The 56794-nt window shown below is 57.8% G+C and carries 54 protein-coding genes and 1 pseudogene (1 of these 55 cut by a window edge); 27 read left to right on the forward strand and 28 right to left on the reverse strand.

Translation table 11 applies throughout. From position 1 onward, the window contains the following. Positions 1 to 398: 398 nt before the first annotated feature. Together C5L13_RS16225 and C5L13_RS16230 are read left to right on the forward strand one after the other, a co-directional pair. A complete protein-coding gene (locus tag C5L13_RS16225) occupies positions 399 to 596 on the forward strand; it encodes a hypothetical protein (protein WP_105384341.1) in 198 nt (65 codons plus the stop codon). After that, positions 596 to 1240: a DNA methyltransferase gene (locus C5L13_RS16230; RefSeq protein WP_105384342.1), complete on the forward strand. Its 645-nt coding sequence runs from the start codon at positions 596 to 598 to the stop codon at positions 1238 to 1240. The genes C5L13_RS16225 and C5L13_RS16230 overlap by 1 nt, the downstream gene beginning before the upstream one ends. Positions 1241 to 1273: 33 nt before the next feature. On the opposite strand, the gene C5L13_RS16235 is transcribed toward C5L13_RS16230, so the two are convergent. The 7 genes from C5L13_RS16235 to C5L13_RS16265 all read right to left on the reverse strand — a co-directional run bounded on the left by C5L13_RS16235 (position 1274) and on the right by C5L13_RS16265 (position 6274). Then, a complete protein-coding gene (locus C5L13_RS16235; RefSeq protein ID WP_245571302.1) occupies positions 1274 to 1597 on the reverse strand; it encodes a hypothetical protein in 324 nt (107 codons plus the stop codon). A 275-nt stretch (positions 1598 to 1872) separates the two neighbouring features. Beyond that, complete coding sequence (locus C5L13_RS16240; RefSeq protein ID WP_105384343.1) at positions 1873 to 2190, reverse strand: hypothetical protein; 318 nt, start codon at positions 2188 to 2190, stop codon at positions 1873 to 1875. A 215-nt stretch (positions 2191 to 2405) separates the two neighbouring features. Then, the gene (gene mobQ, locus C5L13_RS16245; protein ID WP_105384344.1) at positions 2406 to 3719 is read right to left on the reverse strand and encodes a MobQ family relaxase; all 1314 of its coding nucleotides are present in this window, start codon (positions 3717 to 3719) and stop codon (positions 2406 to 2408) included. Next, positions 3668 to 5185: a type IV secretory system conjugative DNA transfer family protein gene (locus C5L13_RS16250; RefSeq protein WP_105384345.1), complete on the reverse strand. Its 1518-nt coding sequence runs from the start codon at positions 5183 to 5185 to the stop codon at positions 3668 to 3670. The genes mobQ and C5L13_RS16250 overlap by 52 nt, the downstream gene beginning before the upstream one ends. A gap of 124 nt (positions 5186 to 5309) precedes the next feature. Then, positions 5310 to 5522 (reverse strand): hypothetical protein, encoded by a 213-nt coding sequence (locus C5L13_RS16255; RefSeq protein WP_105384346.1) that lies wholly within the window; start codon positions 5520 to 5522, stop codon positions 5310 to 5312. Between the two features lie 3 nt (positions 5523 to 5525). Further along, entirely contained in the window at positions 5526 to 5894 is a 369-nt protein-coding gene (locus tag C5L13_RS16260; protein WP_158693464.1) for a hypothetical protein, read from the reverse strand. Positions 5895 to 5950: 56 nt separating this feature from the next. Further along, a complete protein-coding gene (locus C5L13_RS16265; RefSeq protein WP_105384348.1) occupies positions 5951 to 6274 on the reverse strand; it encodes a hypothetical protein in 324 nt (107 codons plus the stop codon). A gap of 305 nt (positions 6275 to 6579) precedes the next feature. Here C5L13_RS16265 and C5L13_RS16270 point away from each other — a divergent pair, with 305 nt between their 5' ends. Next, positions 6580 to 7470 (forward strand): hypothetical protein, encoded by an 891-nt coding sequence (locus tag C5L13_RS16270; protein ID WP_105384349.1) that lies wholly within the window; start codon positions 6580 to 6582, stop codon positions 7468 to 7470. 277 nt (positions 7471 to 7747) lie between these two features. On the opposite strand, the gene C5L13_RS16275 is transcribed toward C5L13_RS16270, so the two are convergent. Together C5L13_RS16275 and C5L13_RS16280 are read right to left on the reverse strand one after the other, a co-directional pair. After that, positions 7748 to 8518 (reverse strand): hypothetical protein, encoded by a 771-nt coding sequence (locus C5L13_RS16275; protein ID WP_105384350.1) that lies wholly within the window; start codon positions 8516 to 8518, stop codon positions 7748 to 7750. Between the two features lie 47 nt (positions 8519 to 8565). After that, complete coding sequence (locus C5L13_RS16280) at positions 8566 to 9492, reverse strand: hypothetical protein (RefSeq protein ID WP_158693465.1); 927 nt, start codon at positions 9490 to 9492, stop codon at positions 8566 to 8568. A 345-nt stretch (positions 9493 to 9837) separates the two neighbouring features. On the opposite strand from C5L13_RS16280, the gene C5L13_RS16285 reads away from it, so the two are divergent. Continuing rightward, a complete protein-coding gene (locus C5L13_RS16285) occupies positions 9838 to 10380 on the forward strand; it encodes a recombinase family protein (protein ID WP_105384352.1) in 543 nt (180 codons plus the stop codon). 18 nt (positions 10381 to 10398) lie between these two features. Here the strand turns inward: C5L13_RS16285 and C5L13_RS16290 are convergent, their stop codons facing one another. After that, positions 10399 to 11481, reverse strand: a complete 1083-nt coding sequence (locus C5L13_RS16290; protein ID WP_158693466.1) for a hypothetical protein — start codon at positions 11479 to 11481, stop codon at positions 10399 to 10401. An 8-nt stretch (positions 11482 to 11489) separates the two neighbouring features. Continuing rightward, complete coding sequence (locus C5L13_RS16295) at positions 11490 to 12449, reverse strand: hypothetical protein (protein WP_105384354.1); 960 nt, start codon at positions 12447 to 12449, stop codon at positions 11490 to 11492. 280 nt (positions 12450 to 12729) lie between these two features. Between C5L13_RS16295 and C5L13_RS16300 the strand changes: the two genes are divergently transcribed. From C5L13_RS16300 to C5L13_RS16325, 6 genes are all read left to right on the forward strand, one after another. Continuing rightward, positions 12730 to 13032, forward strand: a complete 303-nt coding sequence (locus tag C5L13_RS16300; protein ID WP_105384355.1) for a hypothetical protein — start codon at positions 12730 to 12732, stop codon at positions 13030 to 13032. A 499-nt stretch (positions 13033 to 13531) separates the two neighbouring features. Beyond that, the gene (locus C5L13_RS16305; RefSeq protein ID WP_105384356.1) at positions 13532 to 13822 is read left to right on the forward strand and encodes a hypothetical protein; all 291 of its coding nucleotides are present in this window, start codon (positions 13532 to 13534) and stop codon (positions 13820 to 13822) included. After that, positions 13819 to 14199: a DUF2513 domain-containing protein gene (locus C5L13_RS16310; protein WP_105384357.1), complete on the forward strand. Its 381-nt coding sequence runs from the start codon at positions 13819 to 13821 to the stop codon at positions 14197 to 14199. The genes C5L13_RS16305 and C5L13_RS16310 overlap by 4 nt, the downstream gene beginning before the upstream one ends. A 13-nt stretch (positions 14200 to 14212) precedes the next feature. Continuing rightward, entirely contained in the window at positions 14213 to 14725 is a 513-nt protein-coding gene (locus C5L13_RS16315; protein ID WP_105384358.1) for a DUF6650 family protein, read from the forward strand. Between the two features lie 29 nt (positions 14726 to 14754). Further along, entirely contained in the window at positions 14755 to 15720 is a 966-nt protein-coding gene (locus C5L13_RS16320; protein ID WP_105384359.1) for a DUF4238 domain-containing protein, read from the forward strand. Positions 15721 to 15836: 116 nt separating this feature from the next. After that, positions 15837 to 17804, forward strand: a complete 1968-nt coding sequence (locus C5L13_RS16325) for an AAA family ATPase (RefSeq protein WP_105384360.1) — start codon at positions 15837 to 15839, stop codon at positions 17802 to 17804. Positions 17805 to 17866: 62 nt separating this feature from the next. On the opposite strand, the gene C5L13_RS16330 is transcribed toward C5L13_RS16325, so the two are convergent. The 5 genes and pseudogenes from C5L13_RS16330 to C5L13_RS16360 form a co-directional block, all read right to left on the reverse strand. Then, entirely contained in the window at positions 17867 to 19783 is a 1917-nt protein-coding gene (locus tag C5L13_RS16330; RefSeq protein ID WP_158693467.1) for a UvrD-helicase domain-containing protein, read from the reverse strand. Then, complete coding sequence (locus tag C5L13_RS16335; RefSeq protein ID WP_105384362.1) at positions 19776 to 21737, reverse strand: ATP-dependent nuclease; 1962 nt, start codon at positions 21735 to 21737, stop codon at positions 19776 to 19778. Before C5L13_RS16335 ends, C5L13_RS16330 begins: the two co-directional genes overlap by 8 nt. Before the next feature lie 203 nt (positions 21738 to 21940). Next, positions 21941 to 23431, reverse strand: coding sequence for a hypothetical protein (locus tag C5L13_RS16340; protein WP_105384363.1), 1491 nt, complete (start codon positions 23429 to 23431; stop codon positions 21941 to 21943). 607 nt (positions 23432 to 24038) lie between these two features. Further along, on the reverse strand, positions 24039 to 25145 hold the full coding sequence (locus tag C5L13_RS16350; RefSeq protein WP_105384364.1) for a hypothetical protein: 1107 nt from the start codon (positions 25143 to 25145) through the stop codon (positions 24039 to 24041). 306 nt (positions 25146 to 25451) lie between these two features. Beyond that, a pseudogene (locus C5L13_RS16360) lies at positions 25452 to 26219 on the reverse strand (KUP/HAK/KT family potassium transporter); the annotation flags it as partial. 206 nt (positions 26220 to 26425) lie between these two features. Between C5L13_RS16360 and C5L13_RS16365 the strand changes: the two are divergent. Further along, positions 26426 to 27994, forward strand: a complete 1569-nt coding sequence (locus C5L13_RS16365) for a DUF1963 domain-containing protein (protein ID WP_105384366.1) — start codon at positions 26426 to 26428, stop codon at positions 27992 to 27994. Positions 27995 to 28413: 419 nt separating this feature from the next. On the opposite strand, the gene C5L13_RS16370 is transcribed toward C5L13_RS16365, so the two are convergent. From C5L13_RS16370 to C5L13_RS16385, 4 genes are all read right to left on the reverse strand, one after another. After that, positions 28414 to 29211: an ABC transporter ATP-binding protein gene (locus C5L13_RS16370; RefSeq protein ID WP_105384367.1), complete on the reverse strand. Its 798-nt coding sequence runs from the start codon at positions 29209 to 29211 to the stop codon at positions 28414 to 28416. Between the two features lie 10 nt (positions 29212 to 29221). Then, the gene (gene ntrB / locus C5L13_RS16375) at positions 29222 to 30115 is read right to left on the reverse strand and encodes a nitrate ABC transporter permease (RefSeq protein WP_105384368.1); all 894 of its coding nucleotides are present in this window, start codon (positions 30113 to 30115) and stop codon (positions 29222 to 29224) included. 58 nt (positions 30116 to 30173) lie between these two features. Then, the gene (locus C5L13_RS16380; protein ID WP_205836845.1) at positions 30174 to 31487 is read right to left on the reverse strand and encodes a CmpA/NrtA family ABC transporter substrate-binding protein; all 1314 of its coding nucleotides are present in this window, start codon (positions 31485 to 31487) and stop codon (positions 30174 to 30176) included. A gap of 112 nt (positions 31488 to 31599) precedes the next feature. After that, positions 31600 to 32013 carry a hypothetical protein gene (locus tag C5L13_RS16385; protein ID WP_105384369.1) on the reverse strand — a complete coding sequence of 138 codons (414 nt, stop codon included), beginning with the start codon at positions 32011 to 32013 and terminating at the stop codon, positions 31600 to 31602. Between the two features lie 448 nt (positions 32014 to 32461). On the opposite strand from C5L13_RS16385, the gene C5L13_RS16390 reads away from it, so the two are divergent. After that, the gene (locus tag C5L13_RS16390; protein WP_205836846.1) at positions 32462 to 33361 is read left to right on the forward strand and encodes a helix-turn-helix domain-containing protein; all 900 of its coding nucleotides are present in this window, start codon (positions 32462 to 32464) and stop codon (positions 33359 to 33361) included. Positions 33362 to 33400: 39 nt separating this feature from the next. Here C5L13_RS16390 and C5L13_RS16395 read toward each other — a convergent pair whose 3' ends face one another. Beyond that, complete coding sequence (locus C5L13_RS16395) at positions 33401 to 35536, reverse strand: TonB-dependent siderophore receptor (protein WP_105384556.1); 2136 nt, start codon at positions 35534 to 35536, stop codon at positions 33401 to 33403. A 322-nt stretch (positions 35537 to 35858) separates the two neighbouring features. Between C5L13_RS16395 and C5L13_RS16400 the strand changes: the two genes are divergently transcribed. The 5 genes from C5L13_RS16400 to C5L13_RS16420 are packed head-to-tail and all read left to right on the forward strand — an operon-like array spanning position 35859 to position 40819. After that, the gene (locus C5L13_RS16400) at positions 35859 to 36857 is read left to right on the forward strand and encodes an iron-siderophore ABC transporter substrate-binding protein (protein WP_105384371.1); all 999 of its coding nucleotides are present in this window, start codon (positions 35859 to 35861) and stop codon (positions 36855 to 36857) included. Next, complete coding sequence (locus C5L13_RS16405; RefSeq protein ID WP_170117280.1) at positions 36854 to 37897, forward strand: FecCD family ABC transporter permease; 1044 nt, start codon at positions 36854 to 36856, stop codon at positions 37895 to 37897. The genes C5L13_RS16400 and C5L13_RS16405 overlap by 4 nt, the downstream gene beginning before the upstream one ends. A gap of 2 nt (positions 37898 to 37899) precedes the next feature. Further along, positions 37900 to 38934 (forward strand): FecCD family ABC transporter permease, encoded by a 1035-nt coding sequence (locus C5L13_RS16410; RefSeq protein WP_105384373.1) that lies wholly within the window; start codon positions 37900 to 37902, stop codon positions 38932 to 38934. After that, entirely contained in the window at positions 38931 to 39758 is an 828-nt protein-coding gene (locus tag C5L13_RS16415) for an ABC transporter ATP-binding protein (RefSeq protein ID WP_105384374.1), read from the forward strand. Before C5L13_RS16410 ends, C5L13_RS16415 begins: the two co-directional genes overlap by 4 nt. Next, complete coding sequence (locus C5L13_RS16420; protein WP_105384375.1) at positions 39755 to 40819, forward strand: DUF2218 domain-containing protein; 1065 nt, start codon at positions 39755 to 39757, stop codon at positions 40817 to 40819. Before C5L13_RS16415 ends, C5L13_RS16420 begins: the two co-directional genes overlap by 4 nt. 75 nt (positions 40820 to 40894) lie before the next feature. On the opposite strand, the gene C5L13_RS16425 is transcribed toward C5L13_RS16420, so the two are convergent. From C5L13_RS16425 to C5L13_RS16435, 3 genes are all read right to left on the reverse strand, one after another. Beyond that, entirely contained in the window at positions 40895 to 41692 is a 798-nt protein-coding gene (locus tag C5L13_RS16425) for a DUF3313 domain-containing protein (protein WP_407070435.1), read from the reverse strand. 198 nt (positions 41693 to 41890) lie between these two features. Continuing rightward, complete coding sequence (locus C5L13_RS16430) at positions 41891 to 43228, reverse strand: sensor histidine kinase (protein WP_407070437.1); 1338 nt, start codon at positions 43226 to 43228, stop codon at positions 41891 to 41893. After that, a complete protein-coding gene (locus C5L13_RS16435; RefSeq protein WP_105384378.1) occupies positions 43228 to 43899 on the reverse strand; it encodes a response regulator transcription factor in 672 nt (223 codons plus the stop codon). Before C5L13_RS16435 ends, C5L13_RS16430 begins: the two co-directional genes overlap by 1 nt. A gap of 140 nt (positions 43900 to 44039) precedes the next feature. On the opposite strand from C5L13_RS16435, the gene C5L13_RS29625 reads away from it, so the two are divergent. Then, positions 44040 to 44303, forward strand: coding sequence for a DUF982 domain-containing protein (locus C5L13_RS29625; protein WP_105384379.1), 264 nt, complete (start codon positions 44040 to 44042; stop codon positions 44301 to 44303). A gap of 410 nt (positions 44304 to 44713) precedes the next feature. Here C5L13_RS29625 and C5L13_RS16445 read toward each other — a convergent pair whose 3' ends face one another. Further along, positions 44714 to 44923 (reverse strand): cold-shock protein, encoded by a 210-nt coding sequence (locus C5L13_RS16445; RefSeq protein ID WP_105384380.1) that lies wholly within the window; start codon positions 44921 to 44923, stop codon positions 44714 to 44716. A 325-nt stretch (positions 44924 to 45248) separates the two neighbouring features. Here C5L13_RS16445 and C5L13_RS16450 point away from each other — a divergent pair, with 325 nt between their 5' ends. Further along, complete coding sequence (locus C5L13_RS16450) at positions 45249 to 45458, forward strand: hypothetical protein (RefSeq protein WP_105384381.1); 210 nt, start codon at positions 45249 to 45251, stop codon at positions 45456 to 45458. A 269-nt stretch (positions 45459 to 45727) separates the two neighbouring features. Here C5L13_RS16450 and C5L13_RS16455 read toward each other — a convergent pair whose 3' ends face one another. Further along, positions 45728 to 46507: a hypothetical protein gene (locus C5L13_RS16455; RefSeq protein ID WP_158693468.1), complete on the reverse strand. Its 780-nt coding sequence runs from the start codon at positions 46505 to 46507 to the stop codon at positions 45728 to 45730. A 655-nt stretch (positions 46508 to 47162) separates the two neighbouring features. Here C5L13_RS16455 and C5L13_RS16460 point away from each other — a divergent pair. The 3 genes from C5L13_RS16460 to C5L13_RS16470 all read left to right on the forward strand — a co-directional run bounded on the left by C5L13_RS16460 (position 47163) and on the right by C5L13_RS16470 (position 48073). Further along, entirely contained in the window at positions 47163 to 47357 is a 195-nt protein-coding gene (locus C5L13_RS16460; protein ID WP_105384557.1) for a hypothetical protein, read from the forward strand. Between the two features lie 63 nt (positions 47358 to 47420). Beyond that, on the forward strand, positions 47421 to 47663 hold the full coding sequence (locus C5L13_RS16465) for a hypothetical protein (protein WP_105384383.1): 243 nt from the start codon (positions 47421 to 47423) through the stop codon (positions 47661 to 47663). A 116-nt stretch (positions 47664 to 47779) separates the two neighbouring features. Then, the gene (locus C5L13_RS16470) at positions 47780 to 48073 is read left to right on the forward strand and encodes a hypothetical protein (RefSeq protein ID WP_105384384.1); all 294 of its coding nucleotides are present in this window, start codon (positions 47780 to 47782) and stop codon (positions 48071 to 48073) included. 167 nt (positions 48074 to 48240) lie between these two features. Here the strand turns inward: C5L13_RS16470 and C5L13_RS16475 are convergent, their stop codons facing one another. Both C5L13_RS16475 and C5L13_RS16480 read right to left on the reverse strand, forming a co-directional pair. Then, on the reverse strand, positions 48241 to 49554 hold the full coding sequence (locus C5L13_RS16475) for an alpha-L-fucosidase (protein WP_105384385.1): 1314 nt from the start codon (positions 49552 to 49554) through the stop codon (positions 48241 to 48243). A gap of 23 nt (positions 49555 to 49577) precedes the next feature. After that, the gene (locus C5L13_RS16480) at positions 49578 to 50549 is read right to left on the reverse strand and encodes a LacI family DNA-binding transcriptional regulator (protein WP_407070438.1); all 972 of its coding nucleotides are present in this window, start codon (positions 50547 to 50549) and stop codon (positions 49578 to 49580) included. A 235-nt stretch (positions 50550 to 50784) separates the two neighbouring features. On the opposite strand from C5L13_RS16480, the gene C5L13_RS16485 reads away from it, so the two are divergent. From C5L13_RS16485 to C5L13_RS16505, 5 genes are all read left to right on the forward strand, one after another. Next, positions 50785 to 52710, forward strand: coding sequence for an ABC transporter substrate-binding protein (locus C5L13_RS16485; RefSeq protein WP_105384387.1), 1926 nt, complete (start codon positions 50785 to 50787; stop codon positions 52708 to 52710). An 88-nt stretch (positions 52711 to 52798) separates the two neighbouring features. Continuing rightward, positions 52799 to 53785: an ABC transporter permease gene (locus C5L13_RS16490; protein WP_105384388.1), complete on the forward strand. Its 987-nt coding sequence runs from the start codon at positions 52799 to 52801 to the stop codon at positions 53783 to 53785. A gap of 13 nt (positions 53786 to 53798) precedes the next feature. Next, positions 53799 to 54941 carry an ABC transporter permease gene (locus C5L13_RS16495; RefSeq protein WP_105384389.1) on the forward strand — a complete coding sequence of 381 codons (1143 nt, stop codon included), beginning with the start codon at positions 53799 to 53801 and terminating at the stop codon, positions 54939 to 54941. Then, the gene (locus C5L13_RS16500; protein WP_105384558.1) at positions 54916 to 55980 is read left to right on the forward strand and encodes an ABC transporter ATP-binding protein; all 1065 of its coding nucleotides are present in this window, start codon (positions 54916 to 54918) and stop codon (positions 55978 to 55980) included. The genes C5L13_RS16495 and C5L13_RS16500 overlap by 26 nt, the downstream gene beginning before the upstream one ends. Next, positions 55977 to 56794 carry the 5' portion of an ABC transporter ATP-binding protein gene (locus tag C5L13_RS16505; RefSeq protein ID WP_105384390.1) on the forward strand. It continues 244 nt past the right edge of the window, so 818 of the gene's 1062 nt are visible here — the first part of the coding sequence; the start codon lies at positions 55977 to 55979; its stop codon lies beyond the right edge, outside the window. Before C5L13_RS16500 ends, C5L13_RS16505 begins: the two co-directional genes overlap by 4 nt.

The following is a 56794-nucleotide window of genomic DNA, read 5'->3' on the forward strand; positions in this document are numbered from 1 at the left end:
TACGCGTAGTCGAAGATCATCGCTTAGTGCCTGTGCCATCATCCACCTCTCCGCTGTGGATGTTGAATCAGCTTCGGCTCGCCCCGTCACCTCACAATCGATTCATCGATTACAGGACCTGCTCTAGAGGGCGGTTGTCGTCGGCTTTCTTCCAAGTGCAAGGCATGCGGTGTTTGCCATAGGCGCGGTCCTGTCGTTCCCCGTTACCGTTCGCGCCACACGGCTGGAACGGTCGGGTGTGCGCCCGGTTTCTGCCGCCGGCAATCGGCTGCCCGCTCCCTTCGCTGCGCTCCCGTGTTGCCGTTGCCTGCGGTCGCCTTCGGCTCAGAATCGCGGTCGCAAAAATCCCCCGACCGGCCGCGATAGGCGCAGCCGGATAACCAACGGGAGAACCGATCATGAAACCGACCCAAAAGAGCAAACCCGACTACGCCGTTTACGTTGTCGAAGGTGCGGGCGACAAAGCCCACTGGACGAAAATAGGCGCGGGATGGTCCCACAGCGACGGCGACGGGTTCAACATCACGCTTGCGGCCGTTCCGCTCAATGGACGCCTGACCATTCGCAAGCCGAAAACCGAACGGGATGACGCGTAATGCGCGCCGTTCGTAACACCGTCCTTTATGGCGACTGCATCTCCCTGATGCAGCGCCTTCCGGGCGGGGCGGTGGATTTCATCCTGACCGACCCGCCGTATCTTGTCCGCTACCGTGACCGTCAGGGGCGCACCGTAGCGAACGACGCCAACGGCGACTGGATGAAACCTGCCTTTTCCGGGATGTACCGCGTCCTGAAACCCGGCGGCCTCGCCGTCAGCTTCTACGGTTGGAACAAAGTCGATGTCTTTATGGACGCGTGGCGAGAGGCTGGCTTTCGTGTCGTCGGGCATCTTGTGTTCCAGAAGGGTTATGCCTCGTCACAACGCTATCTGCGCCATACCCACGAGCAAGCGTATCTGCTGGCGAAAGGTTCGGCCTTAGCGCCTCACAGCCCCTTAGCGGACGTGCTGCCTTGGGACGGCACCGGCAACCGGCTGCACCCGACGCAAAAACCCTTGCGACCACTGGAGGAGATTATTCGCTCGCTCACCCGGCCAGGTGATCTCGTTCTTGACCCCTTTTGCGGGTCAGGCAGCACCCTCGTTGCTGCGCGGCGTTGTGGACGCGATTTTCTCGGTATCGAGCTGGAGAAGCAGCACCATATGACAGCCAGCTTGCGGGCTCACGCAGCGCTCCCGTAAAGGGAGCGCGCGTTCCCACCCACGGACGCAGGTTTAGTCGATAACCTCGATAATTTCGTAGCTCTTCACAAACGCGCCTACGCCGTCATTCAGCAGCGCGAAGATGCTCTCTTTCGAGATCGGACGGGTCTCTATCTTTTCGAGCTGCATCGGTGGCCACTCGTCGTCCTCGTCGCTCACAACATCGCCGCGCAACTCGCGAAGCGCCTCACGCGCACTTTCCTCATCGTAAAAGAAGATCTCCGGAATACCTGTATAGGCCCAGCGATCGTCACGGTCTTGGTCGACACGCGCATAACTGTAAAAGGTGAACGTCTCGCCCGGGGAGATAGCTGATCTCCAATTGGTTTCCGACACACGAACACCGGGAGATGTGATCTCATTCCGGTCGGAACGCTACTCGCAAAAGTGTTAGCTGCCCGTCAATTGTAGGATCCTACAACATAAGGCTGCTTCTCTGCTCCTGCGGTCAGAGGCGCGCTCAGTCTCTGAAACACCTTCGACGCCGCAATTACCTGCGCCGGGACCGAAAAATCCTGTCGGCGGATTTGGTCACCTATGTTCCTTGGACCGCCATGCGGGGGTGCAGGGGTTTCCCCTGCAAACCGCGCGCAGCGCGGTCCGCATTGGTATTATGATAGACAGACCGCGCCGAGATAACGCGGCAGCACGAGCGGCAATGCGAAGAGCAGAACGCCGCCGACCGCGAGGCCCATGCCGCCCGCACTCCTTCCCAGCGACACCACCCACATGGTGACCCCGATGCAGGTGATGAGGACGCCCACGCCGTAGGCGGCGGCGATCACCGGGGGCAGCAGCGTGCAGAGGGCCATGGGCTGATAGCCGAGCCATCCGGCGGTGTGGTCAATGCCCCATCCAATGAGCAGGACGACGCCAGCGAGTGCGGCAAGGTTGCCGACGACGCGGGTAACGAGAGGAGAGTGCTGCATCAGATGTCCTTTGCGGCAGGAGGAAAATCAGGCGAGGCGGCAAAACCACAGGCTCGGCGTGTAAAGGGAAGGTGAGAGGGTAAGAGCGCACTTATACATCGCTGCGCGACATAGGTGCTCCGGCAGCCACAGGCTTGTGGCAATCCGCCGGAAGGGAACACCCTTGCGGGTGTGATTTGTAGGGATGGCAAGAATGCCAGTATGGGGGCCGCGACCTACCATCGTTCGCGTCTCCGCGAAGCTGGACGGCCCCCGTGACGTACACGCCGCACCCAGCGCTCCACCTCTTTCGCCCGGATCAGGCTGCGCTCGTAGCGGTGATTGGCGCCCGTGGCGGCGCGTTCGAGTTCCTTAATGAGTTGTGTGATCTGGTCCAGGCGCTTGCGGGCATGGGCCACTTTGCGGGCGGCAGTCTCCCGGCGCTGCTTGTCCTCCTGGGCGGCCTTCCAGCGGTTGAACCGGAATGCGGGTCCCTTAATTGCGCCTTCGGCGGTGAAGGTGACACGTCGCTGCCAATGGTCGAGCTTGCGGTTCATGCGGTCGAAGCGGCGATTGATGGCTACGAGGTCGCGCTTGAGCTGCACGTTGTTCCCGGCGACGATCTGCTCCAGCCAAGATAGCCGACTGCCCCGGTCGTATGTGGGGTAGTCACGTTTCCGACGTGGGGCCGGGGCCTTCGGCCCGGCGCCTGTCGTGCGTCGATACGCGTTGACCTCACGTATGCGACTTACCGGAGTTCGGCCACTCCGCACGATCTGGCGGGCTTTTGGCCCAACGTGAACTTCCGGTATTCGGTTCAGTTCAATTGCCCGCGCCATATCGCGACGGGCCAGCGCTTCCTGTCGTTGCGCTTCCAAGGTTCGGTGATCGATCCTCATGCGCTTTCCGGCCCGTTCCAGCGCGAGGTTGCATGCGATGGCCCATTCGGCCCGCCACTCATTCAGCAAGTCCTTGCTGTTCCATTCGCGGGTCTTGACGGGATTAAGCCCGCTCGCGGTCGCACGGCGCAGCGTCAGCATGACATGCGCATGGAAGTTCTTCTCGCTCTGGCCGTGCTCGGGCAGGGGATCATGCAAGGCAAAATCCGCGACCATGCCTCGTCGCACGAAATGCGTTTCGAGGAAGGTTCTTACGAGGTCGAGGCGATCGTCCTGGTTCAGCTCATGAGGCAAGGCCATGTTGAACTCGCGCGCCAATTGGGCATCCTTGCGGACTTCCATCGCCTCAACCGTATTCCACAGGGTTTCCCGATCGGTGAGCCATGGTGCGCTTCCGGGTGGAGCCAGGATCTCCGAATGGGCGACCCCGCCGCGACGGCTGTAGTCGTGAACTTCGCTGTTGCCGCGATCGACCAATCGTTCCCCGGCACGATAGGCCGCAGCCGCCACCGCCTTGGAACCGGGCCGCATTGTGCCATCCGGATTTCGCTTCGGTTTGCGTCCGAGTATCTGCCCGGAAAAGTGATAGATAGCCACGGTCAGCCCCCGAAGCGTGACCGTTTGACGGATGCTCCCCGCCATCTGTCCCATTGCCCGCGCCAGCGCCGCACTTTGCGATAGTCGAGGCGACGGCCGAGGATGGAGTAGGGAACATTGCGAAGCTTGACGATGGTGCGGGTGAGAGGAAGGCGTTGCACCTCGGCGGGATCGAGGAGCCAGTACCCGCTTTCCGACTGCCCTTTCTGGCGATTGCCGCTGTCCCACAGTTCTCCCGAGTGGCTGACGCCCGACGAACTGGACAGCGTGGTCATGTTGCCGAGCATGTTGGCGACATAAGTTGCGGTCTGATTGTCGTTGACCCCGAAGAACACCCGTGCCGAGGCATTGGCCAGGAACGCTTCCGCGCCCCTTCCGTATATCTCGTAAATCTGCGGGAGGTTCTGCCAGATCAGGACCGGCGTGCAGTAGGCACGCAGCAGGCCGGATTGTCGCTCGAGGGGATCAAGGCGACCGAGTACGGCGACTTCATCGAGCAGCAGCACCACTTTTCGCTCCGGCGGGGCCATTTTGGCCCGCGTGAGCGTTTTCAGGGAGCAGCCGACCATGACCCTCAGCCAGCGCTCATAAACGGTCAGAACGTCCTCATCCACGCAGAGGAAGAGCGTGGAGGTTTCCGTCGTCAGTTCCGTCAGGTCAAATGTGGACGATGACGACAGGATGCCCGCCGGAGACCCTGCCGACCACGGTTCCGTGGCCTTCTGAAGGTTCGACAGAATGGATTTGAACTCGGATGAGAATCCACCGCCAGGTTCGAGCGCGCTGGTAAGGAAACCGGCGGCGATTTCCCGTGCGGCGAGGGAGGGGGAATCTTGGATGATATCCTCAAGCGTGGCCAAAAAGACGTGTGGCGTGCCGACCGACAGACGGCGCACGGCGGCGAGTGTGCGGCTCGCGGAGGGATCGTGCAGCGTATGCAGGATAAGTGCCTTGAGCATCGAGGCGGCCTTGTCGTCCCAATGCGCCTCGCGGGCATCCGGCTTGATCATCAGCGACGCCAGCGCGGCTGCGTCGTCGGCCTCGTTCGGTGTCCCGACACGAATGATGTCCATGGGATTCAGTCGGTCGGAATGCTCAAGGTCCGTGGGATTGAGCATCCGTACCTTGCCAAAGCTGGCGCGACGGCGGCGTGCAATTTCGTAGTTCTCGCCTTTGGGATCGGTGACGACCATCGAACCGCGATAGGTCAGCAGGGAAGGGATCACGACGCCCAAACCCTTGCCGGAGCCCATCGATGCAAACACCATCACCATGCCATCCGAGGAAAAGCGAAGAAGACGCCGGAAGGCACCACGGCCGAGAATGACCCCTTCGCCCGTGATTGCGCCGCGTCGCAATTGCTCCCAGCGCGTGGCCCAACGGGAAGAGCCGTGCGTGCCGCCCTTACGGCGGCGTTTGCGGCTGAAACGGAATATCAGCCGTACCATCCACCAGCAGGCTTTCAGCAGAAACGTCAAAATCCAGTAGGTGGACTTGAGCAATAGTACCAGCAAATCCATGGCGTTAACCTGTCATAAGGTGAACGCCACGGACAAACCACGTTGCCTGCCGAAGCGGCACGAAACGGGCAAATAGTCGCCTTTGGCGTTCACTTTTTACGGGAGGTGTTTTGTCGGATATCGGTCAGCGTCGCCGGGGATTACCCCGGCGGCGCTCGAATGACGTACGCCGGGGTGGCGCACGTCGTTTGGATTTACGGGTGAACCGTGCGTACAGGTCAGCGATGATGCGGACGAGGGCGCGGCCGAGGGCTGAGAGAACCGCCATCAGGATTTGCAGGTAGAGGTTCAGCAGTCGCTCGATCACCCGGAGGATGAAGCCGAGGAACTGGTTCATTGGTTAGGCGTCAATCGGCCCGAGATTCAGTGGCTCGAAGGTCTTCGGGCAGACCGTCCAATGATAGCGGATGCAAGTGTCCTGATCCTCGACTACACCAACCGTGGTGCCGTCAGTCAGTTTGTCCCACTCAATTAGTTCAGCCCAGATGCCGTCCAGGTCGTTGTTTTCAATGGCGCGTTCGAGGATGCGTTCCACCGCCTGGAAGGAGAGGGGCTTGAGCGGTTTTGCCGTGACCTTGGGTTCGGGCGGCAGGATTTCGATGACAGCGGGTTGGCGCGGGGCCATTCCCGATGCTGCTTCTTGCGATGCCTTTTCGGCACTCGCGACGTTCCTCGGGGCGCTGCCCGAGCTGGTATTACGAATTGTCATGATGAATCTCCTGATAGGGACGAGAAGGGGCGGGGCTTGTTGCCCCGCCGTGTTGATCAGCTGACGCGGCCTATCGCGAAGGGCTTGCGCGTCTTCCTGCTGATGACCCACAACCAGTTCTCGCCGTTGAGGGGATTTCGGAACACATAGCCGAGCGTGCCTTCCCTGCTGCGCTGATACCGGATAAAAACACCGTCCGCTTCCGTGCGGCGGAAGCCGTTGGAGCTGGTGTAGTAGCAGCGATGGCGCCCGAAGATTTGATGGACTTCCGGGTCTGAAATCCACAATGGCGAGCGCACAATTTCGGTTGTGCCGGAGATATCGTGCGTCGGTAGGGCGGAAAGGCGTGCAATGTGCGGGGATAGATTCAGATTTTTCATGTTTGTTTCCTTCAGATGGTTCGGATTGCTCCTGTCGTGAGAAGCCCCTTCATCGTCCGAAAAATCACTGCAAAATCAAATAAATGACTGTCCTACCGCCAGTAAGAAAGTATCCCACGGCCGGTAGGATTGAGTCCTACCGGCCGTGGGATATAAGAATGGCGGGGTCCCGAAGAGTCCAAGGAAACAAAAAACTCCTTGGGACCACTGCCACGAGAGGGCGAACCTCTCTGCTGCGCTAGCACGACCATGCGCAGGTTTGTGAAACGTGATGAGATAACGTCTAAATAGGATAATAATCCTATATGTCAAGTATTTTGGGGGAAATTGATTTGGTTGAAGCATCGGAATCAAACAAATCTGTAAAATTTAGCGTATCAATACCGGAGAAACTCAATGTAATTCTCGAAAAGCATGTTTTAGAAAGCAAGAGCGACAAATCGCCTATAATAGCGAAAGCAATAGCCGAATATCTCCAGCGAACAGAAGAAGACGAGGTGGTACGGTTGAAAGCGACCGCTGCGGCAGAGCACCTGTATGATTGTCGTCACCTATTCGGCGAGCAGCAGGCATGGGTTGAATCCCGCCTAGACACGTTGGATGCAAATGTCAGGTATATTTCCCACGTGCTTGAAACGCTGTTCCGTGTTCGTCGGAATCCGATTCAGCCTGATCTTCCGACGAGTGAGGATTTCAAGGGAATGCTCTCGGAGGCTGTTGGTGCCTACATCAAGGATGAAACCTTGCTGACGCCGGTCATAAAGGGCTGGAGTGAGCTGGAACGGGCGGCCGGAATGCAGGCCTATGACAATGCGTTTAAAGAAGCGGAAGATTTATTGAAATCCATGCCGTTCATGAGTGAACCCCGTTTTTACGTTGGCCTCACGATGGGTGGTCCGGCAGTCTACGATCGGGAATTCAAAGCTACCGGTCCGGGTGCCGCATACTCCGTAACGGGTGATTTCCCGGTGGCGTCAATCAGAGTCGATCACGGGGAAATGACCGTTACCTATCCGGCCACGCGTCCCCATTTTGAGCTAAATTCCGCAGACCAACGAGAGCATGCTTGGGCCAGCGGTCCGCAAGCCGTGGCGCAGATCGTGCCGGTCATCGTCGCGGATTACCTTGCCTTCCGTCAGCGCAATGGCTCGATTCCCAAGAATCCCTTTTACCATAAGAGAGAAGAGGCCGAATAAGTGGAATCGGGTAATCCGGCCGGGGTTTCCCTCCGCTTCCCCATGTCGATGCTCCGGCCCTGAAACCGAGCCGCGTGTCTCGGTTTCTTGCTGCGCAACCGGGCCTCCCGCATAGACATGTGGCCCCGCACGTCGGTGACGCCAAGCGGGGCGACTGGTTTGCCCTGCGGGCACAGTCAGGCCATTTTGACCTGACCTAAACAAGTCTGGGCCGCCCCGCTTGGCGTCAACCCCGGCCTACCGTCCGTGTCGATCGATAGATTACGGGGTGATGCCATTATTCGGCTGGAACGATCTCGCCTTCCGCGAGGTAGGAGCATTCCAGCTTTCCGCCCGCGAAATAGCAGTCCTTGGTATTGCGCGGCAGTTTGACGGTTTTGGGTGGTTGCCCGGCCTTGGCCGGAGTGCAGGTCGCAAACACGTCGAACGGCGATTCATAGAGGTTGGCGTAATGCCTTACGCTGCCCGCCATGAGGGGCTGAAGTGTCGATGCGTCGGTTCCTTCCCCAGCCCGGATTACCACCTCACGCACGGGGAAGCCGCAGACGTCCGCCTGCCCGCCGTCATCGTTGGTAGTCTCCGCGTGCACGCGGGGTTCGTTCAGCACGTCCTGCGAGTTCGGGTCGTTGTCCAGCATGTCCTGCACGACCTTATCCACGTGGGCGGCCTCTTCCGTGCTCCCCGGCGGAAACGTGCGCCCGCAGATCGTCACCGTGCCGGGCGTGCCGAACAGCATGGCGGGCAAGTACCCGATGCTATAGTTCCGGCTTTCGAGGAGCGGCCCGAACCATGACGCCGGGTCCGGTGTCTTGAACTCCGGCGCATCCATGAGCGGGATGCGCTCCGGGTTGTCCATGGTCACGCTGACATAGGAACCGCGCTTGAACCGCCCCACAAACTCGGCCGCCTTGCCGGTATAGCGAAAGCAGCCGGTTTCGGCATCGAGTTTGAAGACTTGCCGCGTCGGCATTGGATGCGCCAGTTCGGTTTCGGCCAAGGCGGGAGCCGCCAGCAGGCAGGTGACCGCCACAAGCAGGTAGGTTTTCATGGGAATGGCCTTCGAGTTTAACCGGGAGCAGGATGAAAGGCGGCCAGTCAGGACTTGACCAAAGCCCACTTGTAGCCGTCCGGCCGAATGGTGACGGTATCGGAGAACTCGCCCTTGACCTCCATTCCCAAGCCTACCGAGGCGAGGGAGTTATCCTGAAAGACCGCCCGTGTTCCCGATACCTTGCACGTGACGGCCTTCGCATCCGGGTTCTTCGCTGCGTCATCGCACGTCGCCTGCGCCCCTTGGCCGTACTCGTCTTTGACCATCTGCTGGGCAAGGTAGGCGAGCGGGAGGTCGAGCAGCAGGGATTTGGTGTCGGCATCAGCGACATTGAACGTCAGGCCATTTTTGCCACGGATGCGGTTGCTAACTCTGTCGCCGCTGCGGTCGCAGCCTGCCCACCCTTCCGGCTCCTTGCCGGGAACGGCATAGGCCGAGGTGCGGAGGCGCTGGCTCCACTGGAAATCGAACCCGCACCTGGCGTCATACTCGATATTCCCCGAACTCTTGACGATGCTGAGTTCGGATTGCGGCTCGTTCCGGTAGCTTTGCCCGGTCGCAGCGACCTTGTAGGAGATTTGATATTTGCAGTCCCATTCGTTGCCCCCGCTCGTGCATGTCGTGCCCGATACGTGCAGGTCGGTGAAGGCGGCGACGGCTTCCGGCCCTTGCTTCTGCAAGCCTGCCTCAATGGTGTTCAGGATATGGGCGTCATCCGGTTTAATGGCATTAAACCCGGTTGTGGCGACGTAGGCCCCCGCGACGGCGGCCACGCCCGAAGCGACGAACTGCGCAGCGGGCGGCCCCACCTTGCGGAAGGCAAGAACGGCGAGAACGAGGAAAAGCAACGCTCCGGCCAGCCGTCCGCCGAACAAGAGGGCATTGTAGCCATTCGGGACGAAATACGGGAAAATAAGCAGTGCTGCGACGAGCCACAAAAGGGCGGGAATTATGCGCTTTACGGTTTTCATCGGAATGTTGACCCCTGAAAATTGAAATCCGGGGCGGAATCCGTGCCGTGGCAGAACGGCATGAACCGCCGTCCGGCCTGTGCCTTTGGCCATGTCTGGTTATCAAAAATCACGACTTTTGCCGGGCCGTCCGGCAAGTGCAGGCGCTCAATATCGACAGCGATAAATCAAGTATTTAAATCCGTTGCGGAATACAAAATGGCGTTACAGAATGTGAATCTCCCCTACTTGCAAAAGTCGTGATTTATGAATGTTTGAAATTTGTCATTAATATTAAATAATACAAGGTTTTATTGGCGTGTTTTTGCCCCTTGATCCCGTCATATTGCTTGGCAGGATGCCGTTATGATTTATGGATATGCCCGCGTTTCCACGAAAAAGCAGGACCTAGCCTATCAGCTCGATAGGCTCAGCAAGGCGGGCTGTGACCGCATTATCGAGGAAAAGCAGAGTGCGAAAGACACCCAGGCACGGCCTGAATTCTTGCGGCTATTAGCCAGTCTTCAGCCGGGCGACACGCTTCTCGCCACCGTATCGGATCGCGTTGCTCGCGACCCGCTCGACATGCTGCTTATCCTACGTGAGATTCAATGGGTCGGCGCGAGGTTGCGGCTTCTTGATCAGGCCCTCGACTCTACTTCCGGCGAGGCCGAACTGAACCTGTTCTTGCACGGTTGGGCTGGCAAGCAATATCGGCTGCGGCTCCTTGAGAACACCAAGATTGGCCGCGTCATCGCCAAGGCCAAGGGGGTGAAATTCGGGCGCAAGCCGAAACTTAGTCCCCGGCAGAGAGTCCAGGTAATTGAAAGGAAGGCCAGCGGTGAGCCATATGCGCAGATCGCCCGGTCGTTTGGCGTGAGCGAGAGCACCATAAATCGAATTCGATGATTTCCAGACCAACCGGCGTCATTTGCTGCACCGTTCAATCACCATGTGAATCTGAAAGTTCTCAGAGTCCATCTTGTATAACTGCACAATTTTGTCTGGTGACGCTTTGGTCAGTTCTAGGCTCTCGTGCGTCGTGTAAACTTGTGGTGGCTGGTTCGCCGGGACGGCGCCCGTGGGAGAGCAATATATAGCAGTGCAAGCCTGGATTTGCATTTCGCAGGTGGCCGTATAGCGCTTATGAGCGGGATCACTGTCGCTTCTCGATGTGACTTGGCACCGCTTCCCGCTTTCGTTGTCGGCGAAGTACCTTTGTACATAGACCTCGCCCCAGTCAGACCCATTGAGACCGGGGAAGGGCTCGCAAACATTCAGATTGTTAGTTCCGATGGGCGTCCCCTGACCATCGATGAATGATACCGTTTTCCAGTTGTCTCTGCCGATGGTCGGAGTCGTTTGTTCGCCCGGTGTCCCCGCCTCCTGACTATCCAGAAACCCTTGAATGGACTGTATGGCGTTGCCGAGAAAAGCCATGGAGCCGGAACCAACGTTCACGCTCATACTTTTTGCCATTCGCCCCAGCGCTTCCCAGCTAGAGCCGTAATCTACCTCCCACTTCCCGAGTTCGGCCGTATCTGCATCATAGGCTCTGCCGATCGCCTCGACCTTTGCAAGATCGACAGCTCCCGTTTTTGTGGCTTCTAAGAGTTCCGCAACATGTGAACCTCGCTTGTTGGCGGCGCGACCAACGCTCTTGACCACCGGCATCAATGCAGCTCCCTGTGCGGTACTAACCGCTCCCGCTACCTGACCTCCAAGCGCGACAGCAGCGGCTCCACTGGCCTGAGAGCCTATGGAATCGAGAGCCTTGATTGCTTTATCTGTCTGCTTGGGAGACGGCGTCCCATCGAGCCGCGCGGCCTGATAATTCATTAGGTCTTTTCCATCTGACCACAGAGATACGGTATTCGCTGCACCCTTAACTTTGCCCACCATTCGCTGCGCGCGCTGTACCCGCTCGTTATCCTCTGACAATGCCGATGTCGTGAGCATCAGCAAAATGGCACTTGAGCACCCTATGGTGCGGCTGGTCCCATGAAACATGCAGACTCCTAAAGGGAATTCAGACGAACCCTGAAAATCTTTTCCTGTCGCTCGCAAATCGCTCGGATTCCGGCCCAGTCGGCATCCGTTTTGGACTTGCACGTTGCAAACAGTTCCTCGTCCTTGGCAAGAAGCATGGCCGCCCAGAACTGGTTAGCCTTCTCGGCATAGTCAGGCATCGGCCGTCCCTTGAGATCACCGATGATTTCTCGGTTGCACGTCTTTGCCGCCAAATCGCCAAGTTTCATGAAACCACCCAAGAGCGCTAGGTTGGCTATGTATTCCTTTTCATCAGCCGAGTTTCTTGCGACTTCGCCTGCGACCATATCCATGCCTTGCCCAAAGCACTTCCACAGCGGCCCCATTTGCGGATTTGCTTCGATTCTTGCGATTAGTTCCGTAGTTGAGGCGTCACCGGCAGCAGGTTCAACATCGGAAACGCCGCCCACCACCTCAACGGGGGCTGTCGAGAGTTCGACTGAACCCCCATGTTCAGCCGCCACGGGTGCATCGGTTTTTAGTGCCACTTTCTTGAATTCCGTGCCTGTGAATTCGAAGAAATGGGCTCCTCGTGGTCCTACTTCGCCCACCTGTCCGGCGACGACCATCAGGCGGCTATTCTTGCGGAATTCAAAGGGGCGGTCATAACCCTGCCAGAAGCAGGCCGCGAACGGCAGGGCGTGTACCTGTCCCGTTTTGACGTCGATGAGCGCGCCGGTATCGCACTGGGTGCCCGCCCCCCATTGCGTAAAGACATAGCGGCCGCCGAAGTTGATCGGCTCGCCTGATGCCTGCTGGAGTCGCGTGCGCTCCTCCTGTGTCAGCGTGGGGTCCAGTCGAACCTGAACTTCTTGCCCTGAAAACGTCTTAGCCGGGTAGTCCTTGAACTTGGGGACTTCCTGCGCGTGCGCTCCTGCCGTGTAAGCCAATCCAGCGGCCATCACCAACCCGACAAGCAGCTTTCTCATGCAGCGCGACACCTTTTGTTTCACGGCATGATTGCATTTCGGAATCTGGCTGTCGATAGAGCTTTTGCGTTCGAGGCTGGGGAGTGTGGCGGAAAGCTAGGTTGTTGGTGAGCGAGAGATGTGGATTGCATTTGCCACTTTCTCCCGTATCCTACCCGTGCGCATGTGAGCATAAGGTGGCGCCTGGCGCCTTGATAGGCCACCACACCAAGAACCAGCGTCGGTTGGCGACCGATAAGGCTGATGCAAGATTACGCCCCCCTAAGAAGGATATCTTGTCATGGATTCCCATGCCATTATTGCGTCTCTGCCATTGAGTGGGGACGATCGAGCCGAGTTTATTCGGACTGCAAACCATGCGTTTGAGTGCGTTATTGAACGGATTGAACCGAACAATGAGCAAATGACGCGCAGCCTTTGGGATGCCGGTCACTACGTCGACCATCATTTGTTGGACGAGGCCATGTTGCCGATATCGCGGGACTATGCCCTATCTCTCATCGATGCGTTCCTCGTGAGTTATGTGGTCGATTTGGCGGTTGAGGCTGATAAGCTGACGGTCGAACCGCCGACCGTGAACTGATATCGGCCGACACGACGGCCCCCGGTCCCCGCCGGGGGCTTTCTGTGGCCGGATTAATGGGCCGACATACTGGTGATGGCGCACTTAACGCCGCTAAAATCGTGCTCCGCCGCTGATTCACCTGCAAAAGCTCGCAAAGTGGGGCGTCGCACTTAACGCTCTGTAGGCGGAGGTATTTTTCGCGTCAACCATTTCCGATGAAGGATGCGGTATGACCGAAGTTCTTAGCATTCTCACTACCGTATCCTGGCCCGGTGTCATCGCTACCGGCATCCTTACCCTGTCTCATTGCTATAGGACGCGGCTGATGTCTGAAGGAGTACGAGCGCCTTCGTTTGCGCACGGCGTGATTTAGGGCAGAGGCGGTACACCTTAAAATTCAGTGGGTATGGTGATGACAAAAGAGGCGAGGGGACATGCAAGCGCTCTTTTAGGTGGTATCGTGCTGTACCGATAAGGGGCGAGAATCATAAAGGTTTGCCGGAGTCGAGGAGGAGTAATGGTTGAGGTTGTCGATGAGCTGTTGCCACCTCTGACGAAGGAGGAGGTCTTTGTATTCAAGGTCTATAAGAGCCCAAAGGATGGTGAGACCGTGCTCGGTTATATGGAGCCCTTTGGTGTCGTTCATTCCGATGGACGCGCCGTGACCTGGATATCAACCCCATTCGGGGTCCCGGTGTCGAAGGCTTTTGCTGATGTCCTCGAACTCGCTGAGGGTCATGGGGCGAAGGCGGTCTTGATCAACGACCCTGATAAGCTGTTTCCCAACCAAGCAAGGGGCCAACAATGAAGCGGGATATGGACCTTATCCGCCTTCTCTTGCTTGAGATTGAGGAGAAACACGATGGAACCGGACGTGCGGTGAACGTGCAAGTCGATGGGCGGCCACGTGACGAAGTGACTGAGCATCTTTTCATGCTGGCGGAGGCGGGACTTATTGAGGGGCGGGATGCCTCGCATTTGCAGGGGCGAAATTTCCTGGTGTTGCGTATGACCTGGAATGGCCACGAATTCCTTGACGGCATAAGGGACCCGAAAATTTGGGCCGAGACCAAGGAAGGGGCTAAGAAGGTTGGAGCGTTCAGCCTTGATGTTTTCAGTGCCATTGCAAAGGGCATTGTCAAAAAGAAGATAGCGGACCTGTCGGGGGTGGAAATTGATCTCTAGCAAAGCCAAAGACATGCTCAAGCGTATCACAGGGTTTTCAACGCCGGTCTTTGGCGTGTCGTGGAATCCGCCCGCTTCCGATCGGGATGCAGTTCGTAAACTACTGGCGTTTCTTGAAGACAGCCGGGCGTTGTTCAACCCTTATTCGGCTGAGGTTGAAGATCACGTTATAGCCTCTATTCATGCCATTCGCCGCGAATGCGTGACCGCCGTGGGCACACTTGGCGAGAATGCGCCGGGTATGGAGAATGTCCGCGCGATCGGGGCGGCCTGTCGGCGCTTTCTTGATGAACCTTACCCGACCTTTGATGACATCATGGATCGGAGGCGCGATCCGTACTTTGAGCGCGATGAATCTTCTGGGAGGTTACGCCAAGGGACACATCCAGCGGCGTTTTTTACCGCCCTTGGCGAGTTGCGAGCCTTTGTTGGTTTGCAGATAGCCATGTTGTCGAGCCTGTATGATATCGACATTCACGGCGATCTGGTTCGCATTTTGCCGCCGGTACTGGAGGATTTGCGATGAGCCGGAATGCGTGTTGATTTAGGTGCTCAATGGCTCTGGACCACTACGTTTCGCAAGTTCATCTGAAAAACTTCTATGCCCCCGATTTGGGGGAGCGGATGTATGCGATCCGAAAGGCTGGCCTCAAAACCTACCAATGCGATTCCTACAGTCAGTGCCGCATCGAGGATGGCAGCACGAATCCCTATCTTCAGGAGCCTCGTATCATCGAGGAGTTTTTGAAAGACGTGGAGCCGCGCTATAACGCTGCCCTTGAGAAGCTGCGGGCAGGGCAGCTTGACGCTGAGTCCATTTTTGCGATTGCCGGATTTGCGGCTTACGTTGAAAGTTGTTCCCCCGCAGGTATGCGCATCCACAGCGCTCCTTTGCGTAAGACATTGGAGGCGACGACGGAATTACTTGAACGTGGTGGGAAACTTCCTCCTCCGCCACCAGAGCTCGGTGGCGGATCGCTGAAAGAGCTTCTGGATTCCGGTCGTGTCCAATTTACGATCGACCCCAAATACCCCCAGTCCATCGGTATCCAGACCATTATCAGGCGGCTCTCGATCTGGGGAAATTCCTGGTGGGACATTCTCATAAACGACAATACGGACAGCCCGTTCCTCACCAGCGACTATCCGGTAGCGATTGAGCCGGAGGGACGGCCCGGGGTCGTGAATCGCATTGTGCCACTTGCTCCGAACCTGGCCCTACGGATCAGGCCTGATCCCGAGGAGCGCAGAATCGTGGATTTGGAATTCCGAAACCTGCGCATCCGGCGGGTTAGGCCCACTACGCAGCAGATAGCAACGGTCAATACGGCAATCGTGCAGGCAGCGGAGACCACGGTTTATTATTCGTCGGATCGTCCGTGGATTCGACCGTTCGTGGAGAAGTACGCGGACTTTCATATCGAGCCCAAAACGATGAAGGTTCCTCATGGGAACGGCTATATGCTGATGTCGACAATGGCTGCCGGTCGGAAGCTATTTGATAGTGAAGTGCGGTTATAGTGCACGGAGTAAAGTCTATGGTTTTTATATCAGTATTTTGCGATTTGCTTCCCCACACTGATTGACACCGATTGCGTTGTATTTTCAAATCAATTTTAAATTGAGGGAAAGATTACATGAAGCTGGTCGATGCAAGGGTTCAAAACTTTCGTTCTGCGGAAGATACGGGGCAGTTTACGATTGAAGGCGTTACCTGCCTTGTGGGAAAGAATGAGGCAGGGAAGAGCGCGGTGCTTCAGGCGCTTGCCGCATTGAATCCCCATACGGCTACACCGGTAGTCTTTGATAAGGAACGCGATTACCCCCGCAGATATTTGACCAGCTATGACTCACGTCATCCATCCGAGGATGCAGTCGTCATTTCAACAACTTGGGAGTTGGAGCAGGAGGAGATAGCAGTCGTAGAGGCCGAATTCGGTCAAGGATGTTTGTCAAACCATAGTGTGGGGATAGTCCGACGCTATGGTCATGATCCCGAGTGGTCGCCCGATATCAATTTTTCAATTGCGCTGGAGCATTTGTACACCAAGCATAAGTTGGACGCGTCTGAGCGCTCCCAAGTGAAGAAAGCCGAAACTTCGGATGCTCTTATTAAGCTCCTCAAAGAACTTGGGACATTGACCGACAAGCAGAAGGGTCTCCTGCAGGAACTTGAGAAATCGGGGAATATTACGGTCTCCGTTACAAAAATACTTGAAAAATATCTGCCCAAATTCATGTATTTTTCAAACTATGACCGAATGGACGGTGCAATTCAGATCGAATCCGTTTCTGCGATGGTGGCAGATAACTCTATCCAACGCGATGACAATCGCGGGAAGAAACTCTTTTATGAGTTTTTGAATTATGCCCATGTTCCTATTGAGGAAATCACAAAGGTCACAACATTTGAAACCTTTAATGCGAGGCTACAATCGGCTTCAAATACCATCACCGATCAGATTCTCGAGTATTGGACGCAAAATCCAGATTTGGCGGTGAATGTTGAAATTGACCCTGCTCGTCCAGGCGATCCTCCGCCGTACAACTCAGGCACCATTGCACGAGCACGAATCTATAATCAGCTCCATCGTGTGGATACTCCTTTCTCTGAAAGGAGCACCGGGTTCGTATGGTTCTTCTCGTTCTTGGTGAAGTTTGCCCAAGTCAAGGATGAAGCACGGCCAGTGATATTGCTTCTAGATGAGCCGGGCCTAACCCTGCATGGGAAAGCGCAAGCTGATCTATTGCGCTTTTTTGACGAAAAACTCGCACCTCATCACCAGATTATCTATTCCACCCATTCCCCCTTCATGGTGGCGCCTGACCGGTTGATGGCCGCCCGGATTGTGGAAGACCACGTGAATATCGATCCCAGGTCGGGCCGACGGTCGCCGATTGGGACAAAGGTTCGAGAAGATGTGCTAGAAAGAGATCCGGATACTCTGTTTCCGCTCCAAGGCGCATTGGGGTATGAGATTTCGCAGACGTTGTTTGTTGGTAAAAACACGCTGCTTGTCGAAGGCCCCAGCGACATTCTTTACTTGCAGGCTCTTTCTGAGGAACTGAGGCAGCGAAAGCGGACGCATCTTGATCCGCGTTGGACGCTCTGCCCGTCAGGAGGGATCGGGAATATCCGACCGTTTATGTCCCTATTTGGCGGAAATTCTCTCAATGTCGCGGTGCTGTCTGACCATGGAGCAAATGAGAAGCGCAAGATCGAGGAACTCAGAAGGGCGGAGATTTTGAAGGCTGGCCACTTCTACTGTATCACCGAATTTGTCGATCAGCCGGAAGGTGATATCGAAGATATTTTCCACCCAGAAATCTTTGTCGAAATTCTAAATGCTGCTTATGACGTGCCAAAGGGCAATTTAATAACAGTAGAATCGCTAGAAAACGCTGATACGGCGACGCCCCGTCTTGTAAAGAAAGCGGAAGCTGTTTTTCGAACTATGCCATCTTCAGTGGCAGGGTTTGATCATTTTGCGCCCGCTGCTTGGCTTATCGGAAATATGGGGGTTTTAAAGGGTGATGCCTTGCCCGTCGAGGAAACCCTCGCTCGTGCCGAGAAGATATTCGCTACTTACAATAAGCTTCTCTAGATGTCTTCCGGCACGGCAACCTCGCTTGCAAATTATAGGCATCGAATAGATCGATAAAAGGATTAGGCATCGACGATCTGCCAACGGTGATTTTCTAACTCCTGTATTTGCGCAGCGGTTAACTGCGCTCGTCCGATCGCCAAGCAGAGAAGGTGCCGGGGGCGGCTGGAAGCGACATAGAGCTTTTTCATAAAGCTTGCGCGGATGGATTCGTTTGTCTTGGGATGGGCGGGATCAAAAATGGGGGCAGCTAGTGCCGGGTTCAAAATAAATGGAATCATCTCTTTGACGTCAAAGAGCTTTTGGTACTTCGTTTCGAGGACAAGTGTCGCATCATGGGTCTCGCCCTTGACTGAATGTATTGTTGATAACTGAACCTTGACCCCGTTTGTCCCCACGAAGCAGTTTCCGGTGTCGGTTTCCTCTACGTGTGTAGGGGGCGGAGAAGGGTCAAACGAAAGAAGGTCCTTAACGACCGCTGAAGCGACGGAAATTCCCAGAATATCCGCAAGCTCTAGAACTTGGACCGCCCACGTCTCAGCAGTTGGTGGGACGCCCATTATCCAGGCTGCACACAACAGCTTAAATCGGTGTGCCGTCGATCTTTCATGGAGATGCGCCGCGAGGTTCAATCGGGAAGGTGGATAATCCTTTCCGCCTTTCCCACGCACCCTGACTCCGGAATGGCGTAACACATCTGCAATCGCCTGCAGAAGAACTTGGTGATAGCGGTGTACATCACCTTTTAGGCATGCTGCGCAATAGGCAACAGCCTGACAGAGAGATGTTGGCGCAAACGATTTGACATGATGCGTTCGGTCAAACTCTGGCCAATAGCTTCGTAGATTAAGCGGCGCTGCGGTCCCAGGCTTGTTTTCCGAGACCCCACCCACGGCTTTGATAATCTTACGACGCTCCGGATCGAGCTGACCGGCAATCGTAGTGAAACTCTCTAAAACCTGGGGAAGGGTGGCTCCATCGTACAGGATGACGGTATTTTTGGGAGCATTAGGCAGCGGGGCGTAAGTGGTGGTGAGAGTAAGCTTTCTGTGGCTAAGGCCGGTGATGTGAGTGGCTACATCAGGTACAAAACGGTGACTTTCCGCAATAGGCAGCAAAACTGCGTTGTTATAGCTGGAATTTGGCTCCTCATTTCCCAAGTCGTCGAAAATGGACTGGTCAGGGTCTCCTAACCGCTGAATATGCCCGCCTTCGAAAATCAGATTAATCAGGTCGTCTTGGAATTTCTGGGCATCCTGCATTTCGTCTATCATCACAACAGGAAAGCGATGCCGCAGTATTTCGAGCACATGGGGATTTTCTGCCATGAGCTTACGCCCCAAGGCATACATTTCAGAATAGAAATAAGCGCCGGAAGCAACCAGTTTGGCCTTGGCGGCGATGAGATCCTTGTAGGAATCTGAATTCGAAAAGCCTGCAAACCCTGGAACATTGAGTACCATTGCATTATCGCGCCAAACGTAACGAAGCTCCGCCACTGATGTGAACTTTTTATCCAGGTAAGCCCGTGTCTTGGGTTTGGTCATTCGTCGCAGGCGCTCTTCGCAATACGCGTCATCAATGCGCGCCACGCTGCCGCCCTCTGAGCGGCAGGCCGGTAGAGCTAGAAAAGTGTTCACGAATTCCTGGATTGTACCGATGAAATGCGGGTACTTCTGAAGTTTGTGACCGCCGGGATGATGCCGTATCCGCTTAAGTATTTCGTCTCTGGCAACATTCGTGTGGGTGAGGACACAAATGCCCCGGAATGGATCCGGCCATTTTTGTATTAGGCAAAGAAGTTTGAGGCCGACAAGAGTTGTCTTGCCACTGCCGGGGCAGGCCTGAATGTCATGAAAATCTTTAATTGCCGCCCGCCGAGCAGCATCGAGAATTAGGGGAGGTTGGTCCGAATGGATTTTGTTGAGCGTCGAGATAACATCGTCAATATCCCCGTCAGAGATAGATATTTCAAACATGCGCAGGTTCCGCCTCATCACCTGCGGCGACAACCTTTTGGCCAGTTACAAAATCGATGGCCCGTAGCAGATAGGACGGCAGTTTTGCACGTAATGCAGTTTGCGCAGCTAGTTGAAGCGCCTGATTTGATGCATCGCGTGCTTCCGTTTGCTCTGCGGTTTCGCCTATCGCGGGCGGTGCCAGTACGGGCGTGAAATCCTTCTCAAGGCGCTGGCTGAGAGCATAGGCGGTTCTGGTTTTTCCGTTCTCGGCCACGATAGCGCCGAAAATTGCTATGGCGCGCTCCTCTGCATCAGCAGGCAAATCCGCAAAGGGTACCGTGGGTTCTGGTATTGTGTCGTAAATTTCAGCGGCTAAGCCATGGCAGATCAAAGCGTATTCAAATGTCCAGACATCGGAAAGCTCGACCCGAACATTTTGGCCGGCGGGTTTGTGTTTGTTATCCACCCAGGCTTTGCGTTTGGCAGCGTTGCCAATGTAGTAAGATTCCCAATACTGTTTGTTCTTCTCTTTCCAGACTTGGAAACCCGAGGGGTTGCCCGCGTCTAGTTTGGCCTTCTCGGGCCAAAGATCCAGATCTCTTAGGCAGACGACCTTAGTAGGCAACCATTTCGCTGAATGTGCTACGTCATCCAATCCTTTTTGCTGGAAGACCTTCGCAAATCGAGCGAAAGCAGTGCTGCCTACGTTCACAACGGATACGCCAAAGTCTTCTAAGGGGCAGCCAAGCAGTTTGGCTATGGTTGGTACTAGGATGTTCTCGCCATCGCCTTCGACAACGATTACTCCTCGTGCAAAAAACAAGTTCGCCTTCGTCACATCGAGAAATTTCTCCAGAAAGACGTAGTCGTTAGGATCGAGGGCCGTGGAGCCAGCTCGCATGGGGAATGCCTTCCCACCCGACATCACAATGATATTCCCAAGAGGCGCCTTTGAAGCGAGATTTGGGCTGTGCGTCGTGAGCACGCTTTGCAACGGAGGCTTGCCCTCACCACCAAAATCCTCACGGATTGCTTTGAGAAACTTCATTTGGAGCTGAGGGTGGAGATGAGCCTCGGGCTCCTCAATGAGCAACAACGGGAAATCGTCGTGCTCTTGTTCGAGCAAGAGTAATTCAGTCGCCATAAAGAGCAGGTTGCTGTACCCAAGTCCCTGATTGCGATCGCTCTGATCGATAAGGAGCTGGAGGCGTTCGAGAATGCTCCGGAACATCTGCTTGCGTGCAACCGGGCTTAGTTTCGCAAGGTCCGTGCCGCCGACAATTTCAATAATAGGATCTAGCGGGTTGCCGCTAAAATCCAAGCCCTGCAACTGGCGTTTAATCCGGCTGAGACTGGCTTCAATTCCCGCATTGGCGATTATATGGCCATTTGCGTCGATGAGAGCTTGAAGCAGATTGTCAATGACACCAGCTTCGCGGAAACGGTCTGATGCTTGTAGCACTTGGGCCAAGCGAGAGCCCCGACCTCCCATCAGTTCTGCTTCGGCATCCCGCAACGGGCGGAGGTAGGTCGCAGCCAGATAATCACGCACCTCCCGCTCAATACTTGGGCCTTCACCTGTGGCGCCGGAACGAACGTCCGTGCGGATGAAGCGATTGCCTCGTATCAGTTGATCTGTCTGCTCGGCTTGGAAGTTGAGATACAAAACCGAGCGCTTCGTACCTGCTATTTCCTCGTGGGTAAGGTGTTCGACAAAAACCGCTGCCTGACGAGTGCTGATCTCTGCGAATTTCAGTTGGATCGAAAATTTCGTCTGGTCATGACGAAAATCGCTGTCTTGTATCCGGACCCAGTCTACCGAACGTGCGGTCAGCGCGTAGCGGATGGCATCAATCAAGGCGGTCTTGCCCGAGTTATTTTCTCCGACAATCAGATTGAGGCTCTTATCTAAATCGACCTTGAATTCATCGAATATCCGGAAACCGGTGATCGTCACTGTTTGCAAATACATACGGCTGAGTCCCTCTTAGGGTTGCAGCCTACCATCACCTAACATAGACGCCTAGTTGATCGGCCAGATGAAATTTGCCGTGGTTGTTGAGGCTTTGTGAGGTTCTGCGATAACTAATAGAGGACGAATAATCAGAGGGCTGGGCGGAATTATCCTGATAGGGTCACCGCTTCTCAGCAGTAGTGATCCAAACCACGCAAATCTTAGGTGGCTTTCGATGCTGAGGGTTTGTTGTCGCGTCGCGCGTCAATCAACACCACGTCCGGACTATCGGTCAACTTAAGGTCTTTCAAGATACCCCTGACCTTGGCCAACTCTGCCGCCGTAAAATAGATGATCGCCTTGATGCCCGATTTGGCGTCGCTGGCTTTCTGGTATATCTCGACCTGCTTTTCGAGATTCTTGGCCAGCTTCGAGTTTTTGGCGAGTTTCATCTCAACTAGCGTCTTTTCGGCTCCTCGGCTAATTTTGAAATCAACCGGACCTCGACCGTCGTTGGCTTCAGCTCCGAAATCGGACGGCGTCCCAAACCAGACCAGGCGATAAAGGACATGCAGATCCTTCTCGCGCTCAATAGGGACGCCCTTATCGTCGTAAAAGAACCGGTGCCCGCCCTTATTCTCGATGACGTCCTTCAGATAAGCAAGGCGGACGTGGGCTTCCTCGTAAGTCGATTTTCCGATCTCGTAAAACTTGGTGTCGGCAACCAGTAATGCCTGCAAGGCTCGCAGTTGCTCAATGAACATGTACTCGATCGCAAGAACCTTTTCGGCGCTCACGTCCGACGCGTCATCGCCGTGCTGTTCCTTCAAACGAATGTAGTAGTCGATAATTTCGGGAAATTTTCGCATCGTTGCGACGGCAGCCTTCGCACGTTCTTTTTGGGTGGGCTCGGGCTGCTTCTTTCCGGGCTGTTTGGGGCGCCGTCTCAGCTCAGTTTCGAAGTAATTGAACACAGACGACCGCAACTGCACATCGGGAATCGCTGTAGGGATGTTTTCAAAGCCATCTATCAGATCGTCCTTGTTGATCCAGTTTTCGTCACGAGTGAGCATGTCTTTGGGAGACAGAATGACATAATCGCCGTTGACCCAGGGAAGCTTATATTTGGCGCGTGACCAAGCTTGGGTCTGGTAGTTGAAGTGGGCTCGCTCAACCCATACCTCCCGAACGGCACTGGGAGGTAGATGGGCGACGGCAAATGCCTCCGTGTATTTGCAGAGAAAATCTTTGATGAGGTTGGTGGTGAAGTCGCTGATGTTATCGCGTCCGACACCGTCGGAAACCAGGCAAACCTTCTCTAGATGGCTACTTTCCGTGATCTGCTCTTCCCCGAAATTCGGGAAGATGACGTTGAGATTGGCGTGAAGGTTACGCGCGAAGTCCATTCCCAATCCGGCACCGCCGTTTCCGGAAACGGAAAAGCCCAACCAGTTCTGCTTAACCTCTTTAAAGCAGTACCAGTTGCGCAACTCGCCCTCGTTCACAGGGCCGGCAGAAGCTCGGTCACGCAGAAAAACAAGGTAGGTAATAATCGCCTCGTGAAGCTCGACGTATTCGGGTTTATCACTATGGAAAAGCAAAAAAGGATCAATGAAGAGCGGCAGGTCGTTAACAATTGAAATATTGAGAGCTCCGTATTCCTCAAATACTTCTGCATCGACGCCGAAATAGTCGCTGATGAATGTTGCCATGAATTCCCCTTCCCATTCTAGAGTACAGGTGAAGTCAGGCCATAACAACAGGTTGCATAAAGATCATACTCTTCTCCACAGTTGAGAGAGGTGTATGTCGGTCAGTCGTTTAATTGCAGAATTCCAAGTTAGCACGAAATTTAGCACAAAAAAATTCTGTATCGAAATTATATAAACATTACAGCTAGATACGGGGGTACTCGTCAGGCTCATAACCTGAAGGCCGCAGGTTCAAATCCTGCCCCCGCAACCAGTTCAAACATAAATCAATAACCGCTCCCATCTGATGGGGGCGGTTTTTGCGTTTAAAAGGCACAAAACGGCAGGATGTGGACTGCCATGACCCTCTATAGAAGCGTTGGATCTGTTCCGCCAAATATCCAGCACCATCAAAGAGGCTCCTGCATTCGTCGATCGGGAAGCTGACCGACATTCCAGATTTTCGTTCGCCAAGATTCGTCACATCATATTATTTCTAATGCAGGCGTACGTAGCGCTTGTGCCTGCCAGGCATGGACATCTGTGTTTGCCGGGTATTTCGGTTGTCGTTCACTGCTTGCAACTCGCCCCGATTACTTCAACCTGATGGCACGGTTGCCACAAGATGTCATATTGGAAGCGATCCTTGAGGAACCCCGCTGTCGTCCCCCTTCCGCTTGCCAAGAACATCGCCGGTTCCCAGAATTTCCGAGCGTCGGACACCGCCATAATCGCTCAGTAGGCCAATGACTACCTTTGCTTCAACGGCAAGTTCTGAAGGCTTGGCAAGTTTCTTGGCGAATGCTGCATCCTCTAGCGCCTGAGCGGCCTTGAAAAGTTCTTGACCAGAATTCGCCTTTGAGAAGAACTCCACAAGCCCTTCAACTGGCAATTCCGCAGCAGCCTTTTCAAATCCGCTTCGAATTTTTGCAGCCGCTGCGCCGCTTTGATCTAGGAAATCAGTTGCGACGCTTTCCGCAAAATCAAGATAGCGCCTTGCTGCAGCATCGTCACTTTGCCCGAAGATCATCCCGGAGCGAAAATGCTCCTTTCGTGCATCGTGGTCGGCGAGAACGAGTTCTCTCCCGAGGAAATCCGCCGCGATCGAGACCAGAGCGCAGGTGAAATAGAATGCCCGCGTTATCGGTCCCGTGACCAGCCGTTCGCGGTCGCGAGCCTCCTTCAAGAGTTTTACGGCATCATCCACCCAATGATTTAGGGCAGCAAAGTCAATTCCCCTGGAGACTTCAAGTCTCGCGGCTTCAACGAATACACCAACGTTGGATCTGTCGATCGTGGTTCCGCGCCATTCCCTGTCTACGACTTCAAACGGGAGGCGTTCTCCATCGTTCGAGTACCTTTTGACGATTGCATCGAATACCCCACTAGAAAGAACTTTTATCTGTAGCCGATTCGCGAATTTGTAGGCGGTATCACGGGCCCCCTGGGAAGCGATGACGGCATCATCTGCACCGACCGCAGCTTGCAAGCCTTTGAGCCACACCGCTCGCTCAAACGCCTTTCCCCGCTTCTTATTCTTGATATCGACGATGGTGATATGGCGGGAAAGTGGGCTAGATCGGGTGTACACCCAAAGATCTATGTCCGTAACAGTCTCAGAACCCTCTTTAACCGGAACACCGCGCAGAACGAACGAACCAAGGCCCCTAAAATATTCGCGCAGAGCTTCCTCGGCAGCCCCACCCTTGTCCGTGCCGTCGTTAACTTTCGCCATCAACGCTTCCTTAGAATGTTCAGTGACCTCGCGGCCGCAGCCTTCGCTTCGGGAATATCTTTGCGGCGTTCTTCTGTACGCGCTGTTTCGGGCCCCGCAAAGTCCGTCTGTCGATTTCCTATCACAAGCTCGGCCGCGATCTTAGCCGCGTCTCCCCGGAGAACAAGTTCGCGCGCCATTTTGCCGACTTCCGGCTTTAGCAACGTCAATCTGTGGCCGTTCGACGACGAGGAAACCTGGACCACGCCCTTGCGCTCAAGGGCCGTGTAATCGCGTTTAATGGCGCTCGCCCATCCTTCTACATATCCCCGGTTGATGAAGCGACCCCCGCTCGATCGAGCTCTCCAGCGAATTGATGAAGGTCTCGATCGGGATCTCGCTCTTGGCGATCTTTTCCTTGAGGTATTTCGAACCCTTGGTCCAAGTCCACATGATGAGCATGATGACGACGGCGAGTGCTACCGGCACCCAACCGCCGTCGTGTACTTTGACCAGGTTGGCCGCGAGGAAAACCGCTTCGATGACGAAGAGCGGCGCGAGCACGATGGCGGCGGTGAATACAGAATATCCCCAGACGGCGCGCAGGAACTGGAAGGCCATCAGCGTCGTGACGACCATGGCGCCGGTAACAGAGATACCATAGGCGGTTGCAAGCGACTCGGAATCTCCGAACGAGAAGATCAGCACGATGACGCCGATGAAGAGGATCATGTTGACCGCAGGCACGTAAATCTGGCCAGTATTCGTCTCCGACGTGAACCGGATCATCAGGCGCGGCAGGAAGCCGAGATGCACAGCCTGGCGGGCCAGCGAAAAGGCTCCTGTGATCACTGCCTGGCTGGCAATGATCGTTGCCATCGTGGCGAGGATGACCATCGGCAGCAACGCCCATTCCGGATAGAGGAGGTAGAAGGGGTTCTCAATGGCCGTCGGGTGGCTGAGAATAAGCGCGCCCTGGCCGAGGTAATTGAGGCCGAGAGCGGGGAATACCAGGATGAACCAGGCCACGCTGATCGGCTTTCGGCCGAAATGGCCGAGGTCTGCGTAGAGCGCTTCGGCGCCGGTCACCACCACCGATTAGAGGTTCAAGGTCGGCGGCAGGGGAAATTCCACGTCTACATAATCATATAGACAACCACTTCAGGTTCCTTGGTCGACAAAATCGGACCAAAACGACAGCGGGTTGCTGAATGCCTGATATCTCGCCCTATTTGTGCAAAGCCGACAGACTGAATATTGGTTCGTTGGAGCCGGTTTAGGTGACAGGAAAAGGTATTGCGATGACTGCTCGACCGCAACGATGGATGACGCGCGACTTCGTGTTCACGCCGCCGGCCGCGTTTCCCGATGTCGTCGCACGCCAACTCGAGCGCTTCGACTTGCGGCCCTACCCTCATGATACGGAGCTGCCGTCTCTGTTCGTGCTCGCACTCGACCTAGGTAAGCCGTGGGAGTTCGACGAGGCGTTCGCGCCGCTCGCGGCGGATCTCGTCGGGCAGAACGGTCCAGCCGAATGGTCCCTTGCAGCAGTGCAGGTGCTGGGGCGCGAAGGACGATATGGAACGGGGACAGGATCGTCTGCGAAGGGAGAATCGATCGCCGCCGGCGTTGCGCTTGTCCGAGGTCGGGGTAACCGCGTCTGGGCATTCGGTTGGCGTTCAGCGTCTGGCGACCGGGAAACGGTCGAGAGGAATTACAACGTGCTCATGCAGAGTCTGCAAGCACGGGCAAATCGGATCAGCGAAACAACGCTTCGGCGACAATTTGAGGGTCAGGAGAAGAACCGCCGCGCGGTTATCGAGGCGATCGACGCCGGACAACGCGGCAGCGATGCAACGCCCGATCCGGCAGACGGTGTATGGGAACAACGCTTTGCGACGGCCCTGGGAGAAAGCGACCCATCGATGGTCGCGGGAATGTTTGCGACCGCAGTGGCCCTTGTGGAGGAGCCCTATGGGGAAGAGGCGCCCGTTGGCGCCAGCCGCATCGGTGGCGGGCCCGATCTTCCGCCGAACATATGGCCGGGTAACGCCCGTGGAATGCGTCATCCGTTCCTGATGCAGATCAATCTTACCGAGATCACGGCCGCTTGCGGGCCGATGCGGCCTTTGCCGGACGAGGGGCTCTTGTCGTTCTTTGTCCACGACGATGCTCTGCTGCTCGATGTTGTCTATACGCCGCCTGGCGCGGCGCTTGTCCGCCATCCAATGACCGAAGCGATCGTCGAAGCTTCAGCCGCCGCGGTAGGGGTTGCCGGGGGTCTCGACCCAGCCGGGCAGCCGGGCTCTTTGCCGCACACGGAAGGAGACGTGGTCACGGCGGAGTTGATGGCTGACGGAACGCTGAAGTTCACGCATACACCTGATCCGCTCTGGGCGGTGGGCGAACCCGGGCGCGCGTTCGAGGCCTTGTCGGACGAGCGTTGGGCAAGCACGGCATATGCGCGCCTGCGGTTCAAGCGAGCCCGATCGTTCGATGCCTCGGGTGCGGAGATGCGGATCGAAGAGACAGGTGTGGGTTCGCTCGATGAACTCTACGAAACCAATGAGGCGTTCCAGCGTGCCGTGGTTGGTCAGCATGCTGGTTCCGCAACACCTCAGATTCATCAAATGCTTGGTTACGCGACGATCCAAGGCAATCTCGACTGCCGTGAGGAAGCGGCGAGGCTGGCAGTGTCTGCAGGACACATCGATCTGGGCGACCCAGACGGTTGGATCGTCCTCGTCTGGCTACGCGCGGGCTCGGCGACTGGGCGTGAGTTTTGGGACGCCGACGATCTCTTCATCATGGCCCCCGCTGCGGATCTTGCCGGAAAGCGTTGGGACCGCTGCATCCTTCTGTCCGGATAGGCCTTCCACTCGACACGAGAACGTCAGGGTCGATAACACGCGAGCCGGCTTCGCCGATGGCGCAATCGTCTGGACATCTTCTGGGATCCTAACGCCGCGCCGTACACTGGAAAGTACGGCGCTGCCGGGAATAGCCAACTCAATTTGGGCAAGATGCGTGTCGCTGACTTCGTCGCCGGCACAGGCGCCCTCAACCTCCCACATGTTCTTCGCGATACTGCTGCCGACGGCCGAGGTGATGGCGCTCGCTGCTACGTCGTCCCTTCATACGAGCTTTGCCTTGACTAGGCCCTGAATGGCCTCGCCGAGAATAATGGCCTAATCCTCGAATTTGACGCCGGCGCACAGCGATTGCGAAAGCCCAGCGATGTTCTCACGCTCGGGCGGTTAAGGACGACAATAACGGGTCCTCGCTGCAGCTACTCCGCGGCTTCAACGAAGCGGTGACGCTCGTAGAGGAATTTGAGGACGGCCTCGCGGCACTTGAGATATGTGCGGTCGGAGGCGAGTTCGATGCGGTTGCGGGGGCGATCGATCTGGACGTCCAGCACTTCGCCGATCTGGGCCGACGGTCCGTTGGTCATCATGACGATGCGATCGGAAAGCAGCACCGCCTCGTCGACGTCATGGGTGATCATCACCATCGTGTTGCCGAGCCGGCTGTGGATTTCCATCACCGCATCCTGCAGATGCGCACGGGTCAGCGCGTCCAGTGCGCCGAAGGGCTCGTCGAGCAGCAGGATCTTCGGCTCCATTGCGAGAGCCCGGGCGATGCCGACGCGCTGCTTCATGCCGCCGGAGATTTCCGAAGGCCGCTTGTCCTTGGCATGCGCCATCTGGACGAGGTCCAGATTGGCCATCACCCATTCGTGGCGCTCGGCCTTGCTTTTCGTCCGGCTGAAGACCTTGGCGACGGCGAGATTGACGTTTTCATAGACGGTCAGCCAAGGCAGCAAGGAATGGTTCTGGAAGACAACGGCACGTTCCGGGCCGGGTGCATTGACCTCGCGATTTTCGAGCAGGACCGCGCCGGACGAAACCGGCGTCAACCCGGCGACGAGGTTCAGCAGGGTAGATTTGCCGCAACCCGAATGACCGATGATGGAGACGAATTCACCCTTGCAAATCGTCAGGTTGATGTCCTTCAGCACTTCGGCGCGCACGCCACCGCGGTCGAAATACTTGTCGATATGATCGAGCTTCAGATAGGCGTTCATGGTCCGCTCCTCAGTTTGCCGAAGCGCCGCGGGTGATGATCTTGCCGAGCGCGGAAACCACCTTGTCGAGGGCAAAGCCGACGACGCCGATATAAGCGAGCGCGACGATGATGTCAGGCAGCCGCGACGAGTTCCACGCATCCCAGATGAAGAAACCGATGCCGACGCCGCCGGTCAGCATTTCCGCCGCAACGATCGCCAACCAGGAAAGGCCGACACCGATGCGCAGGCCGGTAAAGATGTAAGGGGCTGCGGACGGCAGCATGATCTTGAAGAAGAATTCGAACTGGTTAAGACGCAGCACCTGAGCGACGTTGCGATAGTCCTGCGGGATATTGCGCACGCCGACGGCTGTGTTGATGATGACAGGCCAGATCGAGGTGATGAAGATCACGAAGATCGCCGACGGGTTCGAATCCTGGAAGGCTGCGAGCGATAGCGGCAGCCAGGCAAGCGGCGGCACGGTGCGCAGAACCTGGAAGATCGGATCGAGGCCGCGCATGGCCCAGACGGACTGGCCGATGATCGCGCCGACGATGACACCGGCGACTGCAGCAAGCCCGAAGCCGTAGGCGACGCGCTGCAGCGATACCAGGACACGCCAGCCAAGTCCGATATCCTGAGAGCCATAGTTGAAGAAGGGGTAGGCGATCAGGTCATAGCTTTCCTGCCAGACCTGATGTGGCGATGGCAGCGACGCCTGCGGCGACGAACAGAGGACCTGCCAGACGAGCAGGATCAGCGCCAATACGACGACCGGCGGGACAACGTTCCGCAAGGCGGACGCGCCCAGCCGGCGGAAATCGATCTTGGCGACCTGCCTGCCGGAAAAGGGAACGACTTTCCCCGCCGGTTTGGCGGAGGCGGTCGTGGAGAATTTTTCTTTTTTTGCCAGGGCGGACATCAGCGCTCCTCACGTGAATAAAAAGCCGGCGCGCCCGTCACGCGCCGGAGGCGGGGGTTCAGGACGCAGCCTTGATCGAAAGGCTGTCGAGATAGGCCGAGGGGTTTTCCGGGTCGAAGACCTTGCCGTCGAAGAAGGTTTCCTTGCCACGGGATGACGAGGCGGGAATGTCTGCAGCCGCGACGCCGAGCTCCTTGGCGGCGAGGCGCCAGATATCTTCGCGGTTCACCTGGTTTACCAGTGCCTTGATATCGGTGTCGGCAGGAAGATTGCCCCAGCGGATATTCTCGGCCATGAACCACGTGTCATGGCTCTTGAACGGGTAGGAGGCGCCGTCCTTCCAGAATTTCATGTAAAGATCGGTGCCTTTGGCCTCGCGGCCGTTGCCGTAGTTGATGTCGCCCTTGAGGCGGCCAAGAACATCCTTTGCAGGAACGTTGAACCACTGGCGCTTGCCGAGGATCTCGGCCATTTCCGCCTTGTTGTCCATGCTGTCGCACCATGCTTGAGCTTCCATGACGGCCATCAACAGCGCCTTGGCGGCATTGGGGTTCTTTTCGATCCAGTCGGCGCGAAGGCCGAGCGCCTTTTCGGGGTGACCCTTCCAGAGTTCACCGGTGGTGGCGGCCGTGAACCCGATCCCCTGGTTGACGAGCTGCTCGTTCCACGGCTCGCCTACACAGAAGACGTCCATGTTGCCGACCTTCATGTTGGCCACCATCTGCGGCGGCGGCACGACGATCGTGGATATATCCTTGTTCGGGTCGATGCCGCCGGCGGCGAGCCAGTAACGGATCCAAAGGTCGTGGGTGCCGCCCGGGAAGGTCATGGCAGCCTTGATTTCCTTGCCCTCGGCCTTCTTCTTTTCAAAGGCGGCCTTCAGCTTCGAGGCGTCGAGCTGGACGCCGGTATCGGCATATTCCTTGGCGACCGAAATGCCCTGGCTGTCGAGGTTGAGGCGGGCAAGGATCGCCATCGGCACGGGCTTGTTGTTCTGCGTCACTTTGCCGGTGTGCATGAGATAGGGAAGCGGCGAGAGGATATGGGCGCCATCGATGCCGTTCGCCGCGCCGCCGAGAACGAGGTTGTCGCGGGTCGCGCCCCAGGAGGCCTGCTTGGCCACATCCGCATCGGGAAGGCCGTATTTTGCGAACAGCCCCTTTTCCTTGGCAATGACGAGAGGCGCGGCATCGGTCAGCGCGATGAAACCGAGCTTGACACCGGTTACTTCCGGGCCAGCGGCCGCGGCGAAGGCACCGGAAGGAAAGGCAGTCTTGACTGCGCCGATGAGGGCTGCAGTGGCAGTTGTCTTGAGCATGCTGCGGCGTGTGATGCCGTTGGTCAAAATCCCAGTCATCGAAATCTTTGTCATTCGCAGGTTCCCTCTGCTGGCCGGATTTGGGACAAAAAAACGCCGCTCGGAAATTGCGTCCATGGGAGGGGAGGATCCCGGACAGCAAAGACCTTACGACGTCGGTGTCTTGTTAAGCGCTTATGCCGCGCCTATCTGCGCCGATCGCCATTGACCGGTGCAAATTAAGCGACGCAAGGGCCGTGCCAGTTTTCAACGGCATGGTAACGATATGAAATAAAAGGAGAAATACGTTATTTTCAAAACGCTTATTTTTAAGGCATTTGTATGAATCGCTGATATTTTGGGCGTTGAGTGCTGTGGTCGCATTCATGAAAGCGCTCAATTTGTGCAGTGCATTAGGAAAACCTGCCTGCATCCCCGTCAATCCGACCGCCACGAGAGCGTCAAGCGCCTCACGGATGATTGGCCAGGGTCCTCGAGGCGACACTTTTCGCCGCAGCTCACGAAGCGCAGGCGATTTCGAGTCCTCGATAGACCGGTCGGAGGACGCATTGAGCGAATTGCCAACCCAGAAGGATGCCATTCCGCTGTTCGTGAAGTCTGCGATGGCTGTGGTCGGGGCTGGCGGGAAGAGGGTCAGCGAACTGTTGGCCTCGCATCGCAATCGCAGCGCCGTGGAGCCGCTAACGCACCAGCTTCAAATCCTGCCCCCGCAACCAAACAAATCTCTAAGGCAATCACAAAAGCCCCCAACGGGGCTTTTTGCGTTTCTGGCATCCCAGAACGTACCACTGCGTATCCCAGGTGCAGGGCGAACTGCTGGATCGCGGACGAGACGGTCCAAGAGCTTGCCAAGAGCAATAAACACGATATTCATAGTCATGTTATTATGGGCGCTCGAGCCGACCATTCAGTTGATGGATTGCAGCGTCGGGCGCTGCAGAGAGAAATCGCTGTCGAGAAGGGTTTCTTCGCGATGTTTCGTCCGCAGGCAGCGATATTATTATGCCGGCTAAGAGTGGATCTAGAAATTGAGTTATTGGCATTCCATGATCTGGCGTACCGAGGGTATTCGGGTGGTGGCGCCTGTCAAATGGCGCCAGCTTGACGGGCTGGTGAGTGTCTTATGGGAAGCTGAGAGCCAGTCGGGGGCGACCGGTTACTATCTATCCGACGACCCGCGCATCATGATATTTTTCGACGACGTTTCCTCGCGAATACGAATTTCCAATCAGGACGGAGAGTTCTCGCAGCATTATCGCCCCATGACGCGCGCGATCTATGTTCCCGCCGGTATCCCGATGTGGACCAGCAGCAAATCCATACACCGCTTTTCGCATCTCAATCTTCATATGCACAGGGATCGGATGCTGAGATTTTTGTCGCCCTCGATAGGGGCGTCGGCGGCGGTGACGGCCTTGCGCCGACCGGTAGAAATTCAGGATATCGGCGCCATCGAAACACTGGCGGCTCTGCTGGTCGACGAGATAGCAAGCCCGTCGAAGCACGCGATCTATGCCGAGAGCCTTGTGGGCAGCATCGTCGCGGGTCTTCTCGATATCCCCGAGAACGAAGGCAAGACCGCCAATGGCAGGCTTACGCAAGCTCAAATGAACAAGCTCATCTCTCGCCTCAATGCCCGTAGCGATTGCCGTCTGACCATCGCCGAGATGGCAGCGACGGTCGGCTTGTCCGAAAGCTGGTTTGCCACCGTCTTCAAGCAGACAACGGGCAAAACGCCGCTGCAGTGGCAGCTTTCAAAGCGCATCGACCTTGCCAAAAAGCTGTTGTCGGAAAGCGATCTTTCCATAGCAGGGATCGCGGTCCAGTTGGGCTTTTCCGATCAAGCTCACCTGACGAAGGCCTTTGGGCAGATTGCAGGCGACACACCCGCCGCATGGCGCCGGATGCAGCAGATTCGCCAGTTCTGAGAGATGCCCCGGCCGAACGGCTGCGGACGGGGCGGGTCATCACCAGGTCTGGCGTAACGTCGCCATGATCGTGCGGCCGGGATTGTAGAAGTCCGCCCCGAAGCCGCCTTGGGCGATGTGCTTTTCGTCGAAAAGGTTGCTGACGTTCAGCTGGAACGTGGTGTTTTCCTGGATTTTGTAGGTGAAGGCGGCATCGAAGACGACATTGCCTTCCGACGATCCGGTGTTTGCATCGTCGTAATAGTACGAGCTCATATAGCGCCCGCCGAGCCCGAACGTCATGTCGCCGCGGCTCCCGTTGCCTTCGAGCGCGTAGTTGAGCCAGAGCGAAGCAAGGTGCTCGGGTACCCGCTGAGGGCGGTTGCCTTCGTTTACTCCGCCGTTTTCGACGATCTCGGCATCCATATAAGAATAGGCTGCGGTCACGCTGAGACTGTTCGTCAGTTCGGCCTTGGCTTCGAGATCCAGGCCTCGGACCCGGATTTCGCCCGTGGTCGTTTGTTCGAACGGCGGCGAGGCCTCCGTGACAGTGATATTTTTCTTTGTCAGGTCATAGACAGCGGCGCTGAAGAGGGCGGGGAAGCCATCCGGCCGATACTTTACACCGATTTCATATTGTTCGCCGATTTCCGGTTCGACGCCGGTCTCCGGCGGCGCGACGGAGTCGGCATAGCTGACATAGGCCGAAAGCTCGCCGGTGATTTTATAGGTCAGGCCGAAGCGCTTGGTGAATTCGCTCGGGTCGGCGCCGGCTGTGGAGCCATCGAACCTGTTGGTCTCGCTGAGGTCGAGCCAGTCGTTACGCAGTCCGACGGTTGCGACAAGCTTGTCGAAGAAGGTGACGTCTTCCTGAAAATAGACAGCCTTCGTCTTTTGATCGCTCTTTGTGCTGGCGATGAGTGGAACCGAGGCAGGCGCTCCCGTGTAGACGGGGTTCGTCCAGTCGATCCCGGGCGCGGGCCCCCAGTAGGTGTCGTTGTAGGTTTGCGTCGTGTTGTATTCCAGCCCAAGCATGCTGCGGCTGTCGATATTGTCGAAGCTTGTTTCGTAGAGCAGATGCGCGTCGATGATGAACTGTTCGGTGGTGCTGTCGTTCCCGAAATAGGCGCGGTCGGCAATCGTCGAACCACCCGTCGGCGTGTTGGAAACGTAGGCATATCCGAAATCGGTGTTCGCCTTGCTATAGCGCGCGTTCGTGCTGAACGTCAGGCCGTCGCCGAAATCATGGTCGAACATGACGCTCACCGAGTTCCGGTTAATGCCGCGATAGTTATAGTCGGGCTCTCCGAAGAAGCGGCTTCTGGCGAAATCGGAGCCAACCGGATGGCCGCCGCTACCGGGAACGCCATCCTTGTCCAGATGATCGAATACCACTGACAGGCTGGTATCGCCGCTCGGGCGCCATGTCAGCCCGCCCATAATGAAATTCTCGTCGTCCTGCGAATAATCGTATTCCGCCTCGGCCCGCTTGAACTTGCCGGTCAGGCGATAGGACAGCGTGTCGTCTTCGGTAATGTTGTCGCCGAAGTCGAAGCCCGTCTCTGCGTGGTTGAAGGAGCCGCCGGTGACATAGGCTTCGCCGAAACGGTCGCTTTTCGGTCGCTTGGTCACGAAGTTCACGGAGCCGCCGGGATCCGAAACGCCGAAACCCGTCGAATTCGCGCCTTTCAGGACCTCGACGCGCTCATAGGCATAGGCCTCCTCCCGAAGTCCGCCGAAGGGTCTGCCGATGACCAGTCCGTCCCGATACATATAGGCGTCGAAACCACGGATCTTGAAATAATCGAAACGGTCGTCCGAGCCGTAGAAGTCCGTGCTCACACCAGCGGTATACTGCAATACCTCCTCAACGCTGCTCGCGCCGCGCTCCTGAATTTCCCTGGAGGTGATGACGGAGACCGAGGCGGGCGTATCCAGGATATCCGTCGGCATCTTGCCGCCGCCCGTCGTCTCTGTCGCGACGATCGACTTCGAATCGTTGTCGGTGTTGAGGCTGCTGCGGCTTCCTTGAATGACAATCGGTTTGAGTGTGGTGTCGGGACTTGAACTGGCGGCCTCCTGGCCAAACGAGAAAGTCGGCGCAAGCGCAATAAGCGCCGTACAACCCAGAAGCACCGCATACCGGTAGCGGATAACGGCCTGTCTTGGATAAGCGCCAGTTCTTTCGATGTGCATCTTCACGTCCCAGAAGTTGGTGTAGCCATTGCTGGCTTTCGGCAGAAGGGTGCCGAGATCGGCGAGAATTTTGAGGGCATCCCGAAGTGCATTCAGCCAGACGTGGGCGAGAGGTCGCCTTTCGAACCCGGCTGCTGCAATGGTTTGGTCCCCGTGACGGCTACTAACTTGAGTCGACTTATCCAGTATTGTAATTTTCCGGGGTTTTGTAGGATACAACGGGAAATATCGCGGCTCCTTTCTCCAGGGCCGGCATTTTCGTTGACGCCGCCCGATGAACCTGAGAGTGGAAGTCCACTTAACATGAGGCGGAGTCTGCGCGATGCTGCGGTTCTTTCTTCCTGCCGTACGGGTGGCGGCGGCTTGCGTTTGGATTATTGCCTTCAGCGAAGCTGGTGCGGAGGAAGGCACGTCCTATCCGATCACCATCAGGCATGCTCTAGGCACGACCACTCTCACCAAAAAGCCCGAGCGGGTAGCGACGGTTGCCTGGGCGAACCATGAAGTGCCATTGGCGCTCGGAATCGTACCCGTGGGCTTTGCCGCGGCCAATTTCGGCGACGATGACCGCGATGGGATCCTGCCTTGGGTGGCCGAAAAACTGGCCGAACTCCATGCAGACAAGCCGGTGCTTTTCGACGAAGGTGACGGGATTGATTTCGAGGCCGTGGCGGCCACCAACCCCGATGTGATCCTGGCATCCTATTCCGGCTTGAGCCAATCGGACTATGATACCCTGAGCCAAATCGCTCCGGTCGTCGCCTATCCCGAAGCTCCGTGGTCGACCGACTGGCGCGAGATGATACGCTTCAACAGCGCCGGGCTCGGTATGGCTGCCGAGGGCGAGGCTCTGGTTGCGAAGATCGAGGCCGATATCGCCCGGACCGTTGCCGGGCATCCCGAACTTCAAGGGAAATCGGCGATGTTCATCACTCATCTCGATGCAACGGATCTGAGTATCGTCAACTTCTACACAACAAACGATACCCGGGTGAAGTTCTTTGCGGATCTCGGGCTGAAGGCACCGAGAAGCGTCGTCGAGGCGTCGGCACCGGGGAAGTTTTCGGGTTCCATCAGCGCTGAGCGCATCGACGCGTTCGACGATGTCGACCTTGTCGTAACCTACGGCAACCAGAAACTGCTCGATGCGCTGGCGGCGAACCCCCTGATGGCAAGAATGCCGGCTGTCGAGAAAGGAGCGCTCGTCATGTTAGGCAGGAATCCGCTCGGTACGGCGGCAAATCCGACACCACTTTCGATCCCTTGGGTATTGAAGGACTACGTGGTGTTGCTAACCGACGCCGCCAGAAAGTCGAAATGACATCCGGCAGCCTAAAATCGCCCCGCCGGTGGTCTGCCTCCGGGCGGTCGAACCGTATCCGGGGCCTCTGGCTGGTGGGTCTGCTTGCGCTTCTTGCCGTGCTCCTGGCGCTCTCGTGCACGATCGGCACGCGCGAGGTCGGCTGGGCCGACATCGTCGCTGCCCTTGCCGGGCAGATCGACAGCATTGGGCAGGCGGCCGTCAGTGTCCGCATTCCGCGGACGCTGCTTGGCCTGCTCGCCGGAGCCGCACTCGGGCTCGCCGGAGCGATCATGCAGGGTGTGACGCGCAATCCTCTCGCCGATCCGGGCATTCTCGGCGTCAATATGGGAGCATCGCTTGCCGTCGTCCTGGGTGTTACCTGGTTCGATATCGCCTCTGCCGACGCCTATATCTGGACCGCCGTTTTCGGAGCCGCGTGTTCCGCGATCTTCGTTTACGCCATCGGCTCGCTCGGGCGTGGCGGAGCGACTCCCCTCAAATTGGCGCTTGCCGGCGCCGCGACATCGGTTGCCTTCTCCTCCATGGTGCTTGCGGTGGTGCTGCCTCGAAACGATATCGCCGGCGGCATCCGCTCGTGGCAGATAGGCGGCGTCGGCGGAGCGACTTTCGAACGTATTTTTCCGGTGCTGCCGTTTCTCGTGGTCGGTTTTGCGATCAGTCTTCTCTCGGCACGAAAGCTGAACTCGCTGGCTTTGGGCGATGAACTCGCGGCCGGGCTTGGCGAGCGCGTCGCCGTGGCTCGCGCCGTTGCCGCGCTTGGCGCAATCCTCTTGTGCGGGGCAACCACAGCGGTCTGCGGGCCTATCGGCTTTCTGGGATTGATCGTGCCGCATCTTTGCCGGTCGCTGGTCGGGGTCGACCATCGGTGGCTGCTGCCCTTTTCCGCATTGGGTGGAGCCTGCCTGCTGCTGGCCGCCGATATCGTCGGACGTATTGTCGCCAGGCCTGCCGAACTCGACGTCGGCATCGTCACGGCGCTTGTGGGTGCGCCGTTCTTCATCTGGATTGTCAGACGCCAGCGGGTGCGCGAGTTGTGACGATGCTCTCTCCCACCCTCGATCGCATCATTGAAAGCCGCCGCCGCCGTGCGCGCAGGCACGCCCTTGTCGTCGCGATCCTCTTGGTTCTTGTAGTCGCGATTTTTGCGCTTACCCTGTCGCTCGGGCAATCCTTCATGCCGCCAGGGGATGTCATCCGCGTGCTGCTTGGCGAGAACGTGCCGGGCGCAAGCTTCACCATCGGGCAACTGAGGCTGCCGCGGGCCGTACTTGCTGTGCTTGCGGGTCTGAGTTTCGGGCTCGGCGGCGCGGCCTTTCAAATCATGCTGCGCAATCCGCTCGCAAGCCCGGATATCATCGGGATCAGCTGGAGTGCAAGCGCAGCCGCGGTGTTCGCCATCGTCGTGCTGTCGCTGAAGGGGCCGGTCGTATCGATCTTTGCCGTGGTCGCCGGTCTGGGGGTCGCGCTGCTGGTTTATGCCCTTTCGTCCAGAAACGGGGTCGCCGGGACACGGCTCATCCTCGTCGGGATCGGGGTTTCGGCGATGCTGGAGAGTTTCATCGCCTACATTCTATCCCAGGCTCCAGCCTGGACCCTCCAGGAGGCGATCCGCTGGCTGACGGGGAGCGTCAACGGTGCGCAGCTTGGTCAGGCGCTCCCGCTTCTGATAGCGCTGGTCGTGTTCGGTGGGCTTCTTTTAAGCCGTGCGCGAGATCTGGAGGCCTTGCGGCTGGGAGACGATACCGCCGCCGCCTTGGGGGTCGGCGTTGCGAGGGCCCGCGTCATGATCATCGTGGCGGCAGTCGGCATGATTGCGACCGCGACGGCGGTGACAGGCCCGATAGCTTTCGTGGCCTTTCTGTCCGGACCGATCGCTGCCCGCATCGTGGGAAACAGCGGATCGCTGCTGATCCCTTCGGCGCTGATTGGCGCCATATTGGTGCTGGCGGGCGATTATGCGGGTCAGTTCCTTTTGCCAAGCCGCTATCCGGTCGGCGTTGTGACCGGCGCGCTGGGTGCTCCCTACCTGATTTTTCTGATCGTACGCGCCAACCGGACCGGGAGTTCGCTTTGACCGTCCACTCTCTTACAGTCAACCAGCTTTCGGCCGGCTACGGCGAGATCGAGATTTTGCATGGGCTCGATCTTGTCGTGCCGCCCGGCAAGATTACCGTGATCGTCGGCGCCAATGCCTGCGGCAAGTCCACGCTTCTGCGGGCGATGTCCCGGCTGCTCTCTCCGTATCGGGGGCATGTCCTGCTGGACGGCAAGTCGATCCACCGGACCCCGCCGCGGGAACTGGCCCGGACATTAGGGCTGCTTCCCCAGTCGCCGATTGCTCCCGAAGGCATCACCGTTGCCGATCTCGTCAGCCGTGGACGACATCCGCATCAGAGCCTGTTTTCGCGCTGGACACGCAAGGACGACGAGGCGGTGGACGGTGCGCTCGCCGCGACCAAAACCTCGGATCTTGCCGAAAGGCCGGTGGACGAGCTTTCCGGCGGGCAACGCCAGCGGGTCTGGATCGCCATGGCATTGGCACAGCAGACGGAGGTGCTGTTGCTGGACGAGCCGACGACATTTCTGGATATCAGCCACCAAGTCGAAGTGCTGGATCTGCTGACCGATCTAAACCATTCGCGTGGAACCACCGTCGTCATGGTACTGCATGATCTCAATCTGGCGGCGCGCTATGCAGACTGTCTCGTCGCAATGGCAGGTGGCCGCGTTCACGTCTCCGGTACCCCGGAGAATGTGCTGACGGAAGAGAATGTGCGGCAGGTCTTCGGCCTCGAAAGCCGCATCATCCCCGATCCCACCTCGGGCCGGCCGATCATGCTCCCGATCAGCCGACACAGGATGGTAATGGAACAAGATTTCAAGGAGAGCCGGCCATGAACGCGGTTCAGCAATTCAAACTTTCAGGCATAGCGCTTCCGAAGGACGCCGGAAGCATGCTCGACGAAATCTGCGAGCATTTCGTCGAGCATGCGGACGTGCAGCGAACCGATGACCTCGCTCTGCTTTTCAGCAAAACAGGGAGCGCGAGTATTCGCATCCAGGACCAGAAGCTCCTGATCGAGCTGACCTGCCCGTCGGAAGCAGAACTTCAGATGAGCCGCACCATCATCGCGGAACACCTGTTTTATTTTGCCAAGGACGAGCCGCTCGAGTTGAGCTGGTCACAGCCGGCATCGCTTTCGGTACTGCCGAACATCCACGAAGTCACTATCGTTTCTGCGGAGGACGTCACTCCACACATGCGTCGGGTGAAGTTTTCATGCACCGACATTGCGCCCTTCGTCGGCGGGGACATGCATGTCCGCCTCCTCGTTCCGCCGAAGGGCAGATCACCGGTGTGGCCTGGACTCCGCGAGGACGGCCGCGTGGCGTGGCCGGGGGGAGAGGACGAACTTCTGGTTCGGGTCTATACGATCCGTGCTGTCGACATCGAACGCCGAGAGCTCTGGATCGACTTCCTGCAACACCCGGTGCCCGGCGTCAAAACTCCCGGGGCCGATTTTGCCCGGGATGTGCAGCCGGGGGAAAAAATCGCGCTGCTCGGACCGGGCGGTGGCGGCCTTCCGGAGGCGCAGTCCATTCTTCTGGCCGGGGACGAAAGTGCGCTTCCCGCCATTGCGCGCATCGCCGCCGAGGTGCCGCCGGATACGCGTATGCAGGCGATCATAGAAGTGTTGGATGAGGCTGAAGAGCAGCCTCTTCCGTCGGCAGGTTCGCTCGAAGTCCGTTGGCTGCATCGGAGGAGTTACCCGCCCGGAGCAAAAAGCATCCTTGCGGAAGAGACCAAAAAAGCGATCGCTTCCATCGATGGCCAAACGTTCGTCTGGGCCGCCTGTGAAAAGGAAGATGTGCGATCCATTCGCGCCTTCCTGAAAAGCCATCGGCATGAGCGGAAGAACATGTATGTGGCCTGGTATTGGGAGCGCGATCCCGCCTGAGCCGATTGCGTGCCGCTCCGCTTGTGCGCAAGCGCCAGCGGCCGGCAGCGCCATGCCGGCCGCGCGTATGTTTCGTCAGTGTGTCGTGAGCGGTTTGGGCTTCCGTTCGGTCCATTCCGGCGGTGCGCCATACTTGGCTGCGACGGCTCCGATGAGGCCGGGCGCCCGGCCGAATGCATCGCAGGCGGCATATTTCGGTTTTCCGCCGAGCCATGATTGTGCCCGCTGCCTTGAAGGAAGAGAGATGTTCAATCCCTTCGGTTCCTTGCCGGAGATGAGCATCCGCGAAAAGTCGCCCGCAAACTTCGAAGCAAGGCCATATGCGTCTCCGACCTCCGAAACGCGGGGGTTGTTCTGGATCGAGTTTGCGCCACGCGCCCATAACATTGCCGCGCTCTGAACACCGTTGCTGCCCACCGCTTCGGCCTCGACCGCCAGTGCTCCGAGACCGACGGGCAGACGCGGCACACTGACCGGCAGTACGAAGCCCGTGCCTACGGTTACGGCGGTTGCGACCCCTGCCATTGCCTTGTTCGTTGGTACAATATCGGTGACCACGGACCGGATGGTCAGATCCGCCGGTTGGCCAGCCGGGACCATCTGATACCTGTCGCTGAGCGCGACGCAGAGCGCCCGGTCCAGCGCGTTCGATACCAGCGAGCGGTCGGCTTGCGATTTGATGCGGGAGGCGGCGCTGAAGGAGAAGATTGTCGGCACGATGCTGACGGTTTTCACTGCCGCCAGATGTTGCCCGTCAACGTAGAGGCGTTTCTTGGCCAAGGTTCCTTTCGGCGCGCCGAGATTGCTGTAGGAGGAGAGCGTCCCGCCCTCCTTCAGGGGTACCGAGGTGCATCCGGTGACCGCCATGGACATGAGTATCGCCAGGCAGGCGAACAATGATGGCCTCGGCGGGTAGCCGAGAAGTCTGCGAAATAGGTGGGAATTGCTGTACACTCTTGCTGGCCTCCGTCGCGGATGTTCCGGGACAGTGCGAGCAGAGGATTGCCGCAACATTACGGATCGTTTTGCTGAGCGATGGATATCGCTTGCGCATATTGGCCCTGACGTCGATCACAGCTGGATCGCCACCTGGGTTCCGGTCGAGCCGCTTTTGAGGCTGACTTGACCCCGGTGGTTTGCGACGATCTGTTTCACCAGGCTAAGACCGAGGCCTGCGCCTCTACTTTGGGGGGTGACGCGATAGAAGGGTTCGAAAACCAGCTCCTGATGTTCGGCCGGTATGCCCGCCCCTTCGTCGGCCACGCTGATCCGCCCGCCGGCCGAGACCGAGATGGCAATCATTCCCCGATTGCCGCCGTGGTCGATCGCGTTGCGCACCAGATTGCTGATCGCTCTCGGTAAAGCGAAGAGGCTGCCGCACCGTTCCAGCCTTTCCACCTCGCTTTGAAAAGAGATCTGATAGCCGGCGGCGATCGCCTGGGGGGCGAGGTCGGCAACCACCGTTCGTGCGATCTCGACGAGATCGACCGTTTCCTGGGGATCCGTCGCCTGGTCGTTGCGCTCAAAATCGAGGAGCTGTTCGGCCGTCTCGGCCAAACGCGCAACGTCGTTCAACAATCGTCTGCGTTCCTGGCCCTCGGGCATTCCATCGATCCGCGTCTGCATGATGGCAATCGGTGTTCTGAGCTCGTGAGCCGCATCGATCAGGAAGCGCCGGCGTTTCCGGAATTCATTCTCAAGCCGCTCGAGTGTTCCGTTGAACGCGATTACCAGCGGAGTGACTTCTTTGGGAAGACCCTCCGCCGGCAGGCGGGCTCCATGCTGGCGAGGTTCGATCTGCGACGCTTTGTCGGCGACATCGCTTATCTTTGTGAGCGCACGGCCGACGATGCGCGGAACGGTGAGGAAGATCGCTGGCAGAGCGACAGCAAGCAGAGAAACATAGATCGGGTAGGCCCTGGTCAAAAGAGCGAAGGCTGGCCAACCTTTGCCAGCTACGCCCCCAAAAAGAATCCGTACCTCGCCGACCGCTGTTTCGGCACTATCGATCGTCGCCACCTCTTTTGTCGTAGCCGATCTCCGTATGTCTGCATCATTGAACAGATGGACCAGATGCGCGAGATCCGCATAGGGTGGGGGGATGGTGCCATAGGACACGAACGCACCATCTATCGTGGCCACCACATACCAAAGGGCACTGTTCTGCTCCTTGAGCGCCTTTAGCTCCAGCGTTTCCCGCAACTCCAAACGTCCTTGGCTGTCGCGTGACGTGGCCGCTGCTATCGCTGAACCAACCTTCTCTTCCATGGCAATGTTAGGCGACATGATCGTTGCTGCCCATACGCACAGCCCGATGATCACCGCGGCAACCACGGCGACGATAACAAGACTGAGCTGCCAGCTGAGCTTCCACCAAAGGGATGGGTTGGATCTGTTCGAGAGGCGCATCATTCTTCCTTCAGGAGATATCCGACGCCCCGGATGTTATGGACCGCGACGCCGGCGCCGGCATCCAGCAGTCGCTTGCGCAGCCTGGAGATATGCGCATCAAGCGCGTTCGACTGGATTTCTTCCTCGTAATTGTAGACTGCCGCCTCAAGGGTCGATCGAAGGACGGTCTTCTCCTTCCGCTTCGCCAGCGCCGTCAGAACCAGGAGCTCGCGCCGGGGTAGGTCGAACGGGATTGCGTCGATGGCGACACTTAGATGCAGGGGATCGATCATCATTCGTCCCACGGCGATTTGACGCTCCGCCAGACTTGCCGGCCGTCGCAGAACCGCTCGCAAACGAGCCATCAGTTCTTCAACGAGAAACGGCTTGCCCAGATAATCGTCCGCGCCGACATCCAGCCCTTCGACACGCTCCAATGGCTCATTGCGCGCCGTCAGCACGATGACCGGCGTATCCGTTCCCGTTCGTCTCAACTGGGGGATAAAGGTCAGCCCGTCGCCGTCGGGCAAACGGCGGTCCAGGAGGATTGCATCGTAGACGTTCTGGCGCGTCAACTCGACCGCGTCGGCGAGATGCATGGTGTGGTCGGTGAGGATGCCGTGTTTGCTCAGCGCCCGTGACAGCGCATCCGCCAGCTCCCTCTCGTCCTCTATCAATAAAAGCCTCATCGTCGCCTTGTCCGCCCCGAAGGTTGCAGCAGCATTACGGGCGCTTCGTTTGTGGCGAAATAGCGCGACAGTGGTTTGTATTCATGGTACCCAAGATTATCGTTGCTGGGGCTTTCCTCGGCTAATCCGGGGGCAGGCCTTTGGGTCAGATCATTCCGATTAACTTTGCCGCACATTGGAATCTCCCGGTTTTTATCGAGCAGGGCGGCTATCCGAACATAGGGATAGAGGGACCGGCTCAAGCTATCCGGTATATGCAATTGCGCTTCAGGTGCAGGTCAGGGCCGCTTTACTGGAAAGCGCTCCTCACATGTTATTCGGCTGTCCGGCGCGAGGTGGATCCTGAGGAAATACGGCGTCATTTCCTTGCAGCGTGCGCCGAGGCCGAATGGAAATCGCCTTAGATCTCCATGCCCGACCTTGAAGGCGCGAACTCGTATTCAAAAGAACGAGAAAACGGAAAAAGGGGCGCATTGCGCCCCTTCTTATCGTATCTTGTGGGTCACCGCAGTCTAAACTCGTCAAACTCAGTTCTTGCCGCCGGCTCTACGACCCTTGTCTGTTCTCGTCTTGTTGCCCGAAGACGTCTTTGCGTCATAACCTTGGCCGTGGTTCGTGCCGCCGAGGTGGCCGCCACCGCTGGTATTCGCAACTTGGCGTTGGGCCCTTCTCAGGAGTTGTTCTGCGTTACTTCTTTTCATGAAAATTCTTTCGTTGGGCAAAAAATAAAGGCCGGGCGAAAGCCCGACCTTGTCAATCGCTTCGGCAGCCCCGCCAGTACATCCGTGGCCGAAGACTTGAAGCGATGCTGTGCTTAGGCGACCTGCAGGTTTTCTGCGGCGCTCTTGCCTGAGCGTTTGTCCTCGACCAGATCGTAGGTAACCTTCTGGCCTTCTGCGAGATATGTCATGCCAGAACGCTCAACTGCAGAGATGTGAACGAACACATCCTTGGAGCCGTCAGACGGCTGGATGAAGCCGAAGCCTTTTGAGGTGTTGAAAAATTTTACAATGCCATTGTTCATAACGATCAATCCTTTCAATCGCATATGTCAGCCGCCGGCAGCATGCCAGCAGCAGGATCGATTTTGAAAGGAAAGATAAGCTCGTGTGACCAAAGCACAAAAACGAAGCTCGACAAGCAATTTCGATATGCTGTCTGTAAACTGCAACTGTGTTCACAGAAGGGCGGATTGCTGCGCGACATCAGGTCGTCACGTCGATCTTCTTTGTCATCGCTCAGCCATTGCCTTTGCCGGGACAAGAGCGCATGCTGAAGGCTCCGGCAGCCGTCTAAGGCACTGTTGCTCCAAGGCTTCCATACTCCGGCTCCAAGGAAAGGAGGACGTCATGTCTTCCATATTTCACCCTGAAAGTACTTCTCGCAATCTGGTCCGCATCAGCGGACTCGGGTACCGGGAAAATATCGAGCTCGGGGAAGCCGGGGAGCGCGCTCGCGCCAAAACGAGATTGCATGCTGCCATATCGATGGACATGCAAGCCGTCGACATTGCCTCTTACCTGAGCGAGCGCAGGAATATCGCACTGCCTCCATCATGAAGGCCACGCGCCTTTTTAGGGGCGGCGAGGCCAAGCGCATGGTCGCGATTAAAGCGGCTTTGGAATTGATCACATCCCAGGGAGGTTGAAATGGCCAAAGGCCAGGTACGCAGCAATCGAGAAGCACGAAAACCGAAAAAGGACAAGACCGTAGCCCCGGCGGCTGCGGTCCAGGGAGCTCAGGTCAAGCTTGCCGGGAGCAGCCTTAGTCTCGGGAAAAAACAAAAATGAATCTGACCGGGCGCCGGATCCGGCGCCCGGTGCACAACTCACTCCATGGCGCAGCCGCCGCTGCGGAGTTGATAGGGCCGATTACAATCCCAACCGTTGCCCGTCGAATTGAGATGGGCGTTCGCAGGAAGCTTGATCCTTGAGCATCCGCTTCCGCGCGGTTCAAAGCCTCGGTCGCATTTCCATTTCTGGCCGTAGAGCGCATCGACCAAAACGGCGTTCTGCGGAACCTGCACAGCAACGCAAGCCTGGTCCCGCTTTTCGAACCCCCTGTCGCATCTCCACTCATCTCCGCTGGTGATCAGGTAGGCATGGGCGGGAACATCGAGTTTCTCACACGCCCGATTGGTAGCGTGATAACCTCGTTCGCACTCCCAGCCTAAACCCTGTGTCGTCTCCGACAAAAAAGCGTTTTCCGGGATTTCAATGCGCTCGCACCCGACTTCGCTTTGACGGTATCCCCGCAGGCATTTCCAGCGGTCACCGGAGGATGGATCCAGATAAGCGTTGTCCGGAACCTGAACGGCCAGGCATTGATCACTCTTTTCGAGGAAGCCGTAGTGACAGTCCCAGCCCTTGCCGTAAGAGGCCTTGGTCAGGAAGGCGTTGGCCGGAAGCTTCACTTCGAAGCAGGCGTCATCCTGTCTTCGGAATCCGTGGTTGCATTCCCAGCCGGAGCCATAACGGCTTGCCCGGGCATTTTCCGGCACCGGCTTTGCGGATGATTGGCCATATACGCTCGGATTGAATACCGGTGCGGTGAGCAGCAGGAGCATGGGTATCGTCAAGGCAATTGCCCTGTAGAGTTGTCGAAGCATGATGGTCGTCTCCAAATGAGCTACTGCCCATAATCTCCAGGCCGGAATAACCAGGCGCATGCGAACTCGATGGGCGAGCGAGAGCGAAGATGGTTGCTGTGCGAGCTTACCGCCGCTTCAATCCTCTTTTCGGGGCTTCCACCGGATCGGCGCGTGGGGGCGATATCTCCGGACCAATAAGTGGCGGACTTCGAAGAAGCCGTCCTCCGAGAACCGATGGAGAGGACATCTTAGCCTGACGGCTTCGCTTGTCGCGCTCATTTGTGCGACAAGCATTCAGGAGCATTTTCTCGAAATAAAACAGGAAATTAGGATGTGAGGAGCCGGACGACATCGCGTCCTCCGCTTATCGGGCTAGGGCTCACGACGTCCCTCAGGCGGCAGCGCCCTTACCAGTTGCAGCCGACACATCACCTTGGACTGCGTCCCCATCTTTGGCAAGCAATGCTTTGGTCATCTGTAAACGCCTTGAAAGAGATGCTCTACATCGCTATATAAGTTCTACGTTTCAGCCTTTTCGGCTACCTGATCCTCCCGGCTCAGCCGGTTGCTTGGCTAACCCTGATTTTGCAAACGTTTCGAATTCCGGCCTATTGGCTGGAAGCGCCTGCAGCTGACGTTGTTTCGTCTCGCAGGCCATAGCAAGGATGCCATCATGATCGATACCGTCAGCCATGCCGCCGAAGGCCTGTTCAAGCGCCCGGATGCCAAAGAAGGTTCCAATGCTGCCAAGCTGCAAGACTTGCGCAGCAGGCAAATTCTCCGGAGACGGGAGACAAAGCTCACCGAGATGCAGCAGCGTCTCGAAAAGCGGGTTGCAAGCGTCGGCCTGACTTCCCTTTTCCGTTGAAATTTCTCCGGGGTGTCAAGTCAATGGCCTCCCGACAACTTCTCCTGTTGCAAGGGACAAGACATGGCAGCTTTCGACTACAATGCGGGCGCGGGACTTTACCCGTGCAAGACCGTTAAGAGGCGGAGCAGCCTTCGTTATAAACGGTTCGATTCTGCCGCAGAAGCACTGCGTTTCGCAATCGAGGACATGCCGGCTTCCCTGCTTCGAGGCTCCGTACTGGAGGTCGAGGAAGCCCGTTTCGACGGTGTGCAGATGCGCAAGCTCTACGACGCCGAGGGATATCCGTTGACAAGGCGATCGTGAGGTTGAGGCGCCGCGGGATGCGGATTTCACGGGCCGACTCCATGGCTCTCCGGACCAACTAAAGCCGCCTAGTGAGCGGTTTCAAAAGATTACTCCACCCATTCAAGGACTGAAAATTGAACACGATTACGCTTACGCCCGCCCAGATCCGAGGCCTGAAGCTTGCCAAGGACGGAGATTTGTTTCCGCAGGAGGGCAACAAGTGGACACATCTGAATGCCGTCGTCACCTACGCAAGGAACGACCGGTTTCGGGAGCGGCCGCAAAAGATCAAATTTCTGACGACAGCGACATTGGACGCGCTGCGGGAATTCGGACTTCTGCGCAGCCTCAATCCCGATGTCAAAACAGAGGAAGCCGCCCACGGGATCACCATGGTGGGCAAGATGTGGCTTCTGAAGAACAAATAAATCCGGGCAGTTACCCTTGCCCTCAAGTCCTTCCCGCTAAACCGCTTCGTCCTTCAACCGATGGAGCGGCGATTTTGTAAACGGGGACCTTGCGATCAGGTATTGGGCGGGGTGCCGACGGGCCGAGCGGAAGCCAGATTGATTGGCGCGCCCCGTCTGGGCACCGGTCACGCTTTCAGGAAAACTTCGATGACCGGTACCGTCACCGGCGGCCGGCGTACCGGCAAGACGAAGCTTACCATGTCTTCGCCGACGGGGAACTGGCTGTTCTTGAAGAGCGTGTTGCCCGAGGGCTTGAGCCATGCCACCTCGCTGCCGTCGTGCAGGAACTGGGCGTATTTGATCCTGCCCGCCAGCGCATCGAAATGCAGGTGCTTGAAGGGCCAGTTGAAAAGGTGGATGTAGAGGCGATCGCCGTTCTGCGTCAGCCGGCAATCGAGCGGTGCTGAAAATTCGGACTGCGTGCAGCCATAGATGCTGCGCGCATGCAGCGCCATCCACTCCTGATAAACGTCCAGCGCAGCCGTGGCGCGATGGTCTAGGGTGCCGCGCGCGGTCGGCCCGACATTCATCAAGAGATTGCCGCCCATCGCCACGCTGCCGATCAGGAGCTGGATCAGCTGTTCCGGGCTCTTCCACGTGTCCTCGTCGCGGTGATAGCCCCAAGAGCCGCTGAACGTGTGGCATGCTTCCCAGGTTACACGTTTGCCGTCCCGCTCCGGCCAGGCTCGGGGCACGTGCTGTTCCGGGGTTACGATATCCGGTGCGAGATCGGCAAGATCCAGGCGGTTGTTGATGATCGTATCCGGCGAGAGTTCACGCACCAAGCGTACCAGTGTCTCGCTCTCCCAATCCTTTCGGCCCTTGCCGACGAGATCGCCCTGCTTCCATTGGGGGTAGGAAAAATCAAACCACATGATGTCGATCCGACCGAAACCGGTCAGCAGTTCGCGAACCTGCTCGCGCATGACGGCGGCATAGCGGCGAATGTCGCGCGCCTCGTTGATCTTGGCTGCGTCGGGATGATTGCGCTGGGGATGCCGCGGGTCGATGGTAAAATCCGGATGATGCCAGTCGATCAGCGAATAGTAGAAGCCGATCTTCAGTCCTTCCGCCCGAAACGCTTCCACGAAGGGGCCCAGGAGGTCCCGTCCGTAGGGAGTATTGGTCGCCTTGTAGTCGGTGGTCTTGGTATCCCAGAGGCAGAAGCCTTCATGGTGCTTGGAGGTCAGCACGACATATTTCATGCCGGCGGCGCGGGCACGCCTGGCCCAGTCGCGGGGATCATATAAATCGGGATCGAAATGATCGAAATAATTCTGGTAGTCCGCGTCGCTCAGCTCTTCGCGGCTCTTCACCCATTCGTGCCGCGCCGGCAGTGCGTAGAGACCCCAGTGGACGAAGAGACCGAAACGGTCATGCACGAACCATGCTTTCTTTTCATCCGGCAGGGCTAAGGCCGGCAGGTGCTGCATATTCATCGAAAACTCCTCCCATCGGTCAATCAGGTCGTCTCGCGAACCATCAGCTCCGGCTCGATCACCACTCCGTGCTGTTTGTTCTTGGTCATCATGCGGCTGAGCAGAAGCCGTACGGCTGCCTCGCCCATCTCACGCTTGTGCACGCGCAGCGTCGTCAGAGCCGGGGACATCAGTTCGGCAATCGGGATGTCGTCGAAACCGATCAGCGCCATTTGATGCGGCACGGCGATGCCTGCGGCGCGGCAGGCCTGCATGGCGCCGACTGCGTTGAGATCGTTGTAGCAGACAAGCGCGTCGAGGCCGGTTATTGCAGCTAGCAGCCGTTCCGCTGCGGTGCGCCCGCCGGCCACCGTCGGGTCGCAATAGACGGGCTCCGGCGCCTTCATGTCGTGTTCGGCCAATGTCTTGCCGATCCCCAGAAGACGGCATTTGCCGCCATAGGAATTGCGGGGCCCGGCGATGATTGCGATATTGCGCCGGCCGCGCTCCACCAGATGGTTGATTGCCTGTGATGCGCCATACTCATAATCGGTCATTATGGTGCCGGCGACATCCTTCGGCGCCTCGCGGTTGATAAGCACCGCCGCGCGGTGAGGGGCGAGCGCCTTGTGCAAGGCAGAATCCGGCAGGCGGGGACTGCAAACGATGATCCCATCGACGCGGTGGATAAGAAACGCATCGATCAGCTCGGCCTCGCGCTTGCTGCTTTCCACGACATTTGACAGCAGCAGATTGTAGCCGGCTGCGTTGGCCGCGTCTTCCGCGCCGCGGATGATCTCGGGAAAGAACGGATTGGTGATATCCGGAACCAGAAATCCGATGGTTTTCGATCGATCGGACCGTAAACCCCGCGCAAAGGGATTGGGCCGGTAGTTCAGCTGGTTGGCGGCGGATAATACGCGCTCGCTGGTTTCGGCGCTGGCTCCGCCGCGGCCGTTCAGCACGCGCGAAACCGTCATGGGGGACACGCCTGCCGCGCGAGCCACCTCGGCGATGGTGATCTTCGATTCGAAATCTGTTGTCCGGCTCAACGTACACCTCGAAATGATACGATAACGATATCGCACACGCGATATGGGAAAGCCAAGCAAAATCTGCAAGAATGGCTCGTTTGCAGCGCAATATGGAATCGATTTGACTATGGATTGAGGTAACGATAACGTAAAGTGAATGAGGAGAAGGAATAAACGATAACGATAACGTTCCACGGGTTCACATCGGGAGGAAATGATGAAGCTCGTACGTTTTTTGCAAGGGCAGGCTGTTTCGGTCGCGGTTCTGGCGCTTGTTGTCAGCACCGGCTGGGCAGGCATCGGATTTGCATTCCAGGAGGCTCCGGAGATGAAAGCGCTCGTCGATCAGGGGAAGCTGCCCCCGGTCGACAAGCGCCTGCCGGCGAAGCCGCTCGTACTCACGCCGCTCCAATCGGTCGGCACCTATGGCGGTACCTGGCGTACTGCCACATTCGGCGGCGGTGACAGCGAGATCGAGCGTTCGATCGGCTATACCCGGCTGGTGCGTTGGAATCCGGAATGGACGCAGGTCATTCCCGATATCGCCGAGAGCTTCGAGGTAAACAGCGACGCCACGGAATATACATTCACGCTGCGCGAAGGCGCCCGCTGGTCCGACGGCCAGCCCTTTACTGCCGACGACCTGGTGTTCTGGAACGAGCATGTTCTGCGCAACAAGGAAATCACGCCCTCGTCACCTGCATGGCTGACGGCCGGCGGCGAGCCGGTGAAGGTCGAAAAGCTCGGCGACTATAAAGTCGTCTTCAAGTTCAAGGCGCCTAACGGCCTGTTCCTGATGAACATGGCCACGATCCGCGGTGCCGACATCCTTGCTGGCTCACCGGCCCACTACCTCAAGAAGTTCCACAAGGGCTTCAATCCGGAAGGTGTCGGCGCGCTGGTCAAGCAGGCCGGTGCGGCCGACTGGGTGCAGCTTTTCAACAACAAGATCCTGTTCCCCGGTCGCTGGCGCGACCTCGGTCGCCCGGTGCTGGACGCCTGGATCTTGACCGCGCCTTATGTGGGCACGTCGCAGGTCGTGGCCGAGCGCAATCCCTACTATGCGAAAGTCGATACCGCCGGAAACCAGCTTCCCTATTTCGACAAGGTCACCATCGACGTGATGGAGGATACGCAAGCGATCATTCTGAAGGCGATCAACGGCGAGATCGACATGCAGAACCGCTTCATCGAAACCACGGACGCCCGCCCAGTCATCGTGCAGAACCGGGAAAAAGGCGGCTACGGACTTTTTGTCGCCCGTCCGGCCTGGTCGAACGCGCTGCTCATCACGCTGAACCAGACCCACAAGAACAAGGTGCTGCGCAAGATCTTTTCCGACAAGAACTTTCGCATCGGGCTCAGTCACGCGATCAATCGCGAGGAACTCAACCAGCTCATCTACGCGGGCCAGGCGAAGCCCTACCAGGCAGCTCCGCGCGAGGGCAGCGCGCTCTACGACGAGCAGATGGCGACCCAGTACCTGAAATACGACGTCAAACTTGCCAACGAGTATCTGGACAAGGCAGGGCTGACGACCCGCGATGCCGAAGGGTACAGATTAGGGCCGGAAGGTAAACGCGTCACCTTCGCGATAGACGTGCTGACGGGCAGCCCGATTCAGAGCGACGCGCTCGAATTGATCCAGCGCTACTGGAGGAAGGTCGGCATCGATATGCAGCCGCGCCCGACCGAACGCTCGCTCATCTTCGCCCGCCTCCAGACAAACGAGAATGATGGCATCGGCTGGGTCGGCGGCGGAGGCTACGACTTCCTCGGGCTGCTCGATCCGAAATGGTATTTCCCGCATGAATATGAATCGAGCTTCGCCACAGCCTGGGGTCTCTATTACCAGAATCCCAAGGATCCGAATGCCGAGGAGCCGAGCGCGGAGGCCAAGAAGCAGATGGATCTTTACCGGAAGGTGCAGCAGAGCGCGACGCTCGAACAGCAGCTCGCCGCAATGAAGGAACTGCTCGCCATTACACGCGACCAATTCTACATCATCGGTACCAATCTCGAGCCCGACCGTGTTGGCATCGTCAAGAAGAACATGCGCAACGTTCCGGAGGTCGTCCCGAGCACCTCGTTCTACATGATCCCGGGGCCGGTAAAGCCGGAGACCTTCTACTACCAAAAGTAAACTCCCGAGGAGGGCGGCGGCAGGTTCCGCCGCCACCCTGTTCCGTGTCGTTGGCGCTTTGCCCACATAGACCGCGAGGAGCGAGGAAATGGCCGGCTTCCTGATCAGGCGCTTGCTCTACATGATCCCGATGATGTTCGCGATTTCGATCGTGACGTTCATCATCATTCAGCTGCCGCCAGGCGACTTTCTGACCGCCTTGACGGCTCGGCTGGCATCGCAGAACGAAACCATCGATCCCGGCGTGATCGCAGGCCTGCGGGAGCGCTACGGGTTGGATCAGCCCTTGATCGTCCAATATTGGAAATGGATCAGCGGTATCCTGCTGCGTGGCGATTTCGGACAGTCCTTCGACTGGAACAAGCCCGTCAGCGAGCTGATCTGGTCGCGCCTGAACCTGACGATGGTGGTATCGCTCATCACGCTGATCTTCGTCTGGGCGGTCGCATTCCCGATCGGCATCTATTCGGCCGTGCGGCAGTATTCTCTCGGGGATTACATCGCCACGTTCTTCGGCTTCCTCGGTCTTGCCATTCCAAGCTTTCTGCTGGCGCTGGTGCTCATGTATTTCAGCGCCCACTATTTCGGGCTGAGCATCGGCGGGCTTTTCTCACCCCAGTACATGAACGCCGCCTGGAGCTGGGGGAAGCTCTGGGATCTGATGAAGCATATGTGGATTCCGGTCGTCGTGCTCGGTACCGGCGCGACGGCGGCCCTGATCCGTATCATGCGGGCGAACCTGCTCGACGAACTCAACAAACCCTATGTCGACATGGCTCGAGCTCGCGGCCTCAGCGAAACGCGGCTGCTGCTCAAATATCCCGTGCGCGCGGCGCTCAATCCGTTCGTTTCGACGCTCGGCTGGGTCTTGCCGCATCTCGTCTCCGGCGCAGTCGTTGTGTCCATCGTGCTCAGCCTGCCAACAACCGGGCCGCTGCTGCTCACGGCACTGTTTGCCCAGGACATGTACCTGGCCGGCAGCATCATCCTGCTGATGAGCGTCCTTACCCTCATCGGTACGCTGGTTTCCGACGTGCTTCTCGCATGGCTGGATCCGCGGATCCGCAACGGTTGAAAGGAGGCAGCCCATGACCGATCAGACTGTCGCAACGGCCATCCCTCAGCCTCGAGCCGCCAAGAACAAGACCGCTTCCGCGGGGCAATGGCGCCTGATCTGGTGGCGCTTCTGTCAGCACCGGGTGGCGCTGGCTTCCGGGGTCGTCATCCTGCTCGTCTATCTGGTCGCCGCCTTCGCCGAATTCCTGGCGCCGACGTCCGAGCAGGCCTACGATCCGCGCTTCACCTATGCGCCGCCACAGCAGATCAGGTTTGCCGGCTATGATGCCGACGGCACGTTCCATCCGCTTTATGTAAACGGATATTCCGCCAAGATCGACCCGATCGCGCTTAACCGCACCTACGTTACCGATCCGAGCGTGATCATCCCCGTGGGCTTCTTCGTCAGGGGCGAACCCTATCGATTTTGGGGACTGTTCGAGACGGATCGCCGTTTCATCGGTCCACTCGAGCAGGGCCAGCCCTTCTATCTCTTTGGCGCAGACCGGCTCGGTCGCGACGTGCTCAGCAGAACCATTCACGGAACACGTATTTCGATGTCGGTCGGCCTCGTCGGCGTGACCATCAGTCTGATCCTCGGCATTTTTCTCGGCGGGATATCCGGCCTCTACGGCGGCTGGGTGGATGATGTCATCCAGCGCGGCATCGAGCTTTTGAAGTCGATACCGACGATCCCGCTCTGGATGGGGCTAGCCGCCGCCGTTCCGATCAGCACAGACCCGGTCACGGTCTATCTGTGGATCACGATCATCCTGTCGCTGATCGGCTGGACCGACATGGCGCGCGTCGTCCGCGGTCGCTTCCTGTCACTCAAGACCGAGGATTTCGTGATCGCCGCACAACTCGACGGCTGTTCCAAGATGCGGATCATCTGGCGGCACATGGTGCCATCGTTCATGAGCCACATCATTGCCTCGGTGACGCTGGCGATCCCCACCATGATCCTGGCCGAGACGGCGCTGTCCTTCCTGGGCATCGGATTGAGGCCGCCGGTGGTGAGCTGGGGCGTATTGCTGCAGGAGGCGCAGAACATTCTCGCGGTCTCCAGCGCGCCATGGCTGTTCCTGCCTGGACTGGCAGTGATCATCACAGTCCTTGCACTCAATTTCCTCGGGGATGGAATCCGCGATGCTGCAGACCCCTATGAGTATTAAGCAAATGTCCGCCGTGGTTCGAGAGCGGGGGGGCATGCCAAGCCCGCTGATCGAGGTCGACAACCTGCGCACCCATTTCTTCGGCAATGCCGGATTGGTAAAGGCTGTCGACGGGGTGTCTTTCTCGATCCCCCGCGGCAAGACGGTCTGTGTCGTCGGCGAATCCGGTTCCGGAAAAAGCATCACCGGGCGCTCGATCCTCAATCAGGTTCCGCGCGGCGGCCGCATTGTGTCCGGTGCCATCCGCTACAGGCCGGATCCGGCGCAGCCGCCCCTGGACATTGTCAAGCTTGATCCGCGCGGCAAGGAGATGCGGGCGCTCCGCGGCGCGCAAATCGGTTTGATCAGCCAGGAGCCGATGGCTGCGCTCTCTCCGTTTCATACCATCGGCAACCAGATGGTCGAGGTCATTCGCCTGCATCTGAAGATGGGCCGGCGGGAAGCGCGAGAGCATGCGATCGAGACGCTGGCGCTCGTCGGTATTCCTCGCCCGGCGGAGCGCATGGAGAGCTATTCATTCCAGTTCTCCGGCGGCATGCGGCAACGCGTCTGTATTGCGCTTGCGCTTTCCTGCCGCCCGAAACTTCTGATCGCCGACGAACCGACGACCGCACTCGACGTGACGACGCAGGCCAACATCCTCGACCTGCTTTCGAGGCTGCAGGCCGACTTCAATCTGTCGGTGCTCTTCGTCACCCACGATCTCGGCGTGGTGGCCGAGATCGCCGACGAGGTCGTCGTGATGTATCTCGGCAAGGTCGTGGAGACCGGGGACGTCGACACGATTTTCCATGCCCCCGCGCATCCCTACACCAAGGCGCTCCTGCAATCAGTCCCGCGCATGCATGCCGGTGGAGCGACGCGGCTCCCGACCATCGACGGCATGGTGCCTTCGCCTTTCGAACGTCCGCAGGGCTGCGGCTTCCATCCGCGCTGCGCGATGGCGGTGCATGGCCTCTGCGATCGGGAGGTTCCCGAGCCGATAACGATATCCGAGGGCCATGTGGCGAGCTGCCTTCTGCACGGAGAGAACCCATGACGGTTGACGCCGACCACCGGCAGAGCCCGCTACTCGAGCTGCGGGACCTCAAGATGCATTTTCCAATCCGTCGAGGAGCATTTCGGCGCATCGTCGGCCATATCAAGGCCGTGGACGGGGTATCGCTCAGCGTTAACAGGGGCGAGACGCTGGGCATTGTCGGTGAATCCGGCTGCGGCAAGTCGACGCTCGCGCGCACCATCCTGCGCGTCTATCACCCGACCGGAGGGGAGATCAGCTATACCGGGCGCAGCGGTGCGCCCATCGATCTCGCCACATTATCCGGACCGGCGCTGAAAGAAATCCATCGCGATATCCGGGTCGTTTTCCAGGACCCGCAATCCTCGCTTAACCCGCGCTTGCGGGTCATCGACATCATCGGCGAGGTGCTGAAGGTGAACGGTATCGCAACGGGCTCGGAACTGGAGGATCGGGTGGCCGAGCTGATGCGCAGCGTGGGGCTCAGACCCGAATTCATGCATCGCTATCCGCACGCTTTTTCCGGCGGAGAAAGGCAGCGCGTCAGTATCGCCCGCGCTTTGGCACCCGAACCGCGGCTGGTGATCGCCGACGAGGCTGTCTCGGCTCTGGATGTGAGCGTACAGGCGCAGACCATCAACCTGCTGCAGGATCTGCAGGAGCGTTTCGGACTGACCTACCTCTTCGTCGCCCATGACCTTTCGGTGGTTCGCCACATCTCCGACAGCGTCGCGGTGATGTATATGGGCAGGGTCGTGGAAAAAGCGCCGACCGACGCCATCTTCGCTAGTCCTCGCCACCCCTACACCGAAGCTCTTCTCTCGGCCGTTCCCAC

Source organism: Neorhizobium alkalisoli (assembly GCF_002968635.1).
GTDB lineage: Bacteria > Pseudomonadota > Alphaproteobacteria > Rhizobiales > Rhizobiaceae > Neorhizobium > Neorhizobium alkalisoli.

Bases quoted from the DNA above. Each gene is read 5' to 3' on its own strand.
- C5L13_RS16225 (WP_105384341.1), top strand. From the start codon at position 399: ATGAAACCGACCCAAAAGAGCAAACCCGACTACGCCGTTTACGTTGTC.
- C5L13_RS16230 (WP_105384342.1), top strand. From the start codon at position 596: ATGCGCGCCGTTCGTAACACCGTCCTTTATGGCGACTGCATCTCCCTG.
- C5L13_RS16240 (WP_105384343.1), bottom strand. From the start codon at position 2,190: ATGCAGCACTCTCCTCTCGTTACCCGCGTCGTCGGCAACCTTGCCGCA.
- mobQ (WP_105384344.1), bottom strand. From the start codon at position 3,719: ATGGGACAGATGGCGGGGAGCATCCGTCAAACGGTCACGCTTCGGGGG.
- C5L13_RS16250 (WP_105384345.1), bottom strand. From the start codon at position 5,185: ATGGATTTGCTGGTACTATTGCTCAAGTCCACCTACTGGATTTTGACG.
- C5L13_RS16255 (WP_105384346.1), bottom strand. From the start codon at position 5,522: ATGAACCAGTTCCTCGGCTTCATCCTCCGGGTGATCGAGCGACTGCTG.
- C5L13_RS16260 (WP_158693464.1), bottom strand. From the start codon at position 5,894: ATGACAATTCGTAATACCAGCTCGGGCAGCGCCCCGAGGAACGTCGCG.
- C5L13_RS16265 (WP_105384348.1), bottom strand. From the start codon at position 6,274: ATGAAAAATCTGAATCTATCCCCGCACATTGCACGCCTTTCCGCCCTA.
- C5L13_RS16270 (WP_105384349.1), top strand. From the start codon at position 6,580: ATGTCAAGTATTTTGGGGGAAATTGATTTGGTTGAAGCATCGGAATCA.
- C5L13_RS16275 (WP_105384350.1), bottom strand. From the start codon at position 8,518: ATGAAAACCTACCTGCTTGTGGCGGTCACCTGCCTGCTGGCGGCTCCC.
- C5L13_RS16280 (WP_158693465.1), bottom strand. From the start codon at position 9,492: ATGAAAACCGTAAAGCGCATAATTCCCGCCCTTTTGTGGCTCGTCGCA.
- C5L13_RS16285 (WP_105384352.1), top strand. From the start codon at position 9,838: ATGATTTATGGATATGCCCGCGTTTCCACGAAAAAGCAGGACCTAGCC.
- C5L13_RS16290 (WP_158693466.1), bottom strand. From the start codon at position 11,481: ATGTTTCATGGGACCAGCCGCACCATAGGGTGCTCAAGTGCCATTTTG.
- C5L13_RS16295 (WP_105384354.1), bottom strand. From the start codon at position 12,449: ATGAGAAAGCTGCTTGTCGGGTTGGTGATGGCCGCTGGATTGGCTTAC.
- C5L13_RS16300 (WP_105384355.1), top strand. From the start codon at position 12,730: ATGGATTCCCATGCCATTATTGCGTCTCTGCCATTGAGTGGGGACGAT.
- C5L13_RS16305 (WP_105384356.1), top strand. From the start codon at position 13,532: ATGGTTGAGGTTGTCGATGAGCTGTTGCCACCTCTGACGAAGGAGGAG.
- C5L13_RS16310 (WP_105384357.1), top strand. From the start codon at position 13,819: ATGAAGCGGGATATGGACCTTATCCGCCTTCTCTTGCTTGAGATTGAG.
- C5L13_RS16315 (WP_105384358.1), top strand. From the start codon at position 14,213: ATGCTCAAGCGTATCACAGGGTTTTCAACGCCGGTCTTTGGCGTGTCG.
- C5L13_RS16320 (WP_105384359.1), top strand. From the start codon at position 14,755: ATGGCTCTGGACCACTACGTTTCGCAAGTTCATCTGAAAAACTTCTAT.
- C5L13_RS16325 (WP_105384360.1), top strand. From the start codon at position 15,837: ATGAAGCTGGTCGATGCAAGGGTTCAAAACTTTCGTTCTGCGGAAGAT.
- C5L13_RS16330 (WP_158693467.1), bottom strand. From the start codon at position 19,783: ATGTTTGAAATATCTATCTCTGACGGGGATATTGACGATGTTATCTCG.
- C5L13_RS16335 (WP_105384362.1), bottom strand. From the start codon at position 21,737: ATGTATTTGCAAACAGTGACGATCACCGGTTTCCGGATATTCGATGAA.
- C5L13_RS16340 (WP_105384363.1), bottom strand. From the start codon at position 23,431: ATGGCAACATTCATCAGCGACTATTTCGGCGTCGATGCAGAAGTATTT.
- C5L13_RS16350 (WP_105384364.1), bottom strand. From the start codon at position 25,145: ATGGCGAAAGTTAACGACGGCACGGACAAGGGTGGGGCTGCCGAGGAA.
- C5L13_RS16365 (WP_105384366.1), top strand. From the start codon at position 26,426: ATGACTGCTCGACCGCAACGATGGATGACGCGCGACTTCGTGTTCACG.
- C5L13_RS16370 (WP_105384367.1), bottom strand. From the start codon at position 29,211: ATGAACGCCTATCTGAAGCTCGATCATATCGACAAGTATTTCGACCGC.
- ntrB (WP_105384368.1), bottom strand. From the start codon at position 30,115: ATGTCCGCCCTGGCAAAAAAAGAAAAATTCTCCACGACCGCCTCCGCC.
- C5L13_RS16380 (WP_205836845.1), bottom strand. From the start codon at position 31,487: ATGACAAAGATTTCGATGACTGGGATTTTGACCAACGGCATCACACGC.
- C5L13_RS16385 (WP_105384369.1), bottom strand. From the start codon at position 32,013: ATGGCATCCTTCTGGGTTGGCAATTCGCTCAATGCGTCCTCCGACCGG.
- C5L13_RS16395 (WP_105384556.1), bottom strand. From the start codon at position 35,536: ATGCACATCGAAAGAACTGGCGCTTATCCAAGACAGGCCGTTATCCGC.
- C5L13_RS16400 (WP_105384371.1), top strand. From the start codon at position 35,859: ATGCTGCGGTTCTTTCTTCCTGCCGTACGGGTGGCGGCGGCTTGCGTT.
- C5L13_RS16405 (WP_170117280.1), top strand. From the start codon at position 36,854: ATGACATCCGGCAGCCTAAAATCGCCCCGCCGGTGGTCTGCCTCCGGG.
- C5L13_RS16410 (WP_105384373.1), top strand. From the start codon at position 37,900: ATGCTCTCTCCCACCCTCGATCGCATCATTGAAAGCCGCCGCCGCCGT.
- C5L13_RS16420 (WP_105384375.1), top strand. From the start codon at position 39,755: ATGAACGCGGTTCAGCAATTCAAACTTTCAGGCATAGCGCTTCCGAAG.
- C5L13_RS16425 (WP_407070435.1), bottom strand. From the start codon at position 41,692: ATGTCCATGGCGGTCACCGGATGCACCTCGGTACCCCTGAAGGAGGGC.
- C5L13_RS16430 (WP_407070437.1), bottom strand. From the start codon at position 43,228: ATGCGCCTCTCGAACAGATCCAACCCATCCCTTTGGTGGAAGCTCAGC.
- C5L13_RS16435 (WP_105384378.1), bottom strand. From the start codon at position 43,899: ATGAGGCTTTTATTGATAGAGGACGAGAGGGAGCTGGCGGATGCGCTG.
- C5L13_RS16445 (WP_105384380.1), bottom strand. From the start codon at position 44,923: ATGAACAATGGCATTGTAAAATTTTTCAACACCTCAAAAGGCTTCGGC.
- C5L13_RS16450 (WP_105384381.1), top strand. From the start codon at position 45,249: ATGTCTTCCATATTTCACCCTGAAAGTACTTCTCGCAATCTGGTCCGC.
- C5L13_RS16455 (WP_158693468.1), bottom strand. From the start codon at position 46,507: ATGCTTCGACAACTCTACAGGGCAATTGCCTTGACGATACCCATGCTC.
- C5L13_RS16460 (WP_105384557.1), top strand. From the start codon at position 47,163: ATGATCGATACCGTCAGCCATGCCGCCGAAGGCCTGTTCAAGCGCCCG.
- C5L13_RS16465 (WP_105384383.1), top strand. From the start codon at position 47,421: ATGGCAGCTTTCGACTACAATGCGGGCGCGGGACTTTACCCGTGCAAG.
- C5L13_RS16475 (WP_105384385.1), bottom strand. From the start codon at position 49,554: ATGAATATGCAGCACCTGCCGGCCTTAGCCCTGCCGGATGAAAAGAAA.
- C5L13_RS16485 (WP_105384387.1), top strand. From the start codon at position 50,785: ATGAAGCTCGTACGTTTTTTGCAAGGGCAGGCTGTTTCGGTCGCGGTT.
- C5L13_RS16490 (WP_105384388.1), top strand. From the start codon at position 52,799: ATGGCCGGCTTCCTGATCAGGCGCTTGCTCTACATGATCCCGATGATG.
- C5L13_RS16495 (WP_105384389.1), top strand. From the start codon at position 53,799: ATGACCGATCAGACTGTCGCAACGGCCATCCCTCAGCCTCGAGCCGCC.
- C5L13_RS16500 (WP_105384558.1), top strand. From the start codon at position 54,916: ATGCTGCAGACCCCTATGAGTATTAAGCAAATGTCCGCCGTGGTTCGA.